Here is a 57671-nt window from a genome sequence, read left to right on the forward strand (position 1 = left end):
CTAATGGTGCAACATTTAAGTATGTACAAAGTGATTTAAACCCCAGCAGAGAACCTGTGTGGTCTAAGGTTTATTACGATAAAGTATGGCATAAATGGGTTATTAGTTTGCTTGTCCCTTTGTATGTTGATAATGAATTTTTAGGGGTGACCGGCAGCGATATAGATTTAAACACGCTGATTTCATTTTTACCTGTGGGCGATAAAGAAAAACATTTACTGGTTTTTGATAAAAAAGGCCAACTGCTTGCTCACCCGAGTCTTAACCCAGCGCTACAAGCAAGTTATGGCAGCAAAGATAAAACAATAACAACAAACGAATTCGTTAATCCGCAATTGCAAGCCATTATAAATGAAGCAATTACCATGAAATTACCAGAGTATGCTAATTCGTTTGTACAAAATGATGAAGCACACATTATTAATATTCGTAAAATTGATAAATTAGACTGGTATATTGGGGTTTATAAAAAACGCTCATCAACGCTCTCTGCTCTGCAAGATTTAAAACTGAAGTTCTTTGGCTTGTTTGTGCTTTATGCGGTCTTGGTTGCCTTATTGTTACACCAAGCGCTGTATCAGCTAGTGCTTCGCAGAATTCACACATTAGTACATGCAGTTACTGGCTTTGGTAAAGGGCAATTACTAACCGAATTCCCGCCAGAGAACAAAGACGAAATAGGCACGCTAAACGGCTCATTTAGAGATATGACCGTAGAAATTCGTAAGCTTATAGATGGGTTAAACCAGCGAATTACAGAAAAAGAAATTGCCGAGAAAGCCGCTAATAGGCTCTCTAAAGCCGTTGCCTTCTCAGGAACCGGTGTGGTGATCACCGATGAAAACTTTGTTATAGAATACGTTAATCCCAAAATGCTGGAGATGACAGGCTACCCAGAGAGCCACTTTAACCGCGCGCCGCTGTTGAATATTATCGCATCTGAGATGGCCATTTTGGTTGAAGATATCAATATCGACCTTCGCAGTAGAAACTACTGGCGTGGTGATACCTTGATTCAGGGCAATGATAAACAGCCTATTTGGGTATCGTTAAGTGTTTCTCCTATTCGTGAAGATGGCGGTGAGATCACCAGTTATGTAGCCTCCGCACAAGATATTTCGTTTGTTAAAGAAAGCCAGCGCAAAATGGAGCAGCTTGCGTACTTTGACACGTTAACGGGCTTAGCAAACCGAACATTTTTTAGAATGCAGCTGCGTAAATCAATGGCTTTGGCTGAGCGCGGCCATTATGCGTTTGCACTTTTTTACTTTGATTTAGATGAATTTAAACGCATTAACGATACGTTAGGCCACGATGCAGGCGATCAGTTACTAATTGAAGTTGCTAACCGCCTTAAAGCACGCTTACGCGCCGAAGATACAATTGCCCGCCTAGGGGGCGACGAATTTGCTGTATTACTCAGTGGTATTGAAAGCCAAGAGCATGCCAGTGATGTCGCAAATACTATTCAAAAAACACTTAATGTGCCTATAAAGCTTGGCAATAACGAAGTAATAGTCAGCGCTAGTATTGGTATTACAATGGCCCCTTACGATAGCCTAGAAGAAGATCAGCTTTTAAAACATGCTGATTTAGCAATGTATGAGGCAAAAGCCAAAGGGCGTAATACTTACCACTTTTATAGCCAAGAGCTGAACGCGGCTGCCAATGAAAGGCTGTTCATTGAAAACGAATTACGCCATGCGATTAAAGAAAAACAGTTTGAGGTTTATTATCAGCCGCAAATAAACTCATTAACTCAGCACGTTGTAGGCTATGAAGCGCTACTACGCTGGTTCCACCCAGTAGAAGGGCTTATATCGCCGACCAAGTTTATTCCTATTGCTGAGGCAACAGGGCTTATTGTTGAACTCGGTGAGTGGGTATTGCAGCAATCGTGCGAGTTTGCCGTGCGTTTAGCGCAAGATGGACGAGATAACAACGTATCTATTAATTTATCGGCACGTCAGTTTAAAGACGCTAATTTAGTGCCCATGCTAAGCAGTATTATTAAACAAACAGGGGTAAGTGCTAAGCGGTTACACTTGGAGCTTACCGAAAGTATGCTAATGGGCAATGTTGAAGCTGCTATTACGCAGTTACACGAACTAAAAGCACTGGGCATTTCAATATCGATTGATGATTTTGGTACTGGCTATTCGTCGCTAAGTTACTTAAAACGATTCCCGGTCGACATATTAAAAATTGACCGCTCGTTTGTAAAAGATATCCCTGCTGATTCTAATGACATGGAAATTACCGCCGCTATTATAGCCATGGCGCAAAAGCTTAAATTAGACGTAGTTGCAGAAGGGGTTGAAACGATTGAACAAGTAGAGTTTTTGCAAAATAATAATTGTTATATTGTGCAAGGGTTTTATTACAGCAAACCGATTGCTGAGAGCGAACTGCCAGCGTTATACAAAAAATTAAACGATGCGCCTAACATTGCTAGTAGCAAATAAAAAGTTGCGGGTTTAGCCACCCGCAATTTTTACTTTAAATTTAAGGGTTTCTAAAATCCCTTTTAATTTTTCGCGATCATCGCCTTGAACTTCAATAATGCCTTCTTTTACCGCGCCACCTTGGCCCATTTTACTTTTTATGGTTTTAGCTAGCTTTTTTAGATCGTGCGCTTTTGGATCTATACCCACAACCAACATCACACCTTTACCTTTTCGGCCCTTTGTTTGGCGCTCTATGCGGATAAAGCCATCTTTAAATAGTTTTACAGTGGGTTCTTGCTCAACCTTTGGCTGGCTAATTCGGCCCATATCGGTTGAATATACTAAGCGGTTATCACTCATAATTTACCTAAATAAACGTTTTTATTGATGTATTAAATAATAACAAATTTGCTGGCGAGTGTTTTTATTTTTGCTAAATACTTTTAACAGGTTATATTTAGGTCAAAGGAAATATTATTGGAGTTTATAATGAGTTTAACAAAGAGTTTATCGGTTGATGAAAGTACTTTAACGATACAAATTAAAGGCAAATTTGACTTTAATTTAGTGCAATCATTTCGCCAAGCCTATGCCCAAATTGAGCCTAAAACAAATAAAGTGATTATCGATTTAAGAGAGACTGACTACATGGATAGCTCTGCTCTTGGTATGTTGCTTAACATGAAAAAAACCATTGAAAGCCAGGTACAAACAATAGAGATCAGTAATTGTCAGCCTCAGCTTAAAAAAATACTGCAAATATCACGTTTTGATAAGAAGTTTGATATTAACTAATGACCCACGTACTTATTGTTGACGATCAGGCGCTTAATCGCATCCTGCTCGAAAAAATGCTGCTCGAAGAAAACTATAAAATATCAATTGCGTTTAACGGTCTAGAAGCACTTGAGGTGTTAGAAAAAGAAGCGATTGATATTGTTCTACTCGATGTACTTATGCCGGTAATGGATGGCTTTGAAGCTGCAAAGCTGATTAAGCAGCGATACAACGACGTTTATCTACCCATTATTTTTATTACTTCGCTTGAAGATCAAAGCAGCTTTGAGCGTTGTCTAGAAGTAGGCGGGGATGACTTTATTCAAAAGCCGTTTGAAAAAGTAATTTTAAACGCAAAAATTAAAGCGCACAGTCGTACGCGCGAATTAAGTAAAAAAGCCCATCAACAAAACACCTTACTTGAGTATCATCGCAATCAAATAGAGCGCGAGCACGAAATAATTGAGCACATTTTTAATAACTCGCTCGAAAACCAAGATAAGTTTAAAGACCATTTAGACTTTAGCCTTTCTCCTGCTTCTATGTTTAACGGTGACATGTTTTTAGTCGCGCAAAGCCCAATAGGCAATTTATATTGCATGTTGGGTGATTTTACCGGGCATGGGTTAGCGGCCGCGATTGGAGCATTACCTGCATCACGGGTATTTTACACTATGGTGCAAAAAGGCATGGCTGTTAACGATATAGCCTCTGAGATCAATATATTACTGCATAATTTACTGCCAGAGCACATGTTTTGCGCGGCGACTATTATTGAGCTCAGTGCCTCGGGCAAAAGTATTTCAGCCTGGCTTGGCGGCTTACCAGATGCGTACTTAATAAATACCGATGGTGAAGTAAAGCAAACGCTTGAGTCGCAACACATGGCGCTGGGGATTTTAGACCGCGATGAATTTGAATATGAGCTAATTAATTTAGAAGTTGATAAAAACACCCGCTTAGTGCTTTCAACCGATGGCATAATAGAAACTAACAACGACGCCGATATTTTTTATGGTGAGCAGCGCTTTTTAGCAGCACTTAAAAGCAAGCCGATGATCAGCAGTCAGCGTGTTATAGATAATGTAAATACTTTTGCCAATGGCAGTGAGCAATTAGACGACTTAAGCTTAGTGCTGCTTAATTGTTTGCCGCTAACCCCAGAGCCTGAGGCCAAAGAGGCGTATTCTAATTTGGCATTTAACTTTTCACTTAGCTTAAACGCACAGCAAATTAAATGCACAGACCCTGTGTATGATGTTGTTAATGTATTAAGCAGTGTTGAGGGGCTTAGGTCGCATCGCTCAAATATATTTTTATTGCTTTCTGAGGCGTATAACAATGCACTTGATCACGGCGTGTTAGGCCTTGATTCAGACATAAAAAAACAAGACGATGGCTTTTTTAAATACTATGAATTAAGAGAGCAAGCACTGAGTAAAATGAAAGAGGCGATGATTATTATTGATATGCGTTATTGCCCAGATACTTTATGTTTGTACTTTATTATTTGTGACTCGGGCAGGGGATTCTCAAGTGACTCTTCTACACGCACCGAACTCAACGCAGAGTTTGGCCGTGGCTTATCGTTACTCGAAGAAGTGGCAGAAAAAGTCACGTATAACGCAAGTGGTAACCAAGTCGAAATGTGTTACAAGTTGCTATAGCTCAGAAAAAATTTCCATGTTATTATCTAAAAAATTTTAGATGTATGGATGGCCAAATGATTTCTTCTTACCTTGATATAGCGCAATTAAAGATAGACCCACAATTAATTGCCAAAGAGCTAGAGCAGCTAGAACAGTATATTGCTGCAAGCGCGCTGCCGTCTGTACGTTGGGAATATCAAATTCCTGAACTCGGTGAAGGCGGTGCGTGTAGTTTGTTTGGTTATTTACAAGATGAGCCATTTAAACTTACTGATCACGTGAGCGCGACTTCTCAAAACGAGCAAAAACTAGCAAACCTACAAAATATAGTTAATTACATAGAGCAGGAAACACAGGTCGATTGGTATGGTATTTATCAAGCGGTTGACACTGCTCAGGGTCCGCAATTATTAAAGCTGGCGTATCAAGGTGCGCCAAGCCGTCCACTGTTTCCTCTTACTGAAGCATTTGCAGCAGGCAGCAATAATGTACAAGTTGCATTGTCTAAGCGCGGGCGTGTAATTAACAACGTAGAAAACTATTTAGCACAAGGTGGCGAGTACTATACGTGCGACCCTAAAGTGAAAGCTGAAACCTGTTTACCCTTATTTAATGAGCAACATGAATGCGTCGGTATTATAGATGCAGAGGCATTTAGTAACGACTTTTTTGATAGCCGTACACTGGCTGTATTAGTTGCGTGCTGCATTAAAATTCCTCACTTTCTAGTGTAAATATCACTAGCCAAGAAGGTAAGCTTTTATGTTAAGCTTACTACAACAGCCAACCCCTAATTAATGATAAGAGATAGCTAATGTTCTCAGAATTAAAACCATTACCAACAGATCCTATTCTTGGCCTTATGGCAGCCTATAAACAAGATACAAACCCTAACAAGATTGATTTAGGTGTAGGTGTCTATAAAGATGAGCAAGGCAACACACCGGTATTAAAAGCGGTAAAAAAAGCTGAAGCATTTCGTTTAGAAAACGAAACAAGCAAATCTTACATTGGTTTAGCGGGTAACTTAGACTACTGTCAAAAAATGGAAAACCTATTACTAGGTGAGCACCAAGCACTTTTAGCAAACCGCGTACGTACTGCACAAGCACCAGGTGGTACAGGTGCACTTCGCGTTGCCGCTGAATTTGTTAAGCGTTGCAATAAAGACGCAACAGTGTGGGTAACTACGCCAACATGGGCAAACCACATTAGCTTGTTTGAAGCTGCGGGCTTAAACGTTAAAGAATACCCGTACTACGATTACGAAAACAAAGATTTATTGTTCGACGACATGATAAACACCCTTAAGCAAGTACCAAAAGGGGATATTGTGCTACTTCATGCTTGTTGTCATAACCCAAGTGGTATGGACTTAAACGAGACACAGTGGAACACAGTTGCTCAGCTTGCAAAAGAAGTTGGCTTTACACCACTTATTGATATTGCTTACCAAGGCTTTGGCTCGTCACTTGAAGAAGATGCACGTGGACTGCGCATTTTAGCTGATGCAGTAGAAGAGCTAATTATTTGTTCATCATGTTCTAAAAACTTTGGCTTATACCGTGAGCGTATTGGTGCGTGTTCAATTATTGCAAAAGACACTGCAACCGCTGATATTTCAAATTCAGTGCTATTAAGCGTTGTTCGTAGTATTTATTCAATGCCTCCAGCGCACGGTGCTGACATTGTAAACACTATTTTAAGCAGCACAGAGCTTACACAAATGTGGCACAGTGAGCTTGATGAAATGCGTAATCGTATTAATGGTTTACGTAGCTTAATTAAAGAAAGCTTAGCAGCAAAAGAGATAGAGCAAGACTTTTCGTTTATTGAACGTCAACACGGTATGTTTTCTTTCTTAGGCATTAATAAAGAGCAAATTGCGCGCCTACAAAAAGAATACGGTATTTACATTGTTGGTTCTAGCCGCGTAAATGTTGCAGGTATTAGTGATACTAATATTGAGTATTTCGCAAACGCCGTTGCTGACGTTTGTAAATAATACTACTACATAACAGTAATAAAAAACCGCCCAGCCTAAACTTTAGGCTGGGCGGTTTTTTTTAGCTGTTATTTATACCAATTAGCTAATACCAATCCGCAATGATACTTAATTATTTTGCGGGGCTAAACGTGTCGCTACCTGCGTTAAAAAGCTCTCATTTAGAACACCTAAATAGCGATTTTTTTGCCGAGCTATCAACACGTTTATCCTCCCTCAAAGTAGATCACTTAATTAAGCGAATTGGTATAACTATAATTACAGCACTATTCGCTTTCGATTAAGTCTTCTACGCCTACAATCAGCCACGGTGCATCGGAGGTGGTAGCACGCTGAAGGTGCCAAATCTCTAAAATAGGCTCTTCTTTTTTGTCGTCTAAGTCGCGGTATTTGCCTTTAAATTGCACACTTACTTGCCACGAATTTGCTGTTGTTTCAGCGCGTACAAGCTCGGCATCAATAAACATCACCTCAGTCGCTACCCGTTCAATCGCTTCGCGCTCAGTTTTAAACTCTTGAGCTAACGATGGGCTTAAATACTCAGCCATCGTGGCGTAATCAGCATTATTCCAAGCAGTTTGCATAGTGTGATAGTGGCTACGTGCGCCTTGTAAAAAGCCATTTACGTCAAAATTAGGGGGTAAATTGAAAGGCACTTGCTCAGTGTGTGCGCTTTGCTGGGTAAAACCACTGTTAGTAGGTTGCTCTGCGGCAGTTTGCTTAAAAGCAGAGTGCCCCGTAGCGTGTGTACCGGCTAATTGCGGGGAGTGACGAGCGCGCATAAACCCCGTAATAAGTTTAAACAAAATAAAGGCAACGCCTGCTAATAAAATAATTTCTAATAGCTGCATGCCCTCGAAGTTATCTCCTAGCATAGCGGCAATTAAACCGCCGGCTAACAATCCGCCTAATACGCCGGCCATAATGCCTTTTTTACTGCTTTTTGTCTTGGTTGCAGGTGCTGTGGTATCGGCTTTTTGCTTTTGTGTGGTTTGTTGTGTTGCTGGGGTTGTACCGCGTTTACTACTACCAAACTTTTTGCGTGCGTGTGCATCAAAACTTGCTGTACACAGTAGTGCAAGTAATGAAAATATAACGATGATGTTCTTCATGTAATTCCCTAAGTTAAACTGAGCGGTGAGTATAATTAACTTTTCAGTAAAAATTAATAATTACATTTAAAATCAATTGTTTTGGATGAAAAATGAGCGCTGAATAGGCACAAAAAAACCGCTCAGTGTTACTCAGCGGTTTTTAGTCGTTAAGCGCTAGTTACAGCCAGCGAATGGCATTGGTAACCCGCTCGTTGTACACATTAATTGGCGCGCCGGAATTAGCCACTAAAATAGTATCGGCTTTGTCGCCTCGATTAATATGACCTGCAAAGCGCGCATCATGAAAATCATCTTCGCCAAACCCAAACGACTTATTCTCAGAAGGAACAATAAAGACCGTCATGGGGCCAAAGTCCGACTCAAAAATTAAGTGCAGACCTTTTTCGCCTTTAAAGTCGCAAAACATCGCATAAGTAATTTTACCTGGCAGCTCTTCTATATGAGCGCCTAGCAGTGCAAGCTTATCGTTAACGCTTTGTAGGCTAATAGCATTGGTTTTTTCAAGGGCGGTAATTTCATGGTAAACATGGGTTAAAGCATGTTCGCCTGCTTCATGGGCAATGTGTTGCTCTGTGCTAAAAAAGAATGCGCCAATAGCTACAAAAAAAGACGCGGCTAGGGCTAAGTGAACACGGTCAAACTTAAAACGTGAGCGTGCATCTACAACGTTATCCCCAGTTGCTTGCTCTTCTTGCATTGCTTTTTCTTTTAACGAGGTGTTTAAAAGAATACGCTCAGCAAGGTTGTCAGGCACAGGCACATCTAACGCATCTTGAATTTGTTTATCAAAGTCTTTCATATCGCTTATAAAGTTTTGTCGCTCAGAGCTCTCTTTAGCAAACTCTAAAAGCTCCTTATCTAAATCGTTTGGCTGCGCAATAGTGCGTCGACGAAACTCAAGTTCATCCATTATTTTGATGCCCCTTTAAGTTGTTCATCATCACGGCTTAAAGCCTCTTTAAGTTGGTTTCTGGCACGGTACAAACGAGTCATAACCGTGTTTTTATTTAAATCGAGAATCTCTGCTATTTCTTCACCAGAGCACCCCATAACAACTTGCAGAAGTAAGGGTTCTCTGTATTCATCAGATAGCAGCGCAATTTGGCGCTGGATAACCGTTTGCTCCATTTCATCATCTAACGAATGGCTGGTTTCATCGACAAGTGTATCGTTTTCTACATCGCTGTAGTCAAACTGCTTGCGCTCAAAGCGACGTGCATTTTCTCTACGCAAAATAGTCAGCAGCCAAGGCTTGGCGGCTTTTTGATCCAATAATGAGTCAAGCGAGCGCCAAGCACGTAAAAACGTTTCTTGTACTAGGTCATCTGCAATATGTGGGTCACGGCATAACCAATAAGCAAAGCGATAAAGCTCCTTATTATATACATGGACCAAGGCTTCATAGCGCTTTTGTTTCTCTGCCATATCAACTAAGACCTGATTATTTGATTTTTTCTTTCCAAGCATAAGTACTTTTTTAATTAAAATTTATTATTTAATGCATGAAAAGACCTAAATTTATCAAACTAGTTAATAAAGGTCTTTTAATACAGCTTGTTGCGACTTTGTACGTTGAACTTGGTGCTGCTCAATTATGTTAATAATAGCATTAAGATCGACATCTGCACTGCTATTTGCATAAAGAGCTGACTGTAAACGGTTAACCTGCGTCGCCAGTTCATCATTATTGATGTTGTGTATTAACGTATCTATCGCAGCCACCTTTTTGCCCGTAAGCTTAATCGCTACCTCATTTAGTTCGCTATAAAATGCATTGAGATTGTTTGATTTAGCTGCATTTTTAAGCGCGTTTAATGAAAGCGTTTGGGCTTTATTTACAGATACACTGTTATTTTTTTGCTCATTATTAGTAGAACGGCTTAACCAATAAAAAATTGCAGTGATTATCCAAAAAATATACCCAAGCACGGCAACAATAATTAACCAAAGCGGAATAACATTTTGCGGCGCGGCTATTGTTGTATTGGGCTGCTGTGTATTACTTACTTTATTAGCAGGCAAAGTTGGCTCACCTGTATTAAGGTTGTCGTTTGCAATAGCACCTGGGTTTATAGCATTGGCGCTAGGAGTTACCGTTATAGTGCGCTCAGGCAATGTAGCGTAGCTAATGCGGTTCATTTTGGTGTTATACCAAGGCAGTGTTATTTCTGGGAGGGTGTAGGTGCCCGCTTTTTGTGGTAATAACGCAAATGACGCTGTTTGCTGAGATACAACCCGTCCGTTTCTTACGGCATTGTTTGTTTCTACATCATCGGGGTAACTGCGAATTCCCGCAATGGTTTTCATATCAATTTCGGGCAGTTGCTCTTTAGTAACCCCTAATGCGGTTAAGGTAATAGTGCGTGTAATAGGCGTGCCAACTTCCACTGTATTTTCATCAGGCTGCCACTGCTCATCAATATTAACTAACTCACTGGGTAGCCATGCGCCTTTATAGTTTGCCGGAATAGGTTTTATCTCAAGTTGCTGATCATCCCCTAAAGCCGACACCTCTAATTGGCGGTAATTTTGCTGTACACGGCCTTGAAACGTAGGACCAACAATGGTGTATACACCACTTTTTTGCGGTTGTAGTAAGTATTCTCGGGTGATCACTAAATAACGTTTACCATCTACAAGCTCATAGCTTTCGGTTTGTTTACCTAATTGCGTAAGCTGTGCATCTTGCATACTGGGCGTACTTAGGCTGCCATCAAGCAGCTCTTTTGCTAGGTAGAGTTTAATCGTATATACGCCAGCTTCTTGAACAAACAACGAGTCACTTGAGAGTGATGTTTTTAAAAAAATATCGTTATTTTTATCAGCATCGGCAGCGCGCTTTGCCACTTTTAGTTTTATTGGCTGCGAGCTTAAACCGGCCACGTTAAAAGCCGGAATGGTGTATTCACCTTCATTACGGGTCATTAACTTAACAGACCAGGTTGTTTGCTTATTAATGCTGCCATTTATAATGTTGGTGCGCGTACTTAAACTTGTTGGCCCAACTACAAAGTCTTTAAGTAACACCGAGGTGTCGGGTTGCTCGCTTTTTATTGTGTCGTCAACTGAAATGTTAAGCATAAAAAATTCGCCAGCAAGGACTGGGTTTTTATCTACGCTTGCCTCTAATTTGGTGGCGGCCCATGATGGCATCGCACTTAATAGCAATAAACAGCAAAATAATCGCATTACCATGATTTTTCTACTCCTGTAGGGCGACGTTGATATTGTCTTTTTTGGGCTTCTAATTGCATTTTATTCCGTAATAAAATTGCCGGATCGTCCGGTACTTTTCTTAATAACTGGTTAAGCTGCTGGGCTTTTTCTTTCTCTTCGTTGGTGAGCTCACGCGTTTGTGCTTGCGCGGCTTGTTGTTGAGCATTTTGCTTTTGCTCATCTGTTAACGTTTGCTGCTGCGCTGTTTGCGGCTGAGTATTTTCAGCTTGTTCTTCGTTTGTTTGCTCAGGCTGTTTTTGCTCTTGATTAGCTTGTGGCTGAGTTTGTAGTTCTGGCTCATTTTGTTTATCTGATTGTGAACCCGACTCAGCACTTTGTTGGTCTTGCTCAGTGTCAGACTCATCACTTGGCTCACCTTGCTGATCTTGTGATTGCTCGCCTTGACTTTGCTCTGATTGAGAATCGCTATTTTCACCTTGTTGGCTTTGATCTGATTGCTGATTGTTTTGTTGCTCACTTTGATCAGATTGTTGCTGATTATCTTGCGAATCACCCTCTTGCTGTTGCTGCTGTTGCTGCTGTTGCTCGAGCAACTGCTCAACCAAAGCTTGGTTATCAGCGGCTTCGCTAAAGTTAGGTTGTAGCGTTTGTGCTTGTTTGTAAGCATCTATGGCTTGTTCTAGCTGTCCTGATTTGGCAAGCGCGTTGGCATAGTTATAAAAACCAGTGGCTGATTTATCTTTACTAAAGGCTTCTAGTGCGGCATCAAAATTACCTTGTTGGTACAACGCAGACCCTTTTAAGCTGCTTGAGTCGGCATTGGCGGCCCGTTCAAAATCTTTATTTTTATAAGCATCTAGCGCTTGCTGATCAGTGTTTTTTAAAAAAGAGGGGAGCTCTAATGCACTTGCCTGTTGGGTTGGCAAAACGCTGAGTACTAAAAAGGCGCCTACAAATGCTGCACTTCTAAATAAATAAAGGCCTAAGGGAAGTAAAATAAGTAACCCATATATACCTGCGTCTATGCGCCACAGGGCATGGCTTTGTTTTTCATCTTTTAATAACTCACTGTTGGCACTTGGTGCAAAAGTGGCTATGTCACTGCTGCTTGGTTGGTAAAGGGCAAACTTTCCACCACTGCGGGTCGCAAGGCTTTTTAAGCGGCTTATGTTAATGGTGGGGATGACTATTTGACCGTAGCTGTCTTTTAAAAAACCGCCTTCAGGTAATTTAATTGGTGCGCCTTGCTCTGTGCCTACGCCATAAATATTTAGCCGATAAGAAGAATTACTGGTAAAGCTAGTAATATCGCTTTGCTCTCCTTGGTCTATGCCATCGGTGACTAATATTATATCGCCATCAATATAGCCTGCTTGCGTTAAAAGCTCGTTTGCCATATCAAGGCCAGCTAAAACATTAGAGCCTTTGTCGGGCATAATGTCTGGGCTTAAACTCGGAATTAAATTAGTAAGCGTAGTGGCATCGTTTGTAAGTGGCGAGATAGTAAATGCACTACCGGCATAGGCAACTAAAGCGGTCTCGCCTTCTTTAAATAGCTCAATCATATCGAGTGCTTTAAAGCGTGATTGCATTAAACGATTTGGTGCTATATCGGTACTGTACATTGAGTACGACATATCCATTACAATCACACGGGCACTTTTACTTTGAAATACAGGAACCTGTTTTTCTTCAAAGCTAGGGCCTGCACTAAAAATAATAGCTAAACAGCAAAATACAGCGACCAGCCAAAGTGGTTGGCTGGCTTTAGTGTTTGACTCGTTCATAATAAACGGCGCCAAATGAGGGGCAATTAGGTTATCTGCGCTTTGTTTTTTATGCTTAATAAAGGCTATAAAAAACAACGCAAGTGCAGGTATTAAAAGCCACAAAACAGCGGGACGAATAAATGTAAAGTCCATTAGTTAGGCTCCTTTAATGCACGTAAGGTGCTTAACATTACTTTTAAACTAATGAGTAAAATAGCAATAAGTAGTGGGTAGTAAAACAATGAGCTTTGCGGGCGAAATGTTTGCTCATCTGCGCTAATTGGCTCTAACTTATCCAGCTCTGCGTAAATTTGCTGAAGGCCAGCAACATCTTTGGCTCTAAAATATAACCCACCGGTTTGTTCGGCAATGTCTTTTAACAAGCTTTCATCTAAGCTGCCCCCACTCATACCACCCATATTAAATAGGCTAAATCCACGGGGGTTATCTGAGCCAACACCTATGGTATATACTTTTATGCCTTCCTCGCGGGCAAGGAGTAGGGCATCTTCAGGTTTTAAATTACCTGCTGTGTTTTGGCCATCGGTTAATAGCACCACAATACGGTTACTTTTATCTTTGTTGGCAAAACGCTTTACCGATAAACCTAGCGCATCGCCAATAGCAGTGGCACGCCCAACTAAGCCTATTTGAGACTCGCTGAGCATTTTACTTACGGTTTTAACATCGCGAGTCAGTGGCGTTTGTAAAAATGCGGTGTCACCAAATAATATCAGGCCTAACCTGTCGCCTTGGCGCTGCTCTATAAAGTCACTCAATACCGCCTTTACCATAGTGAGGCGGTCAACATATTGGCCGTTGTAAGCCATGTCTTGTTCGGTCATTGAGCCAGATAAATCGACCGCAAGCATTATATCGCGCCCTTCGTTTGGTAATGAAATAGGGTCGTCTAACCATGTCGGGTTGGCTGCAGCAGTGACCAGTAATAGCCAAAGTAGCCATTCAAAAATAGTTAGTTTACGTGCGCTTTTTTCAAGGCTTTGGCTGGCTAAATTATGTTTGGCAAAGCTTGGAATACGTAACCGGGTATGGGCGTTACTGGCAGCAGGTTTTAATAATAAAAGTAATAAGGGCAGAGGTAGTAATAAAAACAACCATGGCCAGCTAAATTCAAACATGTACTGGCTCCTTTAGTTTAAATTGCTTTATGCCTTGGCGTAATTTTTCGTTAAGCGCGTCATTGGTTTGCTGCGCATTATACAGGCTTAAAAGCTCATGCTCGGTAAAGCTTAAACCGGTTAAGGTATTAAGTGTGTTACACCAGTTAGCTGTTGATTGCGTTGCTAGGCGTTTATCGTAATACTCTATTACTAGGCGCTTTAAAATAATATGAAGTGTTTGCGCGCTTTGCTCGTTGTGGCTTAAATCGATTGCGTAGCGCTTAGGCTTTTTAAATTTATAATTTTTGTAAAACCAAAAAGCAGCTGCACACAGTGCTATAAACAACAGGGTAATAATAACCCACCAAGCAGGGGCGAGTGGCCACCAACTAACTTGGCTTGGCGCTATTATATCGTGCAGGCCATCGAGTGGATTGGTTTGCATGGTTATTTTCTCACTAATTGCAGCTCAAGCGGGCTGGCTGCATTGAATGATATTAAGTTAAGACCCGATTTAGTTAAGCGATTTAGGCGTGTGCTAAATGCTTGCTCGGCGTTTTTTGCAAAGCGTTCTCTAAAGCTTTTATCCATAAGCGGTAGCGCAAAATCTTGGCCGTTGGCATTAACCGTGACAGTGTTTTTAAACGCGGGGAGCGTATGTTCAAACGGATCACTTATATGACAGCCTATCAGCTCACAGTGGCGGCTTAATATTTCTAATTGTTTAAAGCTTGCATCATCTAAGGCATTAAAGTCAGAGACTAAATACACTAAGCTGCCAGGTTTAGCTAAGTGGTTAAGGCGTTTTAAATTATCGCTAAAGTTATTGGTTGCTTGTTTATCTATATTGTTAAGTGCTTGCTGGTGGCTGTCGCATAGGTTATGACACAGCTTTAATACCGCTTTTTCGCGGGCGCTGGGCTTTAGTTCTAAATGCGAGTGTTGATTAAACACAATACCGCCAATTCTATCTCCGCGTTGACACGCCGACCACGCAACTAGCGCGCTAATGTGCGCAGCCTGTACCGACTTAAGCAGCAGCTTTGAGCCAAATAGCATAGAGTTTGAAAAATCAGTAAATACAAAAACAGGGCGCTCTTTTTCTTCTTGAAAAAGCTTTGTATGGGTTTCGCCAGTACGCGCTGTTACTCGCCAGTCAATAGAGCGAATGTCATCACCTTGCTGGTAATGACGCACTTCGGCAAACTCCATGCCTCGGCCTTTATGGGGCGCAAGGTATTGCCCAGTTAAACTGTTTTTAATTTTAACTTTTGGTGCAAGCTCGAGTAACTGTGCTTTAGCTTTGTAATACAGCAATTCTTTTAGCGCTAAATTTACACCGTGGCTGTGGCTTTCTTTTAGCCACGCCTTTGAGTCTAATTGTGTTTGCATAACTTAGGGTACGGCTACAAGTTCAACAATGCGGCTTATAACCTGATCTTTAGTAATGCCATCAGCCTGTGCTTCGTAGCTTAAAATAATACGATGGCGCAGTACATTATGTACAACGGCTTGAATGTCATCGGGTGCTACAAAATCGCGGCCCTGTAACCAAGCGTGGGCACGGGCACATTTATCAAGTGCAATGGTAGCACGCGGGCTTGCGCCAAACTCAATCCAACGGCCAAGTTGCTCATCAAACTTAGCCCCTTCACGAGTGGCAATAATAAGCTGTACTAAATATTGCTCAAGCGGCTCGGCTAAATACAAGCCTAAAATAGCTTGGCGAGCGGCAAATAAATCGCTTTGGGTAATTTGTTGCATAACCGCTTGTTGTTCATTAAGTGCTTCACCACGGGTTAATCGCAGTATGTCTAGCTCGTGCTCTGCACCTGGGTAATCAATGCTTAAATGTAATAAAAAGCGGTCTAATTGTGCCTCTGGCAGCGGGTAAGTCCCTTCTTGCTCCAGCGGGTTTTGGGTCGCCATTACCATAAACAAATCGCTTAGCGGGTAGGTGTTTTTGCCTACCGTTACTTGGCGTTCTGCCATGGCTTCTAGTAGGGCTGATTGTACTTTTGCTGGGGCACGGTTTATTTCATCGGCTAAAATAAGATTATGAAATAAAGGGCCTTTCTCAAACACAAACTCGCTGGTTTGTTGGCGGTAAATATCGGTGCCGGTTACATCGGCAGGTAATAAGTCGGGCGTAAACTGCACGCGCTGGAACGAGCCCTCAATACCTTTAGCAAGGGCGTTAACAGCTCGGGTTTTTGCAAGCCCTGGCGGGCCTTCTACTAATAGATGGCCATCAGCTAAAATGGCAATAAGGAGTGCTTGAGTAAGCTCTGGCTGGCCAATAATTTGTGTATCTAAGTACGTTTTTAATTGTTTGAATGCGTTAGCTGCCATAATAAATAGACTTCCTCGTCAGCTGGGTTTGTACCTAATTTATTTTAGGTGATTAATACTGACCTAGTTATAAGGTTTATAAGTGAGTAACTCAAGAGTTAGACTGTATTTTTAAAAATAGTTCGTTATTTTTTAACGGTTTTTAGCGTACCACAAAACTTTGTAAAAACGCGTAAAAAAGCCTATTGTGGTAGTCAATATTAAGCACTATGTATATATCTACCTTTAGTGCTTTTGTATAAATTTGTGTTTATCTATTGGCTTTAGCACACGGGTTGTTTAGAATCGAGGAAAACAAACAGGTCAGACCTGTCAGCGGGAGAGCATAAATGTCTGAGCAAAACATACTAAAAACACCAAAAGGCGACCGTATTGCCATCGTTAGCGGCTTACGTACTCCTTTTGCAAAACAAGCAACAGCGTTTCACCATGTACCAGCCCTTGATATGGGTAAGTTGGTGGTTAACGAAATGCTTGAACGATTAAATTTCGACAAGTCAGAAATCGATCAACTTGTATTTGGTCAAGTAGTACAAATGCCAGAAGCGCCAAATATTGCACGTGAAATTGTTTTAGGTACGGGTATGCCAGTAGGCGTAGACGCGTATTCAGTATCGCGTGCGTGTGCTACCAGCTTTCAGGCCATTGCTAATGTAGCTGAATCTATTATGGCAGGCTCTGTAAATGTAGGTATTGCCGGTGGCGCCGATTCATCTTCAGTATTACCTATTGGCGTAAGTAAAAAATTGGCAGGTAGCTTAGTTGATTTAAACAAAGCACGTACCTTAGGCCAGCGTTTACAAATATTCTCAAAACTGCGTTTAAAAGATTTATTACCAGTACCGCCTGCGGTTGCTGAGTACTCAACAGGCCTTTCAATGGGGCAAACTGCTGAGCAAATGGCTAAAACACATAACATAAGCCGTGAAGATCAAGATGCACTAGCGCATCGCTCGCATTCACTTGCAACCCAAGCATGGGCTGATGGCAAGTTAAAAGATGAAGTAATGACGGCGCACTTACCGCCATATAAAAGCTTTATTGAAGAAGATAATAACATTCGTAAAAATTCTACAGTTGAAGGCTACGCTAAGCTTAAACCGGTATTTGATCGCCAACATGGCTCGGTTACCGCTGCTAATGCAACACCATTAACCGATGGTGCAGCTGCCGTACTGATGATGAGCGAAAGCAAAGCAAAAGCACTAGGCTACGAAATTTTAGGTTATGTACGTAGCTTTGCGTTTTCGGCAATTGGTGTAGAAAAAGACATGCTAATGGGCCCAGCGCATTCAACGCCTATCGCACTTGATAGAGCAGGAATTACACTTGCTGATTTAGATTTAATTGAAATGCACGAAGCCTTTGCATCGCAAACACTTGCCAATATGAAAATGTTTGCATCTGATAAGTTTGCGCAAGAGCAACTTGGTCGTAGCAAAGCAATTGGCGAAATTAACATGGATAAGTTTAACGTTAACGGCGGCTCACTGGCATATGGTCACCCATTTGCTGCAACCGGTGCTCGCTTAATTACGCAAAGCTTACACGAGCTTAAACGTCGTGGTGGCGGTTTAGCATTAACAACAGCGTGTGCTGCTGGTGGTTTAGGTGCAGCCTTTGTATTGGAGAGCGCGTAATGACAGATTCAGTATTTAATTTAACGGTAGATGAAAACAAAATTGCCGTAGTAACCATTGATGTGCCGGGTGAGAAAATGAACACCCTGCGCGACTCATTCGCTGATGACTTAAAAGCTTTACTTGAAGCGGCTAAGCAAGAGTCAGTAAAGGGTATGGTATTTATAAGTGGTAAAAGCGATAACTTTATCGCGGGCGCTGATGTAAAAATGCTTGATAGCGTGCAAAAGCGTGAAGATGCGTTAGCAATTAGTGAACTTTGTCATCAAGCCTTTTTTGATATGACAAAACTACCTTATACAACAGTAAGTGCAATACATGGTGCTGCGCTTGGTGGTGGTTTAGAGTTTGCTTTAGCGTGTGATTACCGCGTAGGCACAGATAGCGATATGACTAAAGTAGGCCTGCCAGAAGTACAACTTGGTTTATTACCAGGTGGCGGCGGTACGCAGCGTTTAACTAAAATTGTAGGCATTCAAAAAGCACTTGAATGGATGCTAACTGGCAAGCAAATTCGCCCTAAGCAAGCTAAAAAAGCAGGCGTATTAGATGATGTAGTACCACAAAGCGTATTACTAAAAGTCGCTAAAGAATTTGCCGCTAAGAAAAAGCCAGCAGATAAAGAGCCAAAGCTTGATAAAGTAAGTAAATTATTAGAGTCAAACCCGTTTGGCCGTAACTTTATCTTTAAAAAAGCCAAAGAAAACGTCCTTAAAAAAACCGGCGGACATTACCCTGCGCCGCTTGCAATTATTAAGGCTGTGCGTGCAAGTGTAGAGCTTGATAAATTAAAAGCATACAAAACAGAAGCTGAAAGCTTTGCAACACTTGTAATGAGTGATGAATCTAAAGCGCTTCGCGGTATTTTCTTTGCAACCACTGAAATGAAAAAAGAGTGGCGCAACGACGATGCGCCAGCAATCAGTAAAACCGCTGTTTTAGGTGGCGGCCTAATGGGTGCTGGTATTGCACATGTAAGCGCAGTAAAAGCCAAAGTCCCTGTACGCATTAAAGATGTAGCAGAGCAGGGCATTAGTAATGCCATGAACTACACCTACAAAATTTTAGATAAGCGCCTTAAACGCCGCATTATGTCTAAAGCTGATATGCAGTTAACAATGAACCGTATTACCGGTACTACCGACTACAGTGGCTTTAAACACATTGATTTAGTAGTAGAAGCTGTTTTTGAAGATTTAGCCTTAAAGCAAGGTATGGTTGCCGATATAGAGCAGCAATGCCAAAGCAATACTATTTTTGCAAGTAACACGTCATCACTGCCTATTTCGCAAATTGCAGCACAGGCACAGCGCCCTGAAAACGTGATAGGCCTGCATTACTTCTCGCCAGTTGAAAAAATGCCACTCGTGGAGATTATTCCGCACGAAGGGACTTCTCAAGAGACTATTGCGCGCGTAGTTAACTTTGCACGTAAGCAAGGTAAAACGCCCATTGTGGTAAAAGACATGGCAGGCTTTTACGTAAACCGTATTTTAGCGCCTTATGTAAATGAAGCAGCTAATTTAATGCTTGCCGGTGAGCCAATTGAAAAAATTGATGCAGCCCTTGTAGAGTTTGGTTTCCCAGTTGGGCCGCTTGCTTTACTTGATGAAGTAGGGATTGATATAGGCTCTAAAATTGCCCCAATTCTTGAAAAAGAATTAGGCGAGCGATTTAAAGCGCCAGATGCATTTTCTCGTATGATTGATTCAAAACGGCTAGGCCGTAAAACGGGTCGTGGTTTTTATGAGTACGATAAAAAGAGCAAAAAAGTTGACGAGTCAGTGTATGAGCTATTAGGTGTAACCCCTGCACCGCGTTTAAATAAAAGCGAAATTGCTAAGCGCTGTGTATCACAAATGCTTAACGAAGCCGTGCGTTGTTTAGACGATGGCATTATTGCCAGCCCACGTGATGGCGACATTGGCGCTATATTTGGTATTGGCTTCCCACCGTTTTTAGGTGGACCGTTTAGCTATATGGATAAATTGGGCGCCAGCAAGGTTAGCTCTGAAATGTCTACATTAGCTAATAGCAATGCAAATTTTGCCCCATGCGACACGTTAGTAAGTATGGCTGAATCAGGCGCTAAGTTTTATCAAACGCAGCCTGTTGCAGATGAGCCAAGCCCAGCACCTGTTGCTGAACAAGCAATAGAAGCAGAGCCTGCTGATGAGCAACCTCAAGAAGAGAGCGTTGACTCACCAAAACAAGACTCGTAAAACAGCTTGATTAAAAAAACCGCATTATATGCGGTTTTTTTATATCTGCTATTTGTAAATATAGAATTCTAGGGCGCAATAATACCAACCCGCAATAATACTTAATTATTCTGCGGGGATAACGTGTCGCTACCTGTGTTAAAAACGTGTATTTATAAAACCTAAATTGCCAGTTTTTATTTAGTTATCGACAGGTTTTTACCCTCAAATAAGTCTTATAATTAAGTGGCTTGCTATAAAGTATGTTAGCTTATTTTGCAGCTAAGCAGATACGAGGTAAACCATTATGCAGTTGTTTACAGCACGATTGGCAATGCGCCCGCTTCAAAGCAGTGATTGGCCATTATTTTTGCAGTTACATCAAAATCCTACCGTGATCCGTTATTGCTACGATATGCCCAGCGAAGCGTTTGTACGCAGCCGCTTTGAACAACGTTTAAAAAGCTGGGATAGCACTTCTACTCATCCACTTTGCCTTGTGGTATTTGATAAGTATTCAAATGAGCCCATGGGTGTAACGGGGTTTACATACGGACTTGAGCAAGCTGAGCTAGGCTATTTGTTTTTACCCGCGTATTTTAATCAAGGCTTTGCCAGTGAGTCATTGCGTGCTGTGATTGAGTGGGCATGGCAACAATGCGGTATTACACAGTTTAAAGCCGTGGTTACAAAGGGGAATATAGGGTCTGAAAAGGTATTACAAAAGTGTGGATTAACGTTAACTGGCATTAATACGCAAGCGCACACTATTAATAATACACGTTATGATGATTTAATATACACATTAAAATTGTAGCAAATAGGGCTAGCAAGCTAGCCCGTGATGGTGGTTTCTATAGATGTGCTTCAATTGCTTTACGGTCTTTTTCTGGCATATTCTCAACAACTAATTTGAACGAATTATCGATCATTCTTTCAATTTCGCCTTGTGGAATAGAGCCATCTAATATCACCGTATTCCAAAGCCGCTTGTTCATATGATAGCCAGGGATCACCGCAGGAAAAATATCACGCAATTTAAGTGCTTCATCGGGATCGCACTTTAAATTAAGCCACCAAATAGGATCTCCATCATCATTAACGTCTCCATCATTACCTAAGGCAAGGGTGGCAAACATTTTATGATTTACTTTATAAACATCAACCTCTTGAGCAAATGGTTTTGTCACTTGCACCAAGGGCTTCTTTACTAAATACTCATGTACTGTGTTTTGGTCCATGATCCAATCCTTGAAGTCATACTCGGTAGAGATACCATAGCAGTTTTTTTCGCTTTTGATTATAGGTATTTAGTTTTAAATTAAAAATTTGCAAGTCTATATCAAATGCAGCCCTAAATTAACGTATTTTTAGTTGAACAATACCCAGTTCGTGGTATGTTTCTGGCAATCAAAAAAATAATAGGAAAACCCCCATGCCAAAGGCGAGTGAAGTTAAAAAAGGAACCGCGATTGAGTTTAATAATCGCGTGTTGGTAGTTAAAGATATTGTACGTTCAGTTCCACAAGGCCGTGCAGGCGGTAGTTTGTACCGTATGCGTTTATACGATGTAGTAACAGGTGCAAAAGTAGACGAAACCTTCAAAGACAGCGACATGCTAACCCTAGCAGATTTAACTCGCCGCGAAGCAATGCTTTCTTACATTGATGGCGATGAATACGTGTTTATGGATAATGAAGACTACACGCCGTATAACTTAAACAAAGAGGCGATAGCAGAAGAAATTCAATTCGTTAACGAAGAAACGCAAGGCGTACACGTTATTGTAATTGATGGCTCGCCTGTAGGTTTAGATTTGCCATCAAGCGTAGAGCTGGTTGTTGAAGAAACAGACCCTTCAATCAAAGGCGCTTCTGCCAGTGCACGCTCTAAGCCTGCACGCCTAAGCACGGGTTTAACCATTTCGGTGCCTGAGCATATATCTACGGGCGACCGTATCCGTATTAATACGGTTGAGCACAAATTTATGGGTCGCGCTGAAAAGTAACCCAAGCTATACAATAAAGCTGGAAAGCTGGCGCTATGCCGGCTTTTTTTATGCCTAAATTTTTAAACTAGGGAATAGTAATTTGCATCAATACTTAATTTATATGCGCTGATAGCTAAAATGGCGACTCATTGGCTTATCAAATCTGCTGCTTTAAAAGTGTGTTATATGCCGTTAAAATGCGCAGCGTTGTTTTGAGCTCAGTTGGGGTGATGTTTGCTTTTCGTTTTTATTAACGCTCTATGTGCTTTGGTCATTTATGTTCAAGCGCTTAAAAAAGGTATGCCAATTAAACGGTGGATTTTATTAGGGGCACTAATAGGCCCTGGCGCATGCTGCTTATTTGGTTTGCATTACAGGCGTGCTTTTATACGCAACGTAGGAGCTGGTGCGTGTATATGGCGCCCGTAACATTACCTTATTTGCGCTAAATGTTTATTAGCACTAATAAGGCTTGGCGTAGAGTTGCTTTGTTGCTGCTTTAAAAAGGCCGTAAATTCATCTTTTGAAAGCGGTTTTGAATAGAAGTAGCCCTGTACGGTTTCACAATTTAGTGTTTTGAGTATGTCAATTTGGCTTGCTTGCTCCACACCTTCAGCAACCACATGTAAATCGAGGTTTTGCGCAATCGTCACGATAGAGTCAACCATGTTGCGGCCACGTTCGGTTTTCATGTCATCAATAAATGCTTTGTCTACTTTTAAGGTATTCAGCGGAAATTGTTTTAAGTACGCTAAAGATGAATAGCCTGTACCAAAATCGTCCATGGCTAAATGAATACCACGGGCACTTAGCGAGCGCATAATTGCAATGGCTTCTTGTGGGTCGTCCATTACCGTGCCTTCGGTAATTTCTAGCTCTAAAAAGTAAGAAGGTAGCTCGTTTTTTTGCAATATCACGTCAATACGGGTCGTTAAATCTGGCAAGCTAAACTGCTTAGCCGATAAGTTAACTGCAACGCGGCCGCTAAATAGCCCATCGTCTAGCCATTGTTTTACATCGCGACACGCCTTGTTTAAAACCACTTCACCAATTTCTATTATTTGCCCGGTTTCCTCTGCAATAGGAATAAATACACCGGGGCTAATAACGCCTTTTTTAGGGGTTATAAAGCGCACTAATGCTTCCATTCCGGTAAGTTTACCTGTGCGAATATTCATTTTTGGTTGGTAATACACTTCAAAATGGTTTTCTTTTAGACCAAAGCGCATTAGGTTTTCTATTTGTAAGCGTTTAACCGCTTGGCGGTTCATGGTGTCGTTAAAAAACAGGTAACTATTACCTTTCTTTTTAGCATGATACATTGCGGTATCAGCGTTTTTTAATAGTAGCTCTGGCGTACTGCCATCTTCAGGGAATAACACTATGCCTACGCTTGAGGTAATAGCGAGCTCGTGGCCTGCCATTTTAAATGGGGTCGCAATTGCAGCTAAAAATTGCTTTGCCATACGAGTAATAACATGAATATCATTAGTATCTGCCATAACTAAGGCAAATTCATCACCCCCTAAGCGGTAAAAAACATCATTCTCACGGGTTAATTTATTTAATCGCATAGCCAGTTTTGCTAATAGGCTGTCGCCTAGCTGGTGGCCTAATGAATCATTAATCTTTTTAAAATTATCTAAATCAAATACCAAAAGGGCATGGTGGGTATTTTGTTTTACTAGCTTTTGAAGGTCGGTAAAAAATAAATTTCTGTTAGGTAAACTGGTCGTACGGTCTCTATTTGATAAATTATGCAGTTGCGATTGTGCATTTTTACGTTCGGTTAAATCTGAATAAACCACTACATAGTTTGTTATTTGGTGTTGATCGTTTTTTATCTCATCAATAGAAATCTCTATGGGCAGTAACACTCGCTCACTATTGCGCAGTTTTACCTCTTGTTGAATTCGCTCCCGCTCTCGCACTATATTTTTAATGTTTTCTGTGTAGCTTTTATCGTAACCAGGTAAGTTAAAAGGCTTTTTGAGATATTGCTCTCTAACGCCACCAAAAAGCGTTAAAAAGCTGGGATTAATATCAACTAAGTTAAAGTTTTTATCATATATAGCAAGTGCATCAGTGAGTGATTCTACACACTTAGCAAATAAATTGAGGCGCTCTTGTGTTGATTTTAACACTGAAATATCGCGCACTGTGCCGGTCATTCTCAGTGGCGCTAAGTTGGCATCTTTTTCTATTATTTTTCCGCGGTCTAATACCCAGTGCCAGTGGCCAAAGGTGTCTTTAATACGGTAAGTGGCTTCAAAAAAAGCAGACTTTTGAGCAAAGTGTTTTTTTAATAAATGCTCTACTGAGGCAATATCGTGTGGGTGGATCAAGCTTTTATTTGGCGGAAAACCCATTAACGTTGTTGAATCCATCATGTATTTATCGTTAATACGAATAACTTCGCCTGTTTTTATATTCCAATCCCAAAGCGTATCGCCACTGCCTTCAACCGTGCTTTTTAAGCGTTTTTCCGAGAGGCTGTGCTGTAACCGAGAGCGCTTTAATTTATAAATTACAAATAATAGGTATGGCAAAGCCAGCGCAAGTAGGGCACTGGCAATAATTAAAACGGTGTTGGTATTTATATTAAAGGCGTGTTCAAAGGCAACCGCTGCGGGTGCTAGGCTTAGCAGCAACCAGTAAAAACCACATTTTATTGTTGTTATTTTTATCATTTGTTTTATTACTACTAATTAACAAATGATAATTTAAATCATGCCACTTGCAGAGTCAAAGAGATTGCGAGCAAAGCGGCATTTTTTGCGATTTATTTACTTTTGCGCTACTTAATAACTCATACCTTGGCCTATCTTTAGAAAAAGTAGCTGTGGCATAGCTTTTCATTTCTTCTAGGCTGAGGGCGTGCAGTGCCTCTAGCAGGCGTTTTTGCATATGAAAGTCATGATCTTTATTGCCTATTGCCAGCCAAAAGCGCTGTGAGCGTAACCGTAAGTTTTTATCTTTTTCAGCAATATGAGTTGTCAAACCTTGTTTATGCTGCTGCCATGTTGTTTCATCCAGGGAGTCTAGGTTAGCAATAAATTGGCTTACAAAATGATTATGCCTGTGCAGTAGAGTCTGAGCTTCAAATTTTGGTGATTGAATATAAAAAGCAATACCGGCGCGGGTGTTAAATGGCGCATAGCCAGAGCCAACTAAGTAACCTAGCTGTTGTGTGGTTCTCAGCTCGTTAAAATAGTCTTGGTTAATTATATGATTAAGTGCCATTAATTTAACTTTTTCATCCACTTCTGCACTTTGTGCTTGGTAGTAAATGACCATGGCGTTATCACTGCATGACAGTTCAAGTTCGCAGCGAGTCACTTGGTCTATCTCGTACAGCGGGCGTGTTAAATCTTCAATAGCCGTGGCGTTTTTTAAATGCTCTGCCACTTTTTTATGAAATACCTTCGCGTCTGTTTGTTGCCAATTACCGTGTAAAAACGACTCAACATGTAGGGCTTTAAAAAAATCGGCTCTAAATTCGTTAAACTGCTGAAAACACGTATTTTTAAGTGCAGTGGCTAACTCGTCGGGTTGTGGGTTCCATGGCATTATTTTGGCACCTAACACACTAAATAATTCACTCACCGGTTTATTTTGGTTGCTGTTGCGCCAGTGCCTTACCAATTGCTTTTTGTATTCGGCAAAGCGGCGCGCGCAAATATCAACATTAAATAGCGCATCAAGTAATTGCTCCACCAACTCTAGCTGACTAGTCGATAGCCCAGCGGTGTGCAACGTAAGCCCGCCTTGATGAGAGGTTAAATGATAACTTAAACCTGCCAATTCTGCGGGGTAAAACTGCTCGCCAACACTGTCCATAAATAAATCACTAAAAAGGCGCGTTAATGCCATGTGCTTTACATCTTTTACTGCAAAATGCGAGTCCATTGCTAAATAAAAATGACCTTTGGCCACTCTAAAGGTGTTGTCTTGTTTAAACCAAAAGTCAAACCCTGGCTCTTTAACTAACAGTAAAGGCTTGGTTTGAGGTTTTTCGACTTCGTATAGCACCACTTCTTTTGTTAAATAGGGGTTTGCTGTCGGCAGCAGCATAGTGCTCAGCGGTTTATTTATATGCGCAAGCGACTCCAGCCAATGCGGCGAAATTGGCTCAACTTTGTAAGGGGTGTTGTACCACGCGGTGGTGTGCTCTGCCTCTACGCCTGGATGAATAAGTACTAAGCGCATATTATGCGGGGTAAGCCATTGCATCGCCATTTCGTGAGTGGCTTTATTAAAGCCCTCCATTAAGTAATCGCCTTGCACATAGTTAGCTTCGTCATAGTGCTGCATATTAATGCTTAGGTTACTTACCCAATCAATTAAGCGCGATTTTTCTTGGTTATCAAACGCAATTTGTAACAGGTTTTTTTTATCTTGATACAGGCGTGGTAGTTTGTCGGTGTTATCGTTGATTAGGCAAATATACTCAAACACAATTTCTATTATGTCTTCAAAGTATTCAATGCCTTCATCGGTAAGCGCCATGCTAATGTTAAAATCTTTAAAGTTACTGCCATTTATACCGCCGCCGGCAGAAAGTGCGTTAATCCACCCTTGTTCTTTTAAAATTGAGTACAACGAGCCTGCGCCTTCGTAGCCGAGTAAATGGGCTATAAAGCTGACGGTTTTGTGGCGATAAAAGTCATCGATATTTGGCATAGCAAAACTAATAATGAGTTTTTGCATGTGCTTGTGTGGTTCAATGTGCAGTACTTTGCCAATATCTTGCGCGCGATATAATGGCTCCTCAATAGGGGCTTTAAGCGCACCTTTATGGCCATTAATGCCACTAAAATAGCAATGTGTCCACTGCGCGAGTGTATCAAGCGGTTCGTTGGCACAAATTACCAGTGTCATCCACTGCGCTTGATAGTGCTTATTAAAAAAATCTCTTAACTCGTCACTTATGCAGCGCTTTCTATCGGCGAGGGTATGTAAATTACCCACCGAAAATTTAGCAAAGGGGTGGGCTGGGTTTACGGTTTCTTTATGAGCCTGATAAATACGACGCCCATCATCTTTTATTTTTAATTTAAACTCAGCCTCTATGGCATTACGTTCTTTTTCGGTTTCAGCTGGGTTTAATAATGGGGCAATAAAAAAACGGCTAAATTGCGCAAGTGCTTTTTCAATGGCTTGGTTATTAATATCAAAGTAATAGCACGTATGCTCAGTGCCGGTCCAGGCGTTGGTGTTCCCGCCCGATTGAGACACAAAATTATTAAAGCTTCCAGAATCAGGGTATTGGTCGGTACCTAAAAAAAGCATATGCTCTAAAAAGTGTGCAAGGCCTTGCCTCTCAAGGGGGTCATCAAAATGGCCAGCGTTAACGGCCATAGAAGCAGCGGCTTTAGTTGAATCTTTATCTTGCACTAATAATACTTTTAGCCCATTGTCGAGTGTAATGGCGCGGTATGCTCTGTTATCATTGCGGCTGATATTCAAATGATGCTCCTGAAACTAGACGTTTACTTGTTAACAACAGATGATAGCTTCAGGACAGCGAAAAAATAGCGAAAAGATTTACCTGAATATCATGAGAGAATTATTCTTTGGAATAATAGTTAATATAGCGGACAAATGGGCAAACTGGCTACTGTTTTATATTCATTAATCGGTTGATTTTTTATGAAAACAATCTTAATTATGCGCCACGGCGAAGCGACACCGATGCAAGCTAACGACGCAGCAAGAAACCTAACACCGAAAGGCCATGCAGAAGCAGAAAAAATGGGCTTATGGCTACACAAACACTTTTCTGTTGATGCGTTATTGGTAAGTCCTTACTCGCGCGCGCAGCAAACGGCTAAAGAAGTTGAAAAAAACAATGTATTTAAATTTAGTGAAACCTGTAGCGACATAATCCCCGAGGGAAAGCCACAAATAGCAGCTGATTATTTAGAAACACTTATTGCCATGCATCCTCAGTGTAATACCTGGTTAGTGGTCGCCCATATGCCTATTGTGAGCTATATAGTTGATCAGCTCAGCCCGGGTAATATGCCTATTTTTAACACCGCAGCGGTTGCTGTAATTCAGTATGACGAAACATCACAGCGCAGTGAATATGTAAATATTAACGCGCCTGCCAACATATAGAGAAAAGAGATAATAATGAGTATAGAACGCCTTGAAACGGGTGCGCGCATGAGCCGTATAGTTAAACATAATGGTACCGTTTATTTATGCGGACAAGTATGCAGCGATGCAGAGCAAAACATTACAGAGCAAACGCAAACTATGCTCGACAAAGTAGAGGCCTTACTTGAGCAGGCGGGGAGTTCTAAAAAGCATATGCTAAGCGCAACTATTTACGTTAAGAGCATGGAATATTTTGCCGATATGAATGCTGTATGGGATGCATGGGTGCCAGAAGGTTATGCACCAGCACGCGCCTGTGTTGAAGCTAAAATGGCGCGCGATGCGCTATTAGTAGAAATTTCGGTAGTGGCCGCACTTAAATAAGCGATTTTATAAAAGCACTGCAAGCCAAAACGAAAAGCTTACAACACTAAGCACCGTTGAAAGCACCACTGCACCGGCGAGCGTAACTTGATGCGTATTTAATTGGCTTGCAATTAAATACGCATTAACGCCAACAGGCGAGGCGCTTAGCAATACCAGTACGTTACGAATTTGCGTATCTAGTACAAACACCCACGTAGCTGCTACACACACAGCAGCAGGCAAAATCAGTATTTTTAACAGTGAAGAAATAAGGGGCGGCTGCCAATTTGCTGCCACCTTATAAAACACCAAATTAGCGCCTAACACAAATAAAGCACATGCAATAGCAGGGCTGGCGAGTAGCTCTAAGGCATTGGCTAAATTCGCAAATAATGTAATTCCCGACACATTTAAAAGTAATCCACAGCCAATACTTAACACTATAGGGTTAAGGACCATGTTTTTAGCAAATTTTGCCCACGAGAAGTCAGCTGTGTTTCCTTTCGCGCCTATTAAATAAGTTAACGCAAAAAGCAGCGTGCTATGAAATGTGATGATCATAAAGGCGATAGCAATCATGTCTTTGCCAAGTGAAGCAATAACAATGGGTATACCTACTAACACCATATTTGAATAGCTACCGGCAAGACCAAACACACTATGCTGTTGATAATTTCCAGCATTGGCTTGTTTAGTTAAATAGTACCTATCAATAAGTATGCCCAAAGCAAATACCGCTAATACAGGAATATAAAAGCTTAAAAATGCTTCGAGGCTAATACTTTGATGCAAATTTATTTGCGACATATTGAGCATTAAAAAGGCGGGTAAGCTCACATAAAAAGTAAATTTACTTAAGCCGGCAATATGCTGCTGATTAAAAAACTTAAAATAACAACAGGTGTAGCCCAGTGCGACAATAAAAATTAAGGGAAAAATAATCGAAAAAATTTGCACGTATTCTTCCTTTAATTAGCGTCTAAACTCATCGCTTTGTGGTAAATCAATTAAAATCAGCACGGCACCGCGCCCGCCGTATTCTAGCGGTGCTTGATGCATGGCAATTACATCGGGGTGCTGTACCAAATACTGCGGTACTTTGTGTTTTAAAACACGCTCGCCAATGCCATGCACTATGCACGCGCAGTAATAATGCTGTTTTTTGCACTCGTGAATAAGTCCCGCAAGTTCATCTTTTGCACGTTCTTTATTAAGCCCGTGCAGGTCGAGTGTTAAATCGGGCGGATAGTCGCCGCGTCGCAACTGTTTTGCTAAAAAAGAGTCGTGGCCATTTTGCACGTAATTAATGGTGCTATTTGTGTCTATATCGGGAATATATTCGTCAGAGAAGAAAAATTCAGACTCAACCTGCTTTTTTTGCTGGGCAAATTGCTTCGCTTGTGACACCTTAGGTTTTGTATCAAACCTATGGGTATCTTGTTTAAACACCTTAGCGCCTGTAATTGTTTGGCGAAAAAGGTCAATGTCGTCATTGCTTAGGGACGATTGTGATGAGATGTCTTTTTTCATAAATTTTACCTAAACAAAAAAACGTAAAAACGCAGCGCAAAAGGCGGTACAATATAAAGGTGAGGGGCAATTGTAATTTGCTCAGCACAGTTAGGCAATGCAATCGTCGCAAAGACTCAAAACAGTCAGTTAGCTAAAACAGGTAAAAAATATGAGTGATTTACAAATAGAAGAAGCAACACTTGATGAAGCTGTTGCAGAACTGTCAACGTTACATGACTGGTTACGCTGGACTACAAGCCAATTTGCAAGTAGTGGAATATTTTTTGGACATGGCACAGATAACGCGTGGGATGAAGCAGTTAGCTTATTACTTCCCGCACTAAGTTTACCTATTGATGCCCCCAAAGAGTTAATGCATGCGCGGTTAACAAGCACAGAAAAAAACCGCCTAGCAGGGTTAATCGCAGAGCGTATAAACGACTGCACGCCGGTTCCTTATTTAACAAACATTGCTTGGTTTGCGGGCATGCCATTTTATGTTGATGAGCGTGTGCTTATTCCGCGCTCGCCATTTGCTGAACTTATTGCTAATAAGTTTTCACCGTGGCTTGAGCAGCCGCAAAGCGTTAACCGTATTTTAGATTTATGCACAGGCTCTGCTTGTATTGCTATTGCGCTTGCTCAGGCGTTTGAAACGGCGCAAGTAGATGCGGTTGATATTTCGTATGAAGCGCTTGAAGTAGCAGATATAAATATAAATGACTATATGCTAAGTGACCGTGTACTGCCTATTCAGTCAGATGTATTTAGTGGAGTGCCAGGGCAAAAGTATGACCTAATAGTAGCCAACCCACCGTATGTTGATGCTGAGGACATGGCTGATTTACCACGAGAATTTCATCATGAGCCTGAGCTTGGTTTAGCATCTGGGCATGATGGCTTAGACGTTACACGTACTATTTTAGAGCATGCTAGCAATCACCTAACTGATAACGGTTTGTTATTTGTAGAAGTTGGTAACTCTATGGTACATATGGATGCTTTGTATCCGGGTGCACCATTTGAGTGGGTTGAGTTTGAGCAAGGCGGCTTAGGTGTATTTGTAATAAGCAAAGCGCAGCTTGATACGTATTTTGCAAAATAAATTTTAGGCCGAGCGTATGCTCGGCAACTTTTGTAGTCATTAGGAATGAGGAAAGTTAATGGCAGGTAATAGCATAGGGCAGTTGTTTAAAGTGTCCACCTTTGGTGAGAGCCACGGCGTTGCCCTAGGCGGTGTTGTAGATGGTACTCCCGCAGGCCTTGAGATCACAGAGGCTGACTTACAAATTGATTTAGACCGTCGTAAACCTGGGCAAAGCCGCTATACAACGCAGCGCCGAGAAGACGATCAGATAAAAATTCTTTCAGGTGTTTTTGAAGGTAAAACCACAGGTACCAGCATTGGCTTACTTATCGAAAATACCGATCAACGCTCAAAAGACTACGGTAAAATTAAAGATGTGTTTCGCCCAGGTCATGGCGATTATACTTACTGGCACAAATACGGCCTGCGCGATTATCGCGGCGGTGGTCGCTCTTCTGCGCGTGAAACCGCAATTCGTGTAGCGGCAGGCGCAATTGCTAAAAAATACTTAAAGCAGTTTCATGGTATTGAAGTAAAAGCATGTTTAAGCCAACTTGGGCCAATAAAAGCCGAAAGTTACGACTGGGATGAAGTTGAAAACAACTTATTCTTTTTCCCTGATGCAAGTAAGCTAGAAGCGCTTGATGAGTACATGCGAGACCTTAAAAAGCAAGGTGACTCTATAGGCGCTAAAGTTAAGGTAGTGGCGAGCAATGTACCTGTAGGGTTAGGCGAACCTGTATTTGACCGATTAGATGCTGAAATTGCGCATTCACTAATGAGCATTAACGCCGTTAAAGGCGTTGAAATTGGTGATGGCTTTGATGTAGTAGAGCAAAAGGGCTCAGAGCATCGCGATGAGTTAACCCCTGAAGGTTTTACCTCAAACCACGCGGGTGGCGTACTTGCTGGTATTTCTACAGGGCAAGATATTATTGCCTCTATTGCGCTTAAGCCTACATCAAGTATCACTATTCCAGGTAAAAGCATTAATACTGAAAACGAAGCAGTGGAGATGATCACCAAAGGGCGTCACGATCCGTGCGTTGGTATTCGTGCGATTCCTATTGCTGAGGCAATGATGGCCATTACCTTAATGGACCATTTACTGCGCCAGCGCGGGCAAAACCCACATGTTAACCACGAACATGGACCAATTAACGGCTCTGTTTAACCGTTAATATTTAAAAAAGCGCGGAGTACCGCGTTTTTTTGTGCCTGTAATTTGCTTTTAAGCCTTTCAGGGGTTGTTCAAGTTTGCGCTATATACTGTTTTAAGGAGGAGAGTAATTATGAGCGATAATAAGCACGATAACACACACCTTGAAACCCAAGCTGCTATAGCAAGGCTAGAGCGCTTTAGTAAGCTTACAGACAGCAGCATTGGCATCCCTTTTACTAAATTTAACATAGGGCTAGAGGCGGTGATTGGCTTAATACCCGTAATAGGGGATGCTGCAGGGCTTATTTTATCAAGCTATGTACTGGTAGAGGCGCAGCGATTAGGCGTAAGTAAACGCATAAAAACGAAGATGATCATTAATATGCTGATTGATTTTGTAGGCGGCTTAGTGCCATTTTTTGGCGATATATTTGATGCTTTTTTTAAAGCCAACACCCGCAATACCCGTTTATTAAAAAAACATTTAAATGCGCAGTTAGCTAATTGATAGTAATACTGTTTATTTTAGAGGCTTTAAATTTAGCATTAAGAATAAAAAACAAAGTGTTGTTGGTTGTTTAATCACCTAGTAAGGTAGGGAAGCCTATTCACTTTGGTATATACAAAATGCAATTATTTATCGGTAATAAAAACTATTCTAGCTGGTCATTACGCGCATGGTATTTAATGAGTAAATTTGATGTCCCGTTTGACGAAACCCAGCTTGTGCTCGACACCAGTGACTTTTACGACGAACTAAAACAACACTTCCACGTTCAAAAAGTGCCGGCGTTAATTGATGGTGATTTGCAGGTGTGGGACTCGCTCGCAATTTGTGAATATATTAACGATGCCCATTTATCGGGAGCAGGGTGGCCTAAATATATTACTCAGCGAGCTACAGCGCGCGCATTAAGCGCTGAAATGCATGCTGGCTTTATGGCACTGAGAAACGAAATGCCGATGAATATAAGAGCCACACGTAAAGTAACGCTATCAAGTGCTGCACTAAAAGATATTCAACGTATTGATGAGATATTTTCCCAGCAGCAAGATATGTTTCCTAATGAATGGTTTTTTGGCGACTTTAGTATTGCCGATGCGATGTACGCCCCCATTGTACTTCGTTTAAAAACGTACCAGATTACCTTATCCCCAGCGGCGCAGCAGTATTGTGATTTTGTGATGCGTTGCCCTGTTTTGCAAAAGTGGATAACCCAAGCACTTACAGAAACCGATATAGTTCAGTGCGATGAGGCGGGAGTAGAGGTATAACTCGCTCATCACTTTTACTTTAAAGGTAAAAGCCCGTACAATTCGTCTCGTTTTTAGTGCGCTAATTTTGCGCTGTAACCGAGACGAATTAATCAGTTTTTATGCATCACATAGCCGATCTTATATCTATTTTCGATAGTGTTTTTTATCAAAGCCATAACACTCGCTTAGTAAAAGGCGATGATGAGCCTGTTTATCTACCTGCCAATAATACCCATGGTTTTAATCAAATTGTATTTGCACACGGCTTTTACGCCAGTGCCCTACATGAAATAGCGCATTGGTTAGTGGCTGGCAATAAACGCAGAGAGCTTGAAGATTATGGGTATTGGTACTGCCCAGATGGGCGAGATAAACACCAGCAGGCTGAATTTGAAAACGTAGAAATAAAACCACAAGCCATAGAGTGGCTGCTCAGCACCGCTGCTGGCTTTGATTTTAATGTGTCGGTAGATAACTTGAACGGTGAGCAAACTTGCCGGTTTGACTTTCAGGCGCGAGTACACCAGCAAGTATTGATGTTATTAGAGCAGGGAGTTAACGCACGTACCCATGCATTATTAAAAGCGTTAAGTGATTTTTATAAAACACCGTGGCCGTTAACCGCTCAGCAATTTAATTGGCAACACCCTCAGGAGTTACAAAATGCAGTTTAAGTTAGGCTTAATTATTAACCCTGTTGCAGGACTTGGTGGCAGCGTTGCTTTAAAAGGCAGTGATGGCGAAAACACTGCTGCAAAGGCAATTGAGCTGGGTGCGCAAGCCAAAGCTAACAGCCGCACACAGGCAGCCCTAGAAGTACTTGTACCCTATAAAGAGCAGTTAACAATTTATACTGTAAATGGTGATATGGGCGAAAAAGCAGCACGCGCACTAGGCTTCAATGTTGAAGTAATTTATACCGCAAATACCGTAACAAGCGCCGATGATACAGAAGCTAGCGCAAAGCTACTTAAAAATTTAGGCGTAGATTTAGTCCTGTTTGCTGGTGGCGATGGTACTGCGCGCAATATTTGTCATGCCATAGAAGATACCGTACCAGTGCTGGGTATACCTGCTGGCTGTAAAATTCACTCTGGCGTATATGCAATTACACCTAAAGCAGCAGGGCGCGTAGTAGAAATGCTGGTAAAAGGCGAGCTAGTTACACTTGCAGATGCCGATGTAATGGATATTGATGAAGAGGCGTTTAGGCAAGGCACCGTAAAAGCTAAGCGCTACGGTGAAATGCAAATACCAAGCGAAGTACGTTATGTACAAGCGGTTAAAAATGGTGGTAAAGAAACAGACGAATTAGTACTTGCCGACATTGCAGCGCATGTGGTGAGCGAAATGGATGAAGACACCTATTACATTATGGGTAGTGGCTCAACTGTTGAAGCGATAATGCAAGAAATGGGGCTAGATAATACTCTATTAGGCGTAGATTTAATTAAAGATCAAACCCTAGTTGCGCAAGACTTAACTGCTAAACAGCTACTTGAGTACACGCACGGGCAAGCTACTCAATTAGTTATTACATTAATAGGCGGGCAAGGCCATATTTTTGGTCGAGGGAATCAGCAGCTAAGCCCGGAGCTTATTCGCACCATTGGCAAAGAAAACATTATTGTGGTGGCAACTAAAACCAAATTACACGCGTTGAACGGGCGTCCACTTATTTGTGACACCGGCGACAGCGCTTTAGATGATGAATTAACAGGTTACATTAAAGTAACCACCGGCTATAACGACCATATTATGTATGCTGTCGGTTATGAAAACCAGGAGAAGTAACACAATGAGTTTAGTGAATTATATTGATGCTGCGCAGCAATACTTTGATGATTTAGTAATTAAAGCAACAGATGATGAGCTGTTCGCTGGTGGTTACTTGCGCGGACATTACGACCTTGCAGTAGGCTATGCAGAAGTAGAAGAGCTGACAATCTCTATTGATGAGCTCAACGAAACCGTGGAGCAAAGCTTAGTTAAAGCATACCGCAATGGCGAGCTAAACGAAGAAGATAAAACCTTGGTTGTTAGGCTTTGGGAAGAAGTGAAAGCCCTCGCTTAATCGTTGTTTAGTTCACAATTATAAAAACGCGGCGACGATAACGAAGCCGCGTTTTTTTATGCTCTATTTGTGCCCATAATAGATTTATTGGTTAATTTACTGTTACACATTAATAGTATATTGTTACTTAAACCTATTTTGGGAGCTTTAAATGAACAATAATAATCAAGCTGCGGTACCTACAGGGTTAATCGCGCGTTTTTTAAACTTTGTGGAGCGAGTTGGTAACAAACTTCCCGATCCGGCGATTATTTTCTTATTCGCTATGTTACTTATTTGGTTGTGCTCGTGGTTACTGTCGGGGGTGAGCTTTGACGCGTTAGACCCACGGACAGGTCAAGCCATTGTTGTAAATAACCTATTAGAGGGCGACTCACTTGCCTCGTTTTTATCTTCCATGGTAAAAACCTTTACAGGCTTTGCACCGCTAGGGGTGGTACTGGTTGCCATGTTAGGTGTGGGAGTGGCTGAGCACTCAGGTTATATCAATACAGGCCTTAAGCTAATGCTTAAAGTTACCCCAAGGCAACTGCTTACCCCTTCAGTCATTTTGGTAGCTATTGTAAGCCATACAGCAACCGATGCTGGCTATGTATTAGTGATCCCATTAGCGGGTGTTATTTTCTTTGCAGCAGGGCGACACCCATTAGCGGGTATTGCAGCCGCATTTGCTGGTGTGAGTGGTGGATTTGGCGCTAACTTTATCCCATCAGGAATAGACCCATTACTGCAAAGCTTTACCCAAAGTGCAGCGCAAATTATTAACCCAGATATGTCGATTAACCCCCTTAATAACTGGGCGTTCACTTCTGCCTCGAGTTTATTTATTGTGTTATTAGGCTGGTATATCACTGACAAAATAATAGAGCCTCGGTTAAAAAACACAGCACTTAATGAAGACACCCAAAACTTACCCGCGTTTGATGAAGCTAAAAGTGATGAAAAACGCGCTTTTTTTATAGCCAGTAGCGTAATGATTGCAGGACTTGCTTTACTTGCGTTTGTATCCGCTCCTGCCGATTCTGCAATGCGCAGTGCCGATGGCTCACTGACTAATTTTAGGTCGCCCCTGATGCAATCTATCGTGCCTTTAATTTTTTTATTATTTTGGATACCCGGAGCCGTGTATGGTTTCACCGTTGGTACCTTTAAAACCTCAAAAGATATGATAGATGCGATGAGTACCGCGATGAGTGGCATGGCCTATTACATTGTAATGGCGTACTTTTGTGCGTTGTTTATTGCTGCGTTTTCCAAGTCTAACTTAGGGGCATTAATGGCCATTGAAGGGGCGCAGCTTTTAAAAGCAATGGAGTTGCCCAGCGCCGTAACGGTTGTGGGTATTATATTTTTAACCGGCTTCGTAAACTTGTTCGTTGGCTCAAGCTCAGCAAAATGGGCATTACTGGGGCCTATTTTTGTACCAATGTTAATGCAGCTAGGTATATCACCCGATTTAACCCAAGCGGCTTACAGAATCGGAGACTCTAGCTCAAACATTATTACCCCACTTATGCCGTATTTCCCATTGGTTGTGGTGTACTGCCAAAAGTACGTAAAAGATACCGGTATAGGCACGCTCATCGCGCTTATGATCCCTTACTCAATCGCGTTTATGATTGGCTGGAGTATTTTCTTGCTAGGGTATTGGGCACTCGGTATTCCGTTAGGGTTAGATGCGAGTTACGTTTATCCGGCGTTACCTTAACTTAAACTTTAATTTATGAACCTCACTCACTTGAGTGAGGTTTTTATATAAAATTGCTGCAATGTAAAAAGTAGTGTTAATTACCTTTCTAATTCTCTCACTATATAGCCAAACAAACTGGCCTCACCAACAATATACACATAATCGTTTTTGTTATTCATTATTGTAGACTTATCGTCGTACCATCTAAAGTCGTGTGTTTTGTTAGTTGTAGGGTCTTTAAAGTATAAACGAGTACAACTATCTTCATAATCAGACCCACATTCTTGTACATCAGTGAGGATATATTCCTTATACCAATAATCGCCTTGCGTGTAGTAAGCCCATAACTCAATGGGGGCAGAGAGTAAAAAATAGAGAGTTGCATAGATTAACAAAGGGAGTAATGGGTAGGTGAAGATTAATGATAACTTCATTTTTGTATCTGAAAAGCTATCTTTAAGGTGCTCTCTATAGTCACTGCAACGTCTATATTTTTTGATTACAAGTACTTGGAGATAGATAAATGATGCCCCGCAAAAAATAGGCAGCGCTATATAAAAAATAGCCTCATAAATTTTATTTTCGATAAATGGCGGATCGGTAAAATCCATTAACATAAGCATGGCAATGCTCAGTATTGGAAAGCTTATTATTGCTGCAAAGAGCAAGTTGTCAGAATATTTTTTCAATTTTAATTCATCCGTGAATTATAGTTTTTTCTTAGTTTACAGAATTTTTATTTTTTACAAAAGCAGTGGCTTTAAAACAAAAAAACCTTGGCACTTTCGTGGCAAGGTTTTTTATAACGTAAGCTATAAAGCTTAGTTAGATGTGAAGCTCACAGGGCGACGTTCTTTACGAGGACCGCCACGCTTATCACCGCGTTGGTTGTCTTTGTTAAAGCTACGCTTTTTATCACCACTTGGGCGCTCAGCGCGTTCACCACGTGGCTCAGCTGGGCCTTGATCTTGTGTTAGTGTCATACCCATTGGGCGTTTACAAATAAACACTTTTTGGAAGTGATCAAGTACATCTTTAGGCATGTTTTGCGGTAATTGTACCGTACTGTGACTGTCGTGTAGACGAATGTCACCAATAAACTTGCTTGAGATATCAGCTTCGTTAGCAATCGCGCCAACAATGTTTTTAACCTGTACACCGTGCTCACGACCCACTTCGATACGGTAAGTATCCATAGGGCCTGCATTGCGGCTGTTACGCTCGCGAGGTTTACGCTCAGGGCGGTCACCACGTTCGTTACGACGACGGTCATTACGATCGCCACGCTCGTTACGTGTATTACGCTCGTTGCGAGGTTGAATCTTAACTTCTTCAACTTTAATTGGCGACTGTTGCTGTGCTAAACACAGTAATGCACCCGCTAGGTCTTCTAAAGATAAGTCTAGTTTTTGTGCCATGCTAGCAGCAACTTCATTGAAGAACGTAATGTCTTTGTTTTCAAGAGCAAGCGTAAGCTTTTCTTTTAACGCATTAATACGTTTTTCTTCAACTACTTTAGCTGTAGGTAGCTCAACTTGTGCAATTTCAGACTTAGTATGGCGAATAATATTTTTAAGCAAGTAACGTTCGTTATGCTTAACAAATAAAATTGCTTTACCAGTACGACCAGCACGACCTGTACGGCCGATACGGTGAACGTAGGCTTCTGAGTCTTGTGGAATATCGTAGTTGATAACTAAGCTTAAACGGTCTACATCAAGACCACGTGCTGCTACGTCTGTTGCAATAACAACGTTTAGCATACCGCTTTTTAAGCGATCTACCGTGCGTTCACGTGCTTGCTGGTTCATGTCACCATTAAGTGGCGCAGCAGAGAAACCTTCGCGCTCTAGTAACTCAGCAAGTTGCACAGTGTCGTTACGTGTACGTACGAAAACAATAGCACCTTCGTATTGCTCTGCTTCTAAGAAACGAACAATGGCTTTGTTTTTATGTACGTGTGCATTCCAAAACACTTGCTCAACAGATGATACAGTTGAGTTACGCGCAGATATATGAACCTGTTCAGGGTTATTCATATATTTGCTGCTGATGTTTTGAATTTGCTTAGGCATGGTCGCAGAGAAAAGACATGTTTGCTTTTCGCGCGGTGTTTTTTCCATGATGTTTTCAACATCATCGATAAAGCCCATACGTAACATTTCATCGGCTTCATCAAGTACAAGTGCTTGTAAAGCATCAAACTTGATAGTGCCACGGTTTATGTGATCGATTAATCGACCCGGAGTAGCAACAATAATTTGTGCGCCACGACGAAGTGCGCTTAATTGAATGCTGTAGCTTTGGCCACCGTACAGTGCTAATACTTCAACACCACGAGTACCTTTTGCATATTGTTCAAATGCCTCAGCAACTTGGATCGCAAGCTCACGTGTTGGTGTGAGTACAAGGATCTGTGGCTGTTTCACAGACGGGTCAATATTGTTTAGTAACGGCAGTGCAAATGCTGCAGTTTTACCTGTACCCGTTTGTGCTAGTCCCAGTACGTCCTTTCTTTCTAGCAATAACGGTATACATTGAGCTTGGATTTCAGATGGTGTCTTGTAACCCAACTCTTCAACTGCCTTTAAAATTGCAGGAGAAAGATTTAGAGATTCAAACGTGACTGGTTCTGACATTAATACGCCTCAACGAATTTAAAGAGGCGCGCATTGTATAGGAAATACGAGGCAATTGCTTGTATAAATTACAACTAATTTGTATGTGCTTGATGTTGGTCGAAATTTAACCAGTTTAAATTTTTGATTTTTTAAACTGGTTAACAAGCTATATACAAAGCGTTATTTATATAGGCCTAGATTTTCTTTTGCGTAAGCTTCAAATTCAGTAAAACCACCAATGTGAGTTTGATCTACAAAAATTTGCGGCACAGTTGGGCATGGTTTTCCTGCAGACTTTTCTAAATCCGCTTTGCTAATGCCTTCTTTGATAATATCGATGTAACGAAACTTAAAATCATCACGCTCATTTGATAGTTGCTCGGCAACGTCTTTAGCACGTACACAAAATGGGCAGCCTTCGCGGCCAAAAATTACTGTAAGCATAATACTCTCCTCAATTTAGTTGGGTTCATATTAAACGATTAATTAATAATTTAAAGCGCAAAAAATCGATTGGTTAATTCTGTTTTACTGTTAACTCGCTTAATTACTCATTTGCCATGCATTTTGAATTGCAATTTGCAAAAGCGCATTTATGTAAAGGATGTGTAATTTTTAAATTTAATGAATTCATCGTATTAGTAAAGGCGCTGCAAGTGGCATGTAAATTGATATTTAACTACAGAGCCATTCTTATTAGGAACGATGATGAGTAATAACAGCCATGTTTTAGAAATTATTCAAGGGGTAATTGCACGCTTTTGCAAAGCAGATAACACAAATGTGGCAATTACACTCATCAACAAATTACAGTGTAATTATATTTGTTTACAGGTGTCTCCTGAGCAAATGATTATCCAGTGTGAAGCGTTTATTTTACCTTCGCTAAAAGCCGCTAAAAGCCATTTTGTGCTAACAGTAGAGGCCAATTTACAGGGTATTAATTTAAATTACTGGGTAGATTCGAATCCTGAAATGCACACCATTGATATACACGGTTTACTTGCAACCCGTGAGCCAATTTCATCGGTAGATACAAACAAAGAGTTTATTAGCGCAGCCAATAGTAAAGACGACTTAGAGCAAAGCATTCATTACATAGTTAATTTAAGTGCGCAAAACTATGGTTTAAAACTCGCCGACAGCAACCACACCAACGCTTTAAAAATTGAAGATGCGCGTCACCTATCTGCAGAGCAACTTGCGAGTGATTTTTTAAATAATGGGGCTTCTCAGAGTATAAAAATTTGTGCATTTGATGCGCTCAGTGAGCTGCAAAGCCATCACGCTATTTCTCAACCTGTATTGGCGTGGCCGTTTTTTGATACTGACTTAGTAAATGCGGTTAATAATTTAAATACCCACAGCAAATTATCTGTATTGGTTGCTGATGACAGCTTGCCAAGCCAAGTTGCGACCAAAGTCATGCTTGAAATGCTTGGTTGCGCAGTAACCTGTGCAGAAAATGGCTCAAGTGCCTTACTTATTGCCCAGCAAGAACCTTTCGATTTACTGCTGTTAGATGAGCGTATGCCAGGTATGTTTGGCAGTGATGTGGCTCAGCAGCTCATTAAACAAAACACCCCAAACGATAACACGCCAAAAGTTATTTTAACGGGCATTACTGAGGAGCAACAAATTGCTCAGTTGTTCGAAAAAGGGGTGACGCACTATCTTCAAAAACCGGTAACAAAAGCTGTATTAGAAGAGTTTATTAAGCCTTGGCAAGCTGCCTAAAGGCCCGTTTAGGAGAACGTTATGAACGATTTATCAAAAACAGCTTTACTGCTCATTGGTTTTCAAAATGATTACTTTTCGCCTGATGGCATTTTATACCAAGTGGTTGAAGAGTCATCAAGAGTAACCGGCGTGGTAAATAACACGTTAGCGCTGCTCGACAAATACATAGATAAATTTGCATTAGTGCTCAGTACGCCTATTCACTTTACACAAGATTATAGCGAGCTTAAAAACCCAATTGGTATATTAAAAGTGATTGCCGAAGTAGGGGCTTTTAAAGCCGACTCTTATGGTGCTCAAGGCATTAAAGAGTTTGATAAATATGGCAAACGTATTATGCAAATACCCGGTAAACGCGGGTTAAATGCGTTTACTCATACAGAGCTTGCAAATGTGCTTAATAAAAATGGCATCACTAACATTGTTTTAGCAGGCACGGTGACCTCTATTTGCATTGACTCTACGGCGCGCTCTGCGGTAGAGCTTGGCTTTAATGTGACGGTACTTAATGACTGTACATCAAGCAGAACGCCGTTTGAGCAATCATTTTACTGTGAAGAGGTTTTTCCGCTTTATGCCAAGGTGTGCAGCCATACAGAATTAGTAAATGAATGAGGCGCATATGGAAGAAAAAGACGAGCTACAAGTACAAGTTCATTACGCGCTAATAGAGCAGCTTTCTGCAAATACCCGCAGGCAGACTAAGTTACTTGCCTTACTTGATGAGTGTGTATTTGAATGTGATAAACATTTAGTGTTTAGCTACGTGAACGAAGCATGGCTTAATAAGTTGGGTTTTACGCCGGCCATGCTCATAGGTAAAAAAATCACATCGCTGTTAGAGACCAAAGACTCGTTAAAGCTGTCAGCGTATATTGAGTCTATTTTTGAAGGCGTTTTTAGTGCCAGTATAGAGCTGCAAGTAAAAAATAATGACGGCCTTACTAACTGGTTTGAAATGCGCTTGGCCTGCGACGATAGCGGCGGGTTTATTGGCTCGTTACACGACATTCAACGACATAAAGATTACCAATACTTACTCACCCAGCAACAAGAGTACGCTAAGCGACTTTCGTTAGTGGCAAGCCACACCAATAATTTAGTTATAATTACTGACCGATTTGGCAAAATAGAATGGGTTAATAAAAGCTTTGAAACGCTTACTAGTTATAAATGTGAAGAAGTCATCGGGCTTAGCCCTGGCAAACTGTTGCAAGGGCCTAAAACAAGCCTAGAGTCGCGCCAGTTAATGGCTAAAGCGATTAAAAATGCCGAGCCTTTTCAAATAGAAACCGTTAATTATGATAAAAATAAAAACGAATACTGGGTTGCTATTGATGCCACCCCCGTAAAAGATGATGACGGTAATGTTAAGCATTTTATAGCCATAGAAACCAACATTACCCAGCGTGTAAAAGCTGAACAAGCCATGGCTGAAATAGAATATAACTACCACTCTGTGGTCGATAACATCCCTGATATTGTATTGAGGTTAGATGCGCAGGGCGGGTTATTGTTTATGAACAAAGCATGGCAAAATTTTTTCCAAACAGACATAAATAAACACCTTGGCTTACCCATTGCTAATTTTGTAATGGGTGAGGATGTGGAAAAGCTAAACACAGCTCTTACAGGCTACAGTAGTGGCAACCGAGAAGTTAAACGTTTGGATATTAGGTTAACCAACGCGCTTAATGAGCCAAATTGGGTTGAAATGACCCTCACACCCATTACCTCATTTAATGGCACACACTTAACGTCTATAGCGGCGACCGTGGTTGATATTCAAGAACGTGTGATAGCTGAACAAATACTCTTAGATGCTAAGCACCAGGCTGAATCGTTGGCTGAGTCTAAAAGTCGCTTTATGGCCAATATAAGCCATGAAATACGCACACCTTTAAATGCAGTGATTGGCTGTGCAGATATCTTACACGACACGGGTCTCACAACAGATCAAAAACGTTACACCCAAATGATTAAAACAAGTTCAGATGCATTATTGAGTATTTTAGATGACGTGCTGACCTACTCACGCTTTGAAGCGCAAGCAATCTCAATAGATAATCAGCCATTTAGCCTCGATATTTGCTTAGAAGAGGCTATTGATATTGTAAGTGAAAGCGCCGTGCAAAAAGGCCTCGAACTTATTTTTGATCTGCACCCTGATGTTCCTGCGCAGGTGGTGGGCGATCATGGTCGTATAAGGCAAATTGCAATAAATTTACTCTCAAATGCCATTAAGTTTACTCAAAAGGGTTCACTTATAGTGACAGCACAGTGTGTTGAGTTTGAAAATAATAAATTTACGTTGCAGCTTAGCTTTAAAGATACAGGAATAGGGATTGCGCAAAACAAGCTCGAGAGTATGTTTAAGCCGTTTATACAATCGGATAACTCTATCACTCGGGAATATGGCGGCAGTGGCTTAGGTTTAGCCATATGTAAGCAAATATGTGATGCTGCAGGGGGCAGCATTACTGTTAACTCGCAGTTTGGTAAAGGGAGTGAGTTTATTGTGAATTACCCTTTATTAATAGATACAAGCGAGCAGGTGCAAAGAGAAGGCTTTTCAGCCAGAGCCAAAAAGCCCTATGTGTGTGTGATAAGTAAAAACTTGCCACTAAACAAGGCGGTAGAGCATATGCTTACTCGCCATTCGATAGATTTTTCACGCCTTGAAAACATCGAAAAGCTAGACAGTATCAATACGCCCGACGCTATTGTTACCACTAATAAAGCCGATTTAGACGCAGCGCAACAATTTTTAAAAAGTTACAAGAGCCTAAATAAACCGTGTTTATTACTCATAGACCTACTGGGTAAAAACCAAAAAACAGAGGCGCCGAGCTCTGGTATGTTGATGTTTAATGGGCCTTTTAAGCCTTCGCATTTACCCAGAGCGATTGCTGCGCTTGAGGAAGAGCTTTTTCATCTTGATATTATTTTTACTAATAAAAAAGAAACTACACTAAACACAACCACTATTAATGCTCAGCCATTTAAAGGTACGCACGTACTCGTGGTTGAAGACAATAAAAATAACCAAATTGTGATTCAGCAATTTTTAGAGCAGCAAGGGTGCTTAGTTAAAATAGCCAGTAATGGGCAAGAGGCGATTGAAAAAGTTAAAACGCAAACAATAGATTTAATATTTATGGATATTCAGATGCCAATTTTAGACGGTATTTCTGCCACTAAAAAAATCAGAGAGTTAGCTATTGTCACCCCTATTATAGCGTTAACAGCGAATGCGATTCATGGTGATAAAGAGCGTTTTATTAAAGCAGGAATGAATGACTATTTAGCTAAACCAATTATTAGCGAAAAACTCAATTTGCTCTTAAATCAATACTTACCAAAACTTAATGACGCTAAACACTCTAAGTTAGAGCGCATTAACGAAATTTGGTCATTATTAAAGTAACATGCAATGCAACCGTGCTTTTAGGTAAATAGTTATAGATGGCCTTAAGGTATTTATGATTAAAGTTTTTAGTTGTTAAGTAAACAAACATAAATAGTGGGTTTAGCAAAAATTTAACCTCAAAAGGTTAAAATTGACTGTTTTCTCAAAAAAAGCGATGGCATTGAGTAATGCGTAGTCAATTACTTTTACTGCCTAAAAAGCCTTAATATATTAAGCAAAACTGTAAATAATGCTGAAATACTAATCCTTTTTAATTGATTGGGTTGTGTAGTTTGGTTCTTAATAATTATTTTTAAATTGGTTTGCATTTTGCAAATCAAAATGAAATTGAATCTCATAATGCAAATATCCGCTCAGCTATTTTTTATTATCCCTATCAAAGTAATTCATTTACCCATTGATTTATAAAGACTTAAATTTTTTATCATCATTAAATTTATTATGGCATGGCTTTCGCAATATAAACACCAAGTAGAGCGAAGTTATCATTGATATAAATTTGCTAAGTAGTTAAATAAATTTTAAGGGTGTCCATTATGCAAACTAATACTAAAGTTAAACAGCAACCAAAAAAAATGTCTTTTGTTCTTACTCCAGAGTTAATGGTGCTGTCTATTATTATTGTTGCAGCTGTTATTGTTGGTGCAACAGCACTGCGAGGCACCGTTACTATTGAACCTGTTAATAAAGGTAATACCGAGATGTTCACCAATAAATTTAGTAATAGTGATTTAGATAATGCCACTATTGAAAGCAACACATTAAACTACGCTCAAAACATAGATGAGCAACCTGCCCAATCAGGCACACAAGGTTTAAACAACTAAACAATACTTCTCCTTTAGTATTTATTTCGGCTGACTCTAAGCAATTAGGTCAGCCTTTTTATTTTTAAAGCCACTTTATACCCAAACCATCGCTTACTCCTGCTCCCACTTTAAATCAGCTTGCGTGTCAGTGTGATTTGCAAAATGCAAATATACCCATCAATAATTTTTGACTAACAGCCCGCCTTTAACTAATTGAATTTTATGTATTTATTTTTTATTTTGACGGGTCGTTTTGGTCTGCAATTTGCAATTTATGTAACAAGCTTACGGTGAGCCCTTATTTGTGGAGAAATTTATGAATGCTTTTAAAAGTTTAGAGCCTATCAATACGGTCAACATTGCACGCTGGCATGAACTTGAGCAAATTATGGCTCATGCAATGAAAAACCATTGTTTTAATATGGTGTACCAGCCGCTTGTATCTTTAACAAGTGGGCAATTAGTTGGCTTTGAATCATTAGTACGCTGCGAATCTTCACGCTATGGTGTTGTTGGCCCAGATGAATTTATTCCGCATGTAGAACAGTCAGGTATGATTTTAGATTTAGGTGATTGGATTTTTAAGCAAACCCTAAGCGATTTAAGCCAAATGAGAAAAATAGGTATGAATGATATAACTATTTCATTGAATATTTCGCCGGTACAAATTATTGAAGGGGATGTGTTTTCTAAAGTAATGAGCTTACTTGATAAGTATCAAATAGACCCCGCAGCCATAAAAGTAGAATTAACAGAAACAGCATTAATAAAAAGTCCGCAGCGTATTGCTAAAACATTTGAGCATTTTCATAAAGAAGGGGTAAAAATTTGGCTAGACGATTTTGGAACGGGCTATGCCTCTTTAGGCCTTTTAAGGCAGTTTAATATTGATGGGCTAAAAATAGATCGCAGCTTTATAAGTGGCATTACAACGAACAATGAAGACTTTACTCTGTGTAGTGCAATTATTGCTATGGCGCAAAGACTCGGGTTAGAAACCATTGCTGAGGGGATTGAACAGCGCGAGCAATTACAAATATTAGAGCAGCTAGGGTGTGATGTAGCACAAGGTTACTTACTCGGAAGACCAAGTAGTTTAGCTAATAATACGGCGACATGGGTAAAAATGTACACTTAACTTAATGTTTAGATTTGCAAAATGCGAAAAACGACTTACTCTAAAAGTATAAAAGCTTTGTATCACAATAATAAATAAAGGCCTAATATGCCAATACCTGAAGAATATATTGATAACACCATCACTCAAGCTCATGTGCTAGCGCAATTAGAGCAAGATGTTGGCTCACTCACTTTAGTAAGGCTGGTAAACTTATTTATTAATGAATTAGAAGAAATGCGAGTTCGTCTTAAAAATGCAATTGATGAGCAAGATGAAGATAATATTAAAGATATAATGCACGTACTTAAAAATTCTGCGGCGCTATATGGCGCATTAACTTTGGCAGCCCTTGCCAGTCAATTACATGATTACCCCCCCGTTACCATTGATGAAAATATTCACGCTGCTCAGATCGTTCAACATAATCTAGAAAAAACCCACGCTGCATACCAAGTTATTGCTAATAATATTACTTAAAAGGCTCTGCCATGAACGATTCTCAAAAAAAATCACTGGTTTATATAGTAGAAGACAGCATTGCAAGCGGGGCTCTTTATGCGAGTCAATTAGAGCAAGCAGGGCACGAATGTAAACACTTTACCGATGGCTACTCTGCCTTGGTAGGTATAAAAGAGATGATGCCTGATGTCATTGTCCAAGATGTTTGTTTACCCGACATTAGTGGCTTAGAAGTGCTGCAGTTTGTTAAAAAGCAAGAAAAGCCCGCTAACGTAGTCATGATCACCTCAAATAGCTCTATTGATGTTGCAGTAGAGGCAATGCGTTTAGGTGGTTTTGATTTTTTAGAAAAACCGTTTTCAGGCCAGCGCTTAGTGAGCGCCGTAGATAGCGCGCTTTCGCAAAAAGCACCTCCTGCAGTTAAAATTCAAGAACAAAAAGCGCAAAACACTTCTGGGTTTATTGGTGAATCGTTAGCAATGCAAACGGTGTTTAGGCTTTTAGATAGTGCAGCGCGAAGCAAAGCATGTGTTTTTATTACAGGTGAGAGTGGCACAGGTAAAGAGGTGTGCGCGCAAACTTTGCACGACACTAGCCCACGAAGTGAAGGGCCATTTATTGCAATTAACTGTGCTGCTATTCCAGGAGAGTTATTTGAGTCAGAGTTTTTTGGCCATGTAAAAGGGGCCTTTAGCGGAGCGCTAAGTGACAGGAAAGGGGCTGTAGAAGTTGCAAACGGTGGTACTTTATTTTTAGATGAACTGTGTGAAATGGAGCTCAACCTACAGGCTAAGTTATTGCGTTTTTTACAAACGGGTGCGTTTAATCGGGTAGGCAGTAGCGAGGTTTTACACAGTAATGTAAGGCTAGTGTGTGCAACAAATAGAAGCCCTGTAGTCGAAGTTGCCGAAGGGCGTTTTAGAGAAGATTTATACTATAGGCTTAATGTTATTCCTGTAAAGTTACCTCCGCTACGCGAGCGAGCTGGCGATATAATGTTGCTTGCAAAGCATATTTTAAAGCAAAAAAGTGAAAGTAACGCTAAGTTATTCCATCGCTTTTCAAAAGAAGTTGAAAACCTTTTTTGTAACTACGATTGGCCAGGTAATATCCGTGAGCTGCAAAATGTTATCGAAAATATCGTTGTTATCAACGAGGGTGACGTAGTTGAGTTAGATATGTTGCCAAGCTCATTTGGTGTTAATTCTGCTATTCCAATCAAAAACAGCAGCTCGTCTCAATCTGCGGAGCAAATACAAACTAACTCGCTTATGGGCGTACACGACATAGAGCCCCTTTGGCAGGTTGAAAAAAGGGCAATAGAGTCGGCAATAGCCGTATGCGATGATAACATTCCACTTGCTGCGGCCTATTTAGGCGTAAGCGCCTCGACTATTTACAGAAAAATAAAAGGTTGGAGTTAGCTTTACGTTTCTTACTTACACCTGCTTGGTGTTTATACTGTGCTAATGCTACTTAAAAAGAGCAAGGTGCCTGTTTTATCTAACATTTTATTATTCTGCTTACAGCTTATAATTCTCCTAATCACATTAAACAAGGCTACTTAATAAAAGCGAGTCGCCTGCCATTTCGTTCTCAGTTACATTTTCATGGTTGAAATAAACAAAGATACCCTAAGCTCTATTACTACACCCTAAGTTTAATAGTAAAAGGAGATCATAATGAGTAACGTTAATTTACAGCCAGCGAGTGTAATGCAGCCTTTAGTGGTAAGCGATTTAGATAACAATGACGTGAATTTAGTTGACCGCGTAAGCGACAAACCTTGGAAAATGATAGTGGTGTACAGAGGCCAGCATTGCCCTAAATGTACCGAACAACTCAATGAGCTTGCAACAATGCATGACGATTTTGCCAGCGCAGGTGTAGAAGTTGTAGCAGTAAGTGGCGATAGCGAAGAGCAGCTTAAAAAGCATCTTGAAAAAATAGACGTAAATTTCCCTCTTTATTACAATTTAACCATTGAGCAAATGACTGATTTAGGCTTATACATTAGTGAACCGCGCAGTGATGCTGAAACAGACCACCCATTTGCTGAGCCTTGTATTATTGTCTTAAACGAAGATAACCAAGTACAGATGCTTGATAAATCAAATAGTCCATTTGTTCGCCCAAGCCTTAAGCAGGTGCTAGGCGGTATTAAATTTTCACGCGAAAACGACTACCCAATTCGCGGTACTTTTATTAAGTAACGTGTATTGAGTAATTTGATGAATATACGAAGAGGGCACTTTTTTGTGCCCTTTTTTATTTTTTTTTCACTTTTTTTAATTTAATTACTTGAAAACTATTTTACTGCCCATAAATAGTTTAGTGAGGACGCCTGATGGGTCCCAAAAAATACAGAAGTTATTGAAATTTATATTATTAATTTAATTATGTTGTACTTGTTCAAACGAAAAGTAACAACATTATATCGCTTAAATATGAGGATATTATTATGCGTACAGTAGACTTATCACCACTTTATCGTTCATTCATCGGCTTTGATCATTTAGCATCTTTAATGGATGCGGCAGCTCGTACAGACAAGCAGCCTAGCTTTCCTCCTTACAATATCGAAGCACTAGATAAAGACAAATACAGAATCACTATGGCCGTTGCTGGTTTTAGTGAAAATGAACTGACCATTGAGTCAGAGAACAACACTTTAAAAGTTGCAGGCACTAAACCAAACAAAGATGAAAATGAAGAGCGCAAATTTATTCATCAAGGTATAGCTGAACGTAACTTTGAGCGTAAGTTTCAACTTGGGGATCATGTAAAAGTACTCGGTGCCGATTTAGCCAACGGTCTGCTTAGCATTGACCTGGAGCGCGAAATCCCAGAAGCACTTAAACCTCGTAAAATTGAAATTGGCGGTGGAAACCTAATCGAAGGTAAATAATCGCTAATAAACATTTTCCCTGATTGTAGCCGCCTCAACTGAGGCGGCTTTTTCGTTTTTATAACTCGTTTATATGCGTTAAATAATAATTTGCTTGGGCTAAGGTCTGCTGTTGAAGTTGGGGTGTTTGTTTATCCCAGTTTCTATAAACCATGCCAATGCGTGGGTTTTTTTCAAGTAATGCGCGGTGTTTATCCATAAATTGCCAATATAAGCTGTTGTAAGGACACGCCTTCTCACCTACTTTTTGCTTAACATCATAATGACAGTTTTTGCAGTAATCGCTCATTTTATTGATGTAATTACCACTGGCTGCATAGGGTTTAGTGGCGATAATAGCATCATCTGCAAATTGGCTCATGCCACGGGTGTTAGGCATTTCAACCCATTCAATGGCATCAATATAAACCCCTAAATACCATTGGTCGACTTCATTAGGGTCGATGCCTGTTAATAAGCAAAAATTACCAATGATCATTAATCTTTGAATATGATGAGCGTATGCGGTGTCTAAGCTCTGCGTTAATGCATGGCTTAAACAGTTCATTTTTACATTACCCTGCCAAAAGTACCCCGGTAACGACTGGTTAGCCTGTAATTGGTTTTTTTGTGCATAGTCGGGCATGTTTGCCCAATATATACAGCGAACATATTCACGCCAACCTAAAATTTGCCTAACAAAGCCTTCTACTTGAGAAATCGAAATTGTGTCGGGATGAGCATTAAATTCGTCAATTACACGCCTAATAACGTACAGCGGGTGGATTAACTTGGCGTTTAAAGCAAATGATAAACGGCTATGGTACAAGCTAGCGTTATTTGTAACTTGGTCGGTCATTGCATCTTGAAACTGGCCGAAATTTTTTAGTAGGTGGATACAAAAATACTCTAAACACGTTTTGGCTTGTTTGCGAGTGAGCGGCCATGGCAGCTGCTGAGGATTTATTTCACCAAAGTAATTTACGTTATGTTTTTTAAGTCTGCTAATGATAGAGCTTACATCGTTATTAAATAATTTTGGCGGGGGGATAGCGTTTAAATCTGCTTTTTTAAATTTGTTTCTGTTATTGCTATCAAAGTTCCATTGCCCTCCTTGCGGGCTACTCCCATCCATAAGAATAGTGTATTGCTTGCGCATAGCACGATAAAAGTGCTCCATAGTCACATGTTTGTTTTTTTCAAACCGATCGTTAATTCGCTCAAATGGCAGCATAAAATGCTCGGTGTCATAGGCTTTAACAAGAAGATCAGACTCTTTTTTAAATTTACTTAGCTGTGCTTTGAGGCGAAATTCATCAGGGTATTGATAATGTATTTCACTGCAATGATACAGTTTAGCTATGCGCGTGAGTAAATCAGGCAAGGTTTTGTCTTGGTGGGTATCATCAAGGGTAAGGTGAAGTGTGCTGTAATCCGCGCTTTGTAAAGCTGTAGCAAAACGCTCCATCGCATAAAAAAAAGCACATAACTTTTGCACATGGTGCTTAACGTAATTGGTTTCTTGTTTTAACTCGGCAATTAAATAAAGCGTATCAGGCTCTTTTTCTTTAAACCACGAATGCGAAGCATTGAGTTGATCACCTAAAATTAGGCGCAACACTTTATAATGAGCCATAAACCACCTAAATTTAGTTGTACGTAAAAAGCGACAACGTGGATCTAGGTAGTTTGCTCATACGTGCATAAAAGCTAAAGCTTGTATTACTTAAAGCTTACTTGTGCGAAGTTGAGTGATTTTTTGCTCAAGCGAAATAACATTTGTTTTGTTAAACAAAGTTGTATTAGCAAAACTTTCAAAATAACGAAGTGCTTTTTGCCAAGCAAACTGTGTTTGTGCGGTGAATAAACGCCCTAAGTGCTCGTTTAAGGTATCGTAAAAGGCATCGCACAGTAGCGATATTTCTTTTGGTGTAACGCCCATCTTTTTTAAGTATTGCAAGTGAAAGGTTAAAAATGGGGCAACTGAAGATGGGTTATCTAAATGCCTAACTATACGTTCTAAAACACAATATAAAATATAACTTTTTTCGTTAAAATAAGCGGCACTTGGGTACTGCATTGTTATATTTGACTCCTCAAGCTTTGCATGAAAGCGCGCGGTAAACGCATGAAAGTTTGGCTTTACTATATGCAAACTTTTAATTAACTGTGGCTGATAAGTATTCATTAGCAATCTCATTAAATTTTGTAATTTTTATTTTTATCCACATCGGTGAGCTTTTAGTATAGTGCGTTGCTCAAATATCGCACGTAATCTAAACGTAAAAAGCACAAAATTGTATCAGTTTTATGAATTTTAGATATTTTATTTATGAATATACGGCTTTTTACGTACATATTAGTGACGTTACGATTACCATTTTAACGTCTGCATAATCATAGTACATACTGGTGAAGCTTAAAATGCGGGTTCACTGATTTTATCAAACTTATTAGTTATTATGGTTGCTAATTACCCCGTATATCCTTATAATAGCCGCCATTGTTTAGCGGTTGATTAACCACTAACAGCGATATTGAATTTTAGGTTTAATATCTATTGGCGCGGGATGGAGCAGCCTGGTAGCTCGTCGGGCTCATAACCCGAAGGTCGTCGGTTCAAATCCGGCTCCCGCAACCAATTTTTATAGTAGGTATATCCTTACTAATTCTATATCGCGCATTCTAAGTAATGCGCGTTTTGCGTTTAAGCTAATGTAGTTTAATTTGGTCAGTGTAATGACCCGCAGCCAAGCTTGGCCTGAGGCCACACAGTTTTATGCTTTATTGGTGTGACGCCCCGCTTGGTTCGGGGCGTTGTTGTATCTGCACCATTGATTTATGGCTTTGTCATTAAATCAAAACTTAAACTCAGTATTTTAGGGCTATAAGCCCTTTTTTTGTTTGTATGGAGGATTTTCGTGACAAAACTTGAGCAAGATTTATTAACCATGCTTACGCCTGCAGTAGAAATGTTAGGCTTTGAATTACATGGTCTTGAGTTTGTACAAGCAGGCCGCCATTCTACCTTAAGGGTTTATATTGACCATGAGGATGGAATATCTGTTGATAATTGTGCGGATGCGAGTCGCCAAATTAGTGCGATTTTAGACGTCGAAGACCCAATTACAAACGAATATGATTTGGAAGTATCGTCTCCTGGTGTTGATCGTCCATTATTCAAACAAGATCACTACGAGAAGGCGCAAGGAGAGGAAGTACGCGTGCGTACTAAGCTTCCACAAGACGGTCGCCGTAATTTTAAAGGCGACTTAGTAGCAGTTAGCAGTGATATGATCACACTTAAAAGCGATGGCGAAGAGCACTTAATCATGCTTAGCAATATCGAACGTGCGAACATCATCGCAAAGTTTTAATTCGAGTGCGAAGGAATAGGGCAAGCGAGGCATTACCCATGGCAAAAGAGATATTATTGGTTGCTGAAGCCGTTTCCAATGAGAAAGCGGTTCCAAAAGAAAAGATTTTTGAAGCGTTAGAGTTCGCTCTAGCAACAGCGACAAAGAAAAAACACGATGGCGAAATTGAAGTACGTGTATCAATCGACCGTAAAACCGGTGATTACGACACGTTCCGTCGTTGGCAGATTGCAGAAGTTCAAGAAGATGGTTCTTTAGAAAACCCTTACAGCGAAATCACATTAGAAGCAGCTCAAGTTGAAGAACCTGACTTGCAACTGGGTGATTATGTTGAAGAACAGATTGAATCTATCAAATTCGACCGCATAACTACACAAATGGCAAAGCAAGTTATCGTACAAAAAGTACGTGAAGCTGAGCGCGCTTTAGTTGTAGAAGCTTATAAAGACCAAGAAGGCGAGCTAGTAACAGGTGTCGTTAAAAAAGCAACACGTGATGCAATCGTACTTGATTTAGGTAACAACGCAGAAGCGGTTATTTACCGTGACGATATGCTGCCACGTGAAAACTTCCGTCCAGGAGATCGTATACGTGGTCTTCTTTACGAAGTTAAACCTGAAGCACGCGGCGCACAGTTATTTGTAACGCGTTCAAAACCAGAAATGCTGATGGAATTATTCCGCATTGAGGTGCCAGAGATTGGCGAAGAAATGATTGAGCTTCGTGCTGCAGCACGCGATCCGGGTTCACGCGCTAAAATCGCCGTTAAATCTAACGACAAGCGTATTGACCCAGTAGGTGCGTGTGTTGGTATGCGTGGTGCACGTGTTCAAGCTGTATCATCAGAACTTGGTGGCGAGCGTGTTGATATCGTACTTTACGATGACAACCCAGCGCAGTTTGTTATTAACGCAATGGCACCGGCTGAAGTAGCTTCAATCGTAATGGATGAAGACACTCATTCAATGGATATCGCTGTAGAAGCTGATAACCTAGCACAAGCAATTGGTCGCAATGGTCAAAATGTTCGTTTAGCAAGCCAATTAACTGGCTGGGAACTAAACGTAATGACTGTTGAAGACATGCGCGCTAAAAACGAAGCAGAGTCAGATAAGTTAATTAACTTATTTACTGAAAACTTAGATATTGATGATGAATTTGCATCATTACTTATCAACGAAGGTTTCTCAACACTTGAAGAAGTAGCGTATGTGCCAGCTTCTGAGTTTTTAGAAATCGACGGCCTAGATGAAGAAACGGTTGATTTACTGCGCTCACGTGCAAAAGATGCATTAACCACTAAAGCGCTTAAAACGGAAGAAAGCTTAGAAGGTGTAGAGCCTGCTGAAGACTTACTTGCGCTTGAAGGCTTAGAGCGTCATCTAGCATTTGTTATGGCAAGCAAGGGTGTAATTACACTTGAAGACTTAGCTGAGCAAGGTATTGATGAATTGGTAGATATTACAGAGCTAACACCTGAAAAAGCAGGTGAGCTAATTATGGCTGCACGTAATATTTGTTGGTTCGCAGACGAGTAATTTATTAACGGAGGTATTACACACTATGGCAGAAGTAAATGTTGAAAAACTAGCCGGCGATATAGGTACAACTGTTGATAAATTGCTTCAGCAATTTTCACAAGCGGGTATCACTAAAAAAGCAGGTGATAATGTAACTGAAGCTGAAAAAGCACAGTTACTTGATCACTTAAGCAAATCGCACGGTGGTACTGGTTCAGATGGCCCAGCACGTATGACTTTACAACGTAAGAGCAAAAGCACATTAAGTGTAACGGGCTCTACGGGTAAGGCAAAAGCTGTTCAAGTTGAAGTTCGCAAAACACGTACTTACGTGAAAAAGAGCGCAATGGAGCAAGAGCAAGAACAGCAACGTCTAGCCGCTGAAGAAAAAGCGCGTATCGAAGAGCAGCAAAAAGCTGCACAAGAAGCCGCTGAATTAAAAGCGAAACAAGAGGCAGAACGTAAAGCAAAAGAAGACGCTGATCGTAAAGCCAAAGAAGAAGCTAAACGCAAAGCAGATGCAGAGCGTAAAGCTAAACAACAGCAGATGACCCCAGAGCAAAGTGCTAAGTCTGAGAAAGATCGCATCGAAGCTGAGCGTCTGCAGAAAGAAGCAGAAGAGGCCGCATTGAAGAAAGCTGAAGAAGAAGCGAAACGTCAAGCAGAAGAGGCAAGAAAGCTAGCTGAAGAAAATGAAGCTCGCTGGAAAAAAGAAGAAGAAGAACGTAAGAAACGCGAAGAAACCGCGGATCACCATCTTACGACTTCTACTTATGCACGTGAGGCAGAAGATGTTGCCGATGCACGTGATGAGCAAGGTTCACGCCGCGCGAAGAAAAAGAAAAAAGCCCCAGCAAAAGATAAATTTGCAGGCGCTAAAGGCCGTAAAGGCAAGCTAAAAGCACCTACATCGTTGCAACATGGTTTCCAAAAACCAACTGCCGATGTTAAAAATGAAGTGCGTATTAGCGAAACAATTACAGTAGCTGAGCTTGCATCACGCATGGCTGTTAAAGGCGCTGAAGTTGTTAAAACAATGATGAAAATGGGTGACATGGTTACCATTAACCAAGTGATTGACCAAGAAACAGCTCAACTTGTTGCTGAAGAAATGGGTCACAAAGTTATCATCGTTAAAGAAAACGAATTAGAGCAAACAGTACTAAATGACCGTCATGAAGATGGTAAGTCTGAGCCGCGTGCGCCAGTAGTAACTGTAATGGGTCACGTTGACCATGGTAAAACATCAACGCTTGATTACATTCGTTCAGCTAAAGTTGCATCAGGCGAAGCCGGTGGTATTACACAGCACATTGGTGCATACCACGTTGAAACTAACGGCAACATGATCACTTTCTTAGATACACCAGGTCACGCCGCGTTTACATCAATGCGTGCACGTGGTGCTAAAGCGACAGATATCGTAATCCTAGTGGTTGCAGCAGACGATGGTGTAATGCCACAAACTAAAGAAGCGGTACAGCATGCTCGCGCAGCTGGCGTTCCTTTAATCATTGCTGTAAACAAAATGGATAAAGAAGGCGCAGATCCAGATCGCGTTAAAAACGAGCTAGCTCAGCTAGACGTTATCCCTGAAGATTGGGGCGGCGATACGCAGTACGTTCATATCTCAGCTAAAACAGGCTTAGGTATTGATGACTTACTTGAAGCTGTTCTTATGCAATCTGAGCTTTTAGAGCTTCGTGCTCCATCAGAAGGCATGGCAGCAGGTGTTGTAATTGAATCTCGTCTTGATAAAGGACGTGGTCCGGTTGCTTCTATCTTAGTTCAATCAGGTACCCTTAACCAAGGTGATATCGTACTGTGTGGTCTTGAATACGGCCGTGTTCGTGCAATGAAAGACGAAAACGGTAAAGACATTAAATCAGCGGGTCCTTCTATTCCTGTTGAGATTTTAGGTCTATCTGGTATTCCGGCTGCAGGTGATGAAGCGACTGTTGTTAAAGATGAGCGTAAAGCGCGTGAAGTTGCTTTATACCGTCAAGGTAAATTCCGCGACGTTAAATTGGCTCGTCAGCAAAAAGCGAAGCTTGAAAACATGTTTACTAACATGGCTGAAGGCGATGTATCAGAAGTTAACGTGGTACTTAAAGCAGACGTTCAAGGTTCAATCGAAGCAATTTCAGACTCACTAACTAAGCTTTCTACTGATGAGGTAAAAGTGAAGATTGTTGGTTCTGGCGTAGGTGGT

Annotated in this window: 51 protein-coding genes and 1 tRNA gene (2 of these 52 cut by a window edge); 32 read left to right on the forward strand and 20 right to left on the reverse strand. The window is 40.8% G+C overall.

From position 1 onward, the window contains the following. Positions 1-2465, forward strand: the 3' portion of a protein-coding gene (locus AN395_RS04010) for an EAL domain-containing protein (protein WP_200910440.1). The gene continues 550 nt to the left of window position 1, outside the view; only the last 2465 of its 3015 coding nucleotides appear in the window; its start codon lies off the left edge, out of view; the stop codon is at positions 2463-2465. 12 nt (positions 2466-2477) lie between these two features. On the opposite strand, the gene AN395_RS04015 is transcribed toward AN395_RS04010, so the two are convergent. Next, positions 2478-2807 carry a translation initiation factor gene (locus tag AN395_RS04015; RefSeq protein ID WP_054982180.1) on the reverse strand — a complete coding sequence of 110 codons (330 nt, stop codon included), beginning with the start codon at positions 2805-2807 and terminating at the stop codon, positions 2478-2480. 129 nt (positions 2808-2936) lie between these two features. Between AN395_RS04015 and AN395_RS04020 the strand changes: the two genes are divergently transcribed. From AN395_RS04020 to AN395_RS04035, 4 genes are all read left to right on the forward strand, one after another. Continuing rightward, positions 2937-3242 carry an STAS domain-containing protein gene (locus tag AN395_RS04020; RefSeq protein WP_004587319.1) on the forward strand — a complete coding sequence of 102 codons (306 nt, stop codon included), beginning with the start codon at positions 2937-2939 and terminating at the stop codon, positions 3240-3242. Beyond that, on the forward strand, positions 3242-4891 hold the full coding sequence (locus AN395_RS04025) for a fused response regulator/phosphatase (protein WP_029773472.1): 1650 nt from the start codon (positions 3242-3244) through the stop codon (positions 4889-4891). Before AN395_RS04020 ends, AN395_RS04025 begins: the two co-directional genes overlap by 1 nt. 56 nt (positions 4892-4947) lie before the next feature. Further along, on the forward strand, positions 4948-5607 hold the full coding sequence (locus AN395_RS04030) for a GAF domain-containing protein (protein ID WP_054982181.1): 660 nt from the start codon (positions 4948-4950) through the stop codon (positions 5605-5607). A gap of 80 nt (positions 5608-5687) precedes the next feature. Next, entirely contained in the window at positions 5688-6878 is a 1191-nt protein-coding gene (locus AN395_RS04035) for an amino acid aminotransferase (RefSeq protein ID WP_004587316.1), read from the forward strand. Positions 6879-7144: 266 nt separating this feature from the next. Here the strand turns inward: AN395_RS04035 and AN395_RS04045 are convergent, their stop codons facing one another. The 9 genes from AN395_RS04045 to AN395_RS04085 form a co-directional block, all read right to left on the reverse strand. Next, complete coding sequence (locus tag AN395_RS04045) at positions 7145-7990, reverse strand: Tim44 domain-containing protein (RefSeq protein WP_054982183.1); 846 nt, start codon at positions 7988-7990, stop codon at positions 7145-7147. A 160-nt stretch (positions 7991-8150) separates the two neighbouring features. Continuing rightward, positions 8151-8903, reverse strand: coding sequence for a DUF3379 family protein (locus tag AN395_RS04050; RefSeq protein ID WP_054982184.1), 753 nt, complete (start codon positions 8901-8903; stop codon positions 8151-8153). After that, positions 8903-9460: a sigma-70 family RNA polymerase sigma factor gene (locus AN395_RS04055; protein ID WP_039972214.1), complete on the reverse strand. Its 558-nt coding sequence runs from the start codon at positions 9458-9460 to the stop codon at positions 8903-8905. Before AN395_RS04055 ends, AN395_RS04050 begins: the two co-directional genes overlap by 1 nt. Positions 9461-9523: 63 nt before the next feature. After that, positions 9524-11188 (reverse strand): BatD family protein, encoded by a 1665-nt coding sequence (locus tag AN395_RS04060; RefSeq protein WP_054982185.1) that lies wholly within the window; start codon positions 11186-11188, stop codon positions 9524-9526. Next, positions 11182-13092, reverse strand: a complete 1911-nt coding sequence (locus AN395_RS04065) for a VWA domain-containing protein (RefSeq protein WP_054982186.1) — start codon at positions 13090-13092, stop codon at positions 11182-11184. The genes AN395_RS04060 and AN395_RS04065 overlap by 7 nt, the downstream gene beginning before the upstream one ends. Then, positions 13092-14078: a VWA domain-containing protein gene (locus tag AN395_RS04070; protein ID WP_024031872.1), complete on the reverse strand. Its 987-nt coding sequence runs from the start codon at positions 14076-14078 to the stop codon at positions 13092-13094. The genes AN395_RS04065 and AN395_RS04070 overlap by 1 nt, the downstream gene beginning before the upstream one ends. Then, a complete protein-coding gene (locus AN395_RS04075; protein ID WP_029773479.1) occupies positions 14071-14505 on the reverse strand; it encodes a DUF4381 domain-containing protein in 435 nt (144 codons plus the stop codon). Before AN395_RS04075 ends, AN395_RS04070 begins: the two co-directional genes overlap by 8 nt. A gap of 2 nt (positions 14506-14507) precedes the next feature. Next, a complete protein-coding gene (locus AN395_RS04080; protein ID WP_054982187.1) occupies positions 14508-15452 on the reverse strand; it encodes a DUF58 domain-containing protein in 945 nt (314 codons plus the stop codon). A gap of 3 nt (positions 15453-15455) precedes the next feature. Further along, positions 15456-16412 (reverse strand): MoxR family ATPase, encoded by a 957-nt coding sequence (locus AN395_RS04085; protein ID WP_054982188.1) that lies wholly within the window; start codon positions 16410-16412, stop codon positions 15456-15458. Between the two features lie 329 nt (positions 16413-16741). On the opposite strand from AN395_RS04085, the gene fadI reads away from it, so the two are divergent. The 3 genes from fadI to AN395_RS04100 all read left to right on the forward strand — a co-directional run bounded on the left by fadI (position 16742) and on the right by AN395_RS04100 (position 21070). Beyond that, positions 16742-18052 carry an acetyl-CoA C-acyltransferase FadI gene (gene fadI, locus AN395_RS04090; protein ID WP_024031879.1) on the forward strand — a complete coding sequence of 437 codons (1311 nt, stop codon included), beginning with the start codon at positions 16742-16744 and terminating at the stop codon, positions 18050-18052. Next, on the forward strand, positions 18052-20274 hold the full coding sequence (gene fadJ, locus AN395_RS04095) for a fatty acid oxidation complex subunit alpha FadJ (protein WP_054982189.1): 2223 nt from the start codon (positions 18052-18054) through the stop codon (positions 20272-20274). Before fadI ends, fadJ begins: the two co-directional genes overlap by 1 nt. 286 nt (positions 20275-20560) lie before the next feature. Then, on the forward strand, positions 20561-21070 hold the full coding sequence (locus AN395_RS04100; RefSeq protein ID WP_054982190.1) for a GNAT family N-acetyltransferase: 510 nt from the start codon (positions 20561-20563) through the stop codon (positions 21068-21070). A gap of 37 nt (positions 21071-21107) precedes the next feature. Here the strand turns inward: AN395_RS04100 and AN395_RS04105 are convergent, their stop codons facing one another. Then, complete coding sequence (locus AN395_RS04105; RefSeq protein ID WP_004587303.1) at positions 21108-21494, reverse strand: MmcQ/YjbR family DNA-binding protein; 387 nt, start codon at positions 21492-21494, stop codon at positions 21108-21110. A gap of 194 nt (positions 21495-21688) precedes the next feature. On the opposite strand from AN395_RS04105, the gene yeiP reads away from it, so the two are divergent. Next, positions 21689-22261, forward strand: coding sequence for an elongation factor P-like protein YeiP (gene yeiP, locus AN395_RS04110; protein ID WP_004587302.1), 573 nt, complete (start codon positions 21689-21691; stop codon positions 22259-22261). A gap of 413 nt (positions 22262-22674) precedes the next feature. Here yeiP and AN395_RS04115 read toward each other — a convergent pair whose 3' ends face one another. Then, positions 22675-24933: an EAL domain-containing protein gene (locus tag AN395_RS04115; RefSeq protein ID WP_024031884.1), complete on the reverse strand. Its 2259-nt coding sequence runs from the start codon at positions 24931-24933 to the stop codon at positions 22675-22677. A gap of 55 nt (positions 24934-24988) precedes the next feature. Then, positions 24989-27712, reverse strand: coding sequence for an insulinase family protein (locus AN395_RS04120; protein ID WP_054982191.1), 2724 nt, complete (start codon positions 27710-27712; stop codon positions 24989-24991). Positions 27713-27895: 183 nt separating this feature from the next. Here AN395_RS04120 and sixA point away from each other — a divergent pair, with 183 nt between their 5' ends. Then, positions 27896-28366, forward strand: a complete 471-nt coding sequence (gene sixA / locus AN395_RS04125) for a phosphohistidine phosphatase SixA (protein WP_004587298.1) — start codon at positions 27896-27898, stop codon at positions 28364-28366. A gap of 15 nt (positions 28367-28381) precedes the next feature. After that, entirely contained in the window at positions 28382-28732 is a 351-nt protein-coding gene (locus AN395_RS04130; RefSeq protein WP_004587297.1) for a RidA family protein, read from the forward strand. Between the two features lie 6 nt (positions 28733-28738). Here AN395_RS04130 and AN395_RS04135 read toward each other — a convergent pair whose 3' ends face one another. Together AN395_RS04135 and smrB are read right to left on the reverse strand one after the other, a co-directional pair. Continuing rightward, positions 28739-29671 (reverse strand): AEC family transporter, encoded by a 933-nt coding sequence (locus tag AN395_RS04135; RefSeq protein ID WP_054982192.1) that lies wholly within the window; start codon positions 29669-29671, stop codon positions 28739-28741. Between the two features lie 15 nt (positions 29672-29686). After that, positions 29687-30244, reverse strand: coding sequence for an endonuclease SmrB (gene smrB, locus AN395_RS04140; RefSeq protein ID WP_054982193.1), 558 nt, complete (start codon positions 30242-30244; stop codon positions 29687-29689). Between the two features lie 151 nt (positions 30245-30395). Between smrB and prmB the strand changes: the two genes are divergently transcribed. The 8 genes from prmB to AN395_RS04180 all read left to right on the forward strand — a co-directional run bounded on the left by prmB (position 30396) and on the right by AN395_RS04180 (position 37514). Next, positions 30396-31331 carry a 50S ribosomal protein L3 N(5)-glutamine methyltransferase gene (gene prmB / locus AN395_RS04145; RefSeq protein WP_004587294.1) on the forward strand — a complete coding sequence of 312 codons (936 nt, stop codon included), beginning with the start codon at positions 30396-30398 and terminating at the stop codon, positions 31329-31331. Between the two features lie 58 nt (positions 31332-31389). Then, complete coding sequence (gene aroC / locus AN395_RS04150) at positions 31390-32487, forward strand: chorismate synthase (RefSeq protein WP_054982194.1); 1098 nt, start codon at positions 31390-31392, stop codon at positions 32485-32487. Positions 32488-32605: 118 nt separating this feature from the next. Next, a complete protein-coding gene (locus AN395_RS04155; protein ID WP_004587292.1) occupies positions 32606-32983 on the forward strand; it encodes a DUF4112 domain-containing protein in 378 nt (125 codons plus the stop codon). A gap of 119 nt (positions 32984-33102) precedes the next feature. Next, a complete protein-coding gene (locus AN395_RS04160; RefSeq protein ID WP_054982195.1) occupies positions 33103-33750 on the forward strand; it encodes a glutathione S-transferase family protein in 648 nt (215 codons plus the stop codon). A gap of 101 nt (positions 33751-33851) precedes the next feature. Continuing rightward, on the forward strand, positions 33852-34406 hold the full coding sequence (locus AN395_RS04165; protein ID WP_054982196.1) for an elongation factor P hydroxylase: 555 nt from the start codon (positions 33852-33854) through the stop codon (positions 34404-34406). Then, the gene (locus tag AN395_RS04170; protein WP_029773968.1) at positions 34396-35526 is read left to right on the forward strand and encodes an ATP-NAD kinase family protein; all 1131 of its coding nucleotides are present in this window, start codon (positions 34396-34398) and stop codon (positions 35524-35526) included. Before AN395_RS04165 ends, AN395_RS04170 begins: the two co-directional genes overlap by 11 nt. Before the next feature lie 4 nt (positions 35527-35530). Continuing rightward, complete coding sequence (locus AN395_RS04175; protein ID WP_004587288.1) at positions 35531-35806, forward strand: YfcL family protein; 276 nt, start codon at positions 35531-35533, stop codon at positions 35804-35806. Positions 35807-35957: 151 nt separating this feature from the next. Then, positions 35958-37514 carry an AbgT family transporter gene (locus tag AN395_RS04180; protein WP_054982197.1) on the forward strand — a complete coding sequence of 519 codons (1557 nt, stop codon included), beginning with the start codon at positions 35958-35960 and terminating at the stop codon, positions 37512-37514. Positions 37515-37594: 80 nt separating this feature from the next. Here the strand turns inward: AN395_RS04180 and AN395_RS19605 are convergent, their stop codons facing one another. The 3 genes from AN395_RS19605 to AN395_RS04195 all read right to left on the reverse strand — a co-directional run bounded on the left by AN395_RS19605 (position 37595) and on the right by AN395_RS04195 (position 40561). Continuing rightward, complete coding sequence (locus AN395_RS19605) at positions 37595-37930, reverse strand: hypothetical protein (protein WP_232510934.1); 336 nt, start codon at positions 37928-37930, stop codon at positions 37595-37597. A 387-nt stretch (positions 37931-38317) separates the two neighbouring features. After that, a complete protein-coding gene (locus AN395_RS04190; protein WP_054982199.1) occupies positions 38318-40135 on the reverse strand; it encodes a DEAD/DEAH box helicase in 1818 nt (605 codons plus the stop codon). Positions 40136-40297: 162 nt separating this feature from the next. Beyond that, the gene (locus AN395_RS04195; RefSeq protein ID WP_004587283.1) at positions 40298-40561 is read right to left on the reverse strand and encodes a GrxA family glutaredoxin; all 264 of its coding nucleotides are present in this window, start codon (positions 40559-40561) and stop codon (positions 40298-40300) included. Between the two features lie 261 nt (positions 40562-40822). On the opposite strand from AN395_RS04195, the gene AN395_RS04200 reads away from it, so the two are divergent. From AN395_RS04200 to AN395_RS04240, 9 genes are all read left to right on the forward strand, one after another. After that, positions 40823-41854, forward strand: a complete 1032-nt coding sequence (locus AN395_RS04200; protein WP_235576548.1) for a response regulator — start codon at positions 40823-40825, stop codon at positions 41852-41854. Positions 41855-41875: 21 nt separating this feature from the next. Beyond that, a complete protein-coding gene (locus AN395_RS04205; RefSeq protein ID WP_004585874.1) occupies positions 41876-42472 on the forward strand; it encodes an isochorismatase family cysteine hydrolase in 597 nt (198 codons plus the stop codon). Beyond that, entirely contained in the window at positions 42465-45284 is a 2820-nt protein-coding gene (locus AN395_RS04210) for a PAS domain-containing hybrid sensor histidine kinase/response regulator (protein WP_095206614.1), read from the forward strand. Before AN395_RS04205 ends, AN395_RS04210 begins: the two co-directional genes overlap by 8 nt. A 539-nt stretch (positions 45285-45823) precedes the next feature. Beyond that, complete coding sequence (locus AN395_RS04215; RefSeq protein ID WP_054982201.1) at positions 45824-46114, forward strand: hypothetical protein; 291 nt, start codon at positions 45824-45826, stop codon at positions 46112-46114. A 298-nt stretch (positions 46115-46412) separates the two neighbouring features. Next, on the forward strand, positions 46413-47234 hold the full coding sequence (locus AN395_RS04220) for a bifunctional diguanylate cyclase/phosphodiesterase (protein ID WP_235207553.1): 822 nt from the start codon (positions 46413-46415) through the stop codon (positions 47232-47234). 87 nt (positions 47235-47321) lie between these two features. Then, complete coding sequence (locus AN395_RS04225) at positions 47322-47693, forward strand: Hpt domain-containing protein (protein ID WP_024033793.1); 372 nt, start codon at positions 47322-47324, stop codon at positions 47691-47693. 11 nt (positions 47694-47704) lie between these two features. Further along, positions 47705-49099, forward strand: a complete 1395-nt coding sequence (locus tag AN395_RS04230; protein WP_054982202.1) for a sigma-54 dependent transcriptional regulator — start codon at positions 47705-47707, stop codon at positions 49097-49099. A 258-nt stretch (positions 49100-49357) separates the two neighbouring features. After that, complete coding sequence (locus AN395_RS04235) at positions 49358-49888, forward strand: peroxiredoxin-like family protein (protein WP_054982203.1); 531 nt, start codon at positions 49358-49360, stop codon at positions 49886-49888. Between the two features lie 248 nt (positions 49889-50136). After that, positions 50137-50583 carry an Hsp20 family protein gene (locus AN395_RS04240; protein WP_004585880.1) on the forward strand — a complete coding sequence of 149 codons (447 nt, stop codon included), beginning with the start codon at positions 50137-50139 and terminating at the stop codon, positions 50581-50583. A gap of 58 nt (positions 50584-50641) precedes the next feature. On the opposite strand, the gene AN395_RS04245 is transcribed toward AN395_RS04240, so the two are convergent. Together AN395_RS04245 and AN395_RS04250 are read right to left on the reverse strand one after the other, a co-directional pair. Beyond that, the gene (locus tag AN395_RS04245; RefSeq protein WP_054982204.1) at positions 50642-52198 is read right to left on the reverse strand and encodes a cryptochrome/photolyase family protein; all 1557 of its coding nucleotides are present in this window, start codon (positions 52196-52198) and stop codon (positions 50642-50644) included. A 90-nt stretch (positions 52199-52288) separates the two neighbouring features. Continuing rightward, complete coding sequence (locus tag AN395_RS04250; protein ID WP_004585882.1) at positions 52289-52750, reverse strand: globin; 462 nt, start codon at positions 52748-52750, stop codon at positions 52289-52291. 376 nt (positions 52751-53126) lie between these two features. On the opposite strand from AN395_RS04250, the gene AN395_RS04255 reads away from it, so the two are divergent. The 4 genes from AN395_RS04255 to infB all read left to right on the forward strand — a co-directional run. Beyond that, positions 53127-53203, forward strand: a tRNA-Met gene (locus AN395_RS04255). 280 nt (positions 53204-53483) lie between these two features. Continuing rightward, positions 53484-53939 (forward strand): ribosome maturation factor RimP, encoded by a 456-nt coding sequence (gene rimP / locus AN395_RS04260; protein ID WP_004585883.1) that lies wholly within the window; start codon positions 53484-53486, stop codon positions 53937-53939. A 38-nt stretch (positions 53940-53977) separates the two neighbouring features. After that, complete coding sequence (gene nusA, locus AN395_RS04265; RefSeq protein WP_004585884.1) at positions 53978-55477, forward strand: transcription termination factor NusA; 1500 nt, start codon at positions 53978-53980, stop codon at positions 55475-55477. Between the two features lie 25 nt (positions 55478-55502). Continuing rightward, positions 55503-57671, forward strand: the 5' portion of a protein-coding gene (infB, locus tag AN395_RS04270; RefSeq protein WP_004585885.1) for a translation initiation factor IF-2. 489 nt of this gene lie beyond the right edge of the window; 2169 of the gene's 2658 nt are visible here — the first part of the coding sequence; it begins with the start codon at positions 55503-55505; the stop codon falls past the right edge of the window.

The sequence above is a fragment of the Pseudoalteromonas sp. P1-30 genome, from assembly GCF_001400005.1.
In the GTDB taxonomy this organism is placed as follows: Bacteria; Pseudomonadota; Gammaproteobacteria; order Enterobacterales; family Alteromonadaceae; genus Pseudoalteromonas; species Pseudoalteromonas atlantica.

Coding starts and splice junctions, on each gene's coding strand:
- AN395_RS04250 (WP_004585882.1), bottom strand. CDS start 52,750: ATGAATACTTATCAGCCACAGTTAATTAAAAGTTTGCATATAGTAAAG.
- AN395_RS04155 (WP_004587292.1), top strand. CDS start 32,606: ATGAGCGATAATAAGCACGATAACACACACCTTGAAACCCAAGCTGCT.
- AN395_RS04170 (WP_029773968.1), top strand. CDS start 34,396: ATGCAGTTTAAGTTAGGCTTAATTATTAACCCTGTTGCAGGACTTGGT.
- AN395_RS04025 (WP_029773472.1), top strand. CDS start 3,242: ATGACCCACGTACTTATTGTTGACGATCAGGCGCTTAATCGCATCCTG.
- AN395_RS04225 (WP_024033793.1), top strand. CDS start 47,322: ATGCCAATACCTGAAGAATATATTGATAACACCATCACTCAAGCTCAT.
- AN395_RS04230 (WP_054982202.1), top strand. CDS start 47,705: ATGAACGATTCTCAAAAAAAATCACTGGTTTATATAGTAGAAGACAGC.
- AN395_RS04215 (WP_054982201.1), top strand. CDS start 45,824: ATGCAAACTAATACTAAAGTTAAACAGCAACCAAAAAAAATGTCTTTT.
- AN395_RS04115 (WP_024031884.1), bottom strand. CDS start 24,933: ATGATAAAAATAACAACAATAAAATGTGGTTTTTACTGGTTGCTGCTA.
- AN395_RS04175 (WP_004587288.1), top strand. CDS start 35,531: ATGAGTTTAGTGAATTATATTGATGCTGCGCAGCAATACTTTGATGAT.
- AN395_RS04180 (WP_054982197.1), top strand. CDS start 35,958: ATGAACAATAATAATCAAGCTGCGGTACCTACAGGGTTAATCGCGCGT.
- AN395_RS04065 (WP_054982186.1), bottom strand. CDS start 13,092: ATGGACTTTACATTTATTCGTCCCGCTGTTTTGTGGCTTTTAATACCT.
- AN395_RS04205 (WP_004585874.1), top strand. CDS start 41,876: ATGAACGATTTATCAAAAACAGCTTTACTGCTCATTGGTTTTCAAAAT.
- AN395_RS04035 (WP_004587316.1), top strand. CDS start 5,688: ATGTTCTCAGAATTAAAACCATTACCAACAGATCCTATTCTTGGCCTT.
- AN395_RS04240 (WP_004585880.1), top strand. CDS start 50,137: ATGCGTACAGTAGACTTATCACCACTTTATCGTTCATTCATCGGCTTT.
- nusA (WP_004585884.1), top strand. CDS start 53,978: ATGGCAAAAGAGATATTATTGGTTGCTGAAGCCGTTTCCAATGAGAAA.
- prmB (WP_004587294.1), top strand. CDS start 30,396: ATGAGTGATTTACAAATAGAAGAAGCAACACTTGATGAAGCTGTTGCA.
- AN395_RS04070 (WP_024031872.1), bottom strand. CDS start 14,078: ATGTTTGAATTTAGCTGGCCATGGTTGTTTTTATTACTACCTCTGCCC.
- AN395_RS04060 (WP_054982185.1), bottom strand. CDS start 11,188: ATGGTAATGCGATTATTTTGCTGTTTATTGCTATTAAGTGCGATGCCA.
- AN395_RS04050 (WP_054982184.1), bottom strand. CDS start 8,903: ATGGATGAACTTGAGTTTCGTCGACGCACTATTGCGCAGCCAAACGAT.
- fadI (WP_024031879.1), top strand. CDS start 16,742: ATGTCTGAGCAAAACATACTAAAAACACCAAAAGGCGACCGTATTGCC.
- AN395_RS04160 (WP_054982195.1), top strand. CDS start 33,103: ATGCAATTATTTATCGGTAATAAAAACTATTCTAGCTGGTCATTACGC.
- AN395_RS04055 (WP_039972214.1), bottom strand. CDS start 9,460: ATGCTTGGAAAGAAAAAATCAAATAATCAGGTCTTAGTTGATATGGCA.
- sixA (WP_004587298.1), top strand. CDS start 27,896: ATGAAAACAATCTTAATTATGCGCCACGGCGAAGCGACACCGATGCAA.
- AN395_RS04245 (WP_054982204.1), bottom strand. CDS start 52,198: ATGGCTCATTATAAAGTGTTGCGCCTAATTTTAGGTGATCAACTCAAT.
- AN395_RS04130 (WP_004587297.1), top strand. CDS start 28,382: ATGAGTATAGAACGCCTTGAAACGGGTGCGCGCATGAGCCGTATAGTT.
- aroC (WP_054982194.1), top strand. CDS start 31,390: ATGGCAGGTAATAGCATAGGGCAGTTGTTTAAAGTGTCCACCTTTGGT.
- AN395_RS04020 (WP_004587319.1), top strand. CDS start 2,937: ATGAGTTTAACAAAGAGTTTATCGGTTGATGAAAGTACTTTAACGATA.
- AN395_RS04195 (WP_004587283.1), bottom strand. CDS start 40,561: ATGCTTACAGTAATTTTTGGCCGCGAAGGCTGCCCATTTTGTGTACGT.
- fadJ (WP_054982189.1), top strand. CDS start 18,052: ATGACAGATTCAGTATTTAATTTAACGGTAGATGAAAACAAAATTGCC.
- AN395_RS04200 (WP_235576548.1), top strand. CDS start 40,823: ATGATGAGTAATAACAGCCATGTTTTAGAAATTATTCAAGGGGTAATT.
- AN395_RS04105 (WP_004587303.1), bottom strand. CDS start 21,494: ATGGACCAAAACACAGTACATGAGTATTTAGTAAAGAAGCCCTTGGTG.
- AN395_RS19605 (WP_232510934.1), bottom strand. CDS start 37,930: ATGAAGTTATCATTAATCTTCACCTACCCATTACTCCCTTTGTTAATC.
- AN395_RS04085 (WP_054982188.1), bottom strand. CDS start 16,412: ATGGCAGCTAACGCATTCAAACAATTAAAAACGTACTTAGATACACAA.
- AN395_RS04075 (WP_029773479.1), bottom strand. CDS start 14,505: ATGCAAACCAATCCACTCGATGGCCTGCACGATATAATAGCGCCAAGC.
- AN395_RS04235 (WP_054982203.1), top strand. CDS start 49,358: ATGAGTAACGTTAATTTACAGCCAGCGAGTGTAATGCAGCCTTTAGTG.
- AN395_RS04190 (WP_054982199.1), bottom strand. CDS start 40,135: ATGTCAGAACCAGTCACGTTTGAATCTCTAAATCTTTCTCCTGCAATT.
- yeiP (WP_004587302.1), top strand. CDS start 21,689: ATGCCAAAGGCGAGTGAAGTTAAAAAAGGAACCGCGATTGAGTTTAAT.
- smrB (WP_054982193.1), bottom strand. CDS start 30,244: ATGAAAAAAGACATCTCATCACAATCGTCCCTAAGCAATGACGACATT.
- AN395_RS04015 (WP_054982180.1), bottom strand. CDS start 2,807: ATGAGTGATAACCGCTTAGTATATTCAACCGATATGGGCCGAATTAGC.
- AN395_RS04210 (WP_095206614.1), top strand. CDS start 42,465: ATGAATGAGGCGCATATGGAAGAAAAAGACGAGCTACAAGTACAAGTT.
- AN395_RS04045 (WP_054982183.1), bottom strand. CDS start 7,990: ATGAAGAACATCATCGTTATATTTTCATTACTTGCACTACTGTGTACA.
- AN395_RS04100 (WP_054982190.1), top strand. CDS start 20,561: ATGCAGTTGTTTACAGCACGATTGGCAATGCGCCCGCTTCAAAGCAGT.
- AN395_RS04080 (WP_054982187.1), bottom strand. CDS start 15,452: ATGCAAACACAATTAGACTCAAAGGCGTGGCTAAAAGAAAGCCACAGC.
- AN395_RS04030 (WP_054982181.1), top strand. CDS start 4,948: ATGATTTCTTCTTACCTTGATATAGCGCAATTAAAGATAGACCCACAA.
- AN395_RS04165 (WP_054982196.1), top strand. CDS start 33,852: ATGCATCACATAGCCGATCTTATATCTATTTTCGATAGTGTTTTTTAT.
- AN395_RS04220 (WP_235207553.1), top strand. CDS start 46,413: ATGAATGCTTTTAAAAGTTTAGAGCCTATCAATACGGTCAACATTGCA.